Origin of the sequence: Ectopseudomonas composti (genome assembly GCF_900115475.1) — a bacterium.
GTDB lineage: Bacteria > Pseudomonadota > Gammaproteobacteria > Pseudomonadales > Pseudomonadaceae > Aquipseudomonas > Aquipseudomonas composti.
The window spans coordinates 112,652-156,225 of sequence record NZ_FOWP01000013.1; the positions used below are offsets into that span (position 1 = coordinate 112,652).

49 protein-coding genes (1 of these 49 cut by a window edge) are annotated in these 43,574 nt (G+C 61.8%); 25 read left to right on the forward strand and 24 right to left on the reverse strand.

What is annotated here, in order from left to right:
* On the reverse strand, positions 1-551 hold the 5' portion of the coding sequence (pnuC, locus tag BM059_RS20535; protein WP_074941144.1) for a nicotinamide riboside transporter PnuC. The gene continues 16 nt to the left of window position 1, outside the view; 551 of the gene's 567 nt are visible here — the first part of the coding sequence; it begins with the start codon at positions 549-551; its stop codon lies off the left edge, out of view.
* Between the two features lie 141 nt (positions 552-692).
* Here pnuC and BM059_RS20540 point away from each other — a divergent pair, with 141 nt between their 5' ends.
* The 8 genes from BM059_RS20540 to BM059_RS20580 all read left to right on the forward strand — a co-directional run bounded on the left by BM059_RS20540 (position 693) and on the right by BM059_RS20580 (position 6,699).
* Positions 693-1,445, forward strand: coding sequence for a tetratricopeptide repeat protein (locus BM059_RS20540; RefSeq protein ID WP_074941145.1), 753 nt, complete (start codon positions 693-695; stop codon positions 1,443-1,445).
* Positions 1,446-1,595: 150 nt separating this feature from the next.
* Positions 1,596-3,071 (forward strand): hypothetical protein, encoded by a 1,476-nt coding sequence (locus BM059_RS20545; RefSeq protein WP_074941146.1) that lies wholly within the window; start codon positions 1,596-1,598, stop codon positions 3,069-3,071.
* 2 nt (positions 3,072-3,073) lie between these two features.
* A complete protein-coding gene (locus BM059_RS20550) occupies positions 3,074-3,412 on the forward strand; it encodes a hypothetical protein (protein ID WP_074941147.1) in 339 nt (112 codons plus the stop codon).
* Between the two features lie 90 nt (positions 3,413-3,502).
* On the forward strand, positions 3,503-3,949 hold the full coding sequence (locus tag BM059_RS20555) for a hypothetical protein (RefSeq protein ID WP_074941148.1): 447 nt from the start codon (positions 3,503-3,505) through the stop codon (positions 3,947-3,949).
* 147 nt (positions 3,950-4,096) lie between these two features.
* Positions 4,097-4,519 carry a SitI3 family protein gene (locus tag BM059_RS20560; protein WP_139220776.1) on the forward strand — a complete coding sequence of 141 codons (423 nt, stop codon included), beginning with the start codon at positions 4,097-4,099 and terminating at the stop codon, positions 4,517-4,519.
* Between the two features lie 170 nt (positions 4,520-4,689).
* A complete protein-coding gene (locus BM059_RS20565; protein WP_074941150.1) occupies positions 4,690-5,094 on the forward strand; it encodes a hypothetical protein in 405 nt (134 codons plus the stop codon).
* Positions 5,095-5,651: 557 nt separating this feature from the next.
* Complete coding sequence (locus BM059_RS20575) at positions 5,652-6,122, forward strand: hypothetical protein (RefSeq protein WP_074941152.1); 471 nt, start codon at positions 5,652-5,654, stop codon at positions 6,120-6,122.
* A 97-nt stretch (positions 6,123-6,219) separates the two neighbouring features.
* Entirely contained in the window at positions 6,220-6,699 is a 480-nt protein-coding gene (locus BM059_RS20580; RefSeq protein ID WP_074941153.1) for a DUF2247 family protein, read from the forward strand.
* Positions 6,700-6,924: 225 nt separating this feature from the next.
* Here the strand turns inward: BM059_RS20580 and BM059_RS20585 are convergent, their stop codons facing one another.
* Positions 6,925-7,560 (reverse strand): hypothetical protein, encoded by a 636-nt coding sequence (locus BM059_RS20585; protein WP_244154439.1) that lies wholly within the window; start codon positions 7,558-7,560, stop codon positions 6,925-6,927.
* Between the two features lie 351 nt (positions 7,561-7,911).
* Positions 7,912-8,235, reverse strand: coding sequence for an SDR family oxidoreductase (locus tag BM059_RS20590; protein ID WP_277813597.1), 324 nt, complete (start codon positions 8,233-8,235; stop codon positions 7,912-7,914).
* Positions 8,236-8,300: 65 nt separating this feature from the next.
* On the opposite strand from BM059_RS20590, the gene BM059_RS25765 reads away from it, so the two are divergent.
* Positions 8,301-8,591: a LysR substrate-binding domain-containing protein gene (locus BM059_RS25765; protein ID WP_279626478.1), complete on the forward strand. Its 291-nt coding sequence runs from the start codon at positions 8,301-8,303 to the stop codon at positions 8,589-8,591.
* A gap of 8 nt (positions 8,592-8,599) precedes the next feature.
* On the opposite strand, the gene BM059_RS20600 is transcribed toward BM059_RS25765, so the two are convergent.
* Positions 8,600-9,883, reverse strand: a complete 1,284-nt coding sequence (locus tag BM059_RS20600; RefSeq protein ID WP_074941156.1) for an FAD-dependent oxidoreductase — start codon at positions 9,881-9,883, stop codon at positions 8,600-8,602.
* Between the two features lie 143 nt (positions 9,884-10,026).
* Between BM059_RS20600 and lepB the strand changes: the two genes are divergently transcribed.
* The gene (lepB, locus tag BM059_RS20605) at positions 10,027-10,596 is read left to right on the forward strand and encodes a signal peptidase I (protein WP_074941157.1); all 570 of its coding nucleotides are present in this window, start codon (positions 10,027-10,029) and stop codon (positions 10,594-10,596) included.
* A 30-nt stretch (positions 10,597-10,626) separates the two neighbouring features.
* On the opposite strand, the gene BM059_RS20610 is transcribed toward lepB, so the two are convergent.
* Positions 10,627-11,052, reverse strand: coding sequence for a 3-isopropylmalate dehydratase (locus BM059_RS20610; protein ID WP_074941158.1), 426 nt, complete (start codon positions 11,050-11,052; stop codon positions 10,627-10,629).
* A 184-nt stretch (positions 11,053-11,236) separates the two neighbouring features.
* Between BM059_RS20610 and BM059_RS20615 the strand changes: the two genes are divergently transcribed.
* Positions 11,237-11,503, forward strand: coding sequence for a DUF2790 domain-containing protein (locus BM059_RS20615; protein WP_037000415.1), 267 nt, complete (start codon positions 11,237-11,239; stop codon positions 11,501-11,503).
* A 72-nt stretch (positions 11,504-11,575) separates the two neighbouring features.
* Here the strand turns inward: BM059_RS20615 and BM059_RS20620 are convergent, their stop codons facing one another.
* Positions 11,576-12,013 (reverse strand): HIT family protein, encoded by a 438-nt coding sequence (locus BM059_RS20620; RefSeq protein ID WP_074941159.1) that lies wholly within the window; start codon positions 12,011-12,013, stop codon positions 11,576-11,578.
* A 320-nt stretch (positions 12,014-12,333) separates the two neighbouring features.
* Between BM059_RS20620 and BM059_RS20625 the strand changes: the two genes are divergently transcribed.
* Positions 12,334-13,035, forward strand: coding sequence for a glutathione S-transferase N-terminal domain-containing protein (locus BM059_RS20625; RefSeq protein WP_074941160.1), 702 nt, complete (start codon positions 12,334-12,336; stop codon positions 13,033-13,035).
* 59 nt (positions 13,036-13,094) lie between these two features.
* Here BM059_RS20625 and BM059_RS20630 read toward each other — a convergent pair whose 3' ends face one another.
* The gene (locus BM059_RS20630) at positions 13,095-14,405 is read right to left on the reverse strand and encodes an NTP/NDP exchange transporter (RefSeq protein ID WP_074941161.1); all 1,311 of its coding nucleotides are present in this window, start codon (positions 14,403-14,405) and stop codon (positions 13,095-13,097) included.
* A 46-nt stretch (positions 14,406-14,451) separates the two neighbouring features.
* On the reverse strand, positions 14,452-15,501 hold the full coding sequence (locus BM059_RS20635) for an SDR family oxidoreductase (protein WP_074941162.1): 1,050 nt from the start codon (positions 15,499-15,501) through the stop codon (positions 14,452-14,454).
* A gap of 295 nt (positions 15,502-15,796) precedes the next feature.
* On the opposite strand from BM059_RS20635, the gene BM059_RS20640 reads away from it, so the two are divergent.
* From BM059_RS20640 to BM059_RS20650, 3 genes are all read left to right on the forward strand, one after another.
* Positions 15,797-16,720, forward strand: a complete 924-nt coding sequence (locus tag BM059_RS20640) for a LysR family transcriptional regulator (RefSeq protein WP_074941163.1) — start codon at positions 15,797-15,799, stop codon at positions 16,718-16,720.
* A gap of 75 nt (positions 16,721-16,795) precedes the next feature.
* Positions 16,796-17,995 carry an MFS transporter gene (locus BM059_RS20645; RefSeq protein WP_074941164.1) on the forward strand — a complete coding sequence of 400 codons (1,200 nt, stop codon included), beginning with the start codon at positions 16,796-16,798 and terminating at the stop codon, positions 17,993-17,995.
* A gap of 66 nt (positions 17,996-18,061) precedes the next feature.
* The gene (locus BM059_RS20650; RefSeq protein WP_074941165.1) at positions 18,062-18,619 is read left to right on the forward strand and encodes a COG3904 family protein; all 558 of its coding nucleotides are present in this window, start codon (positions 18,062-18,064) and stop codon (positions 18,617-18,619) included.
* Positions 18,620-19,513: 894 nt separating this feature from the next.
* Here BM059_RS20650 and BM059_RS20655 read toward each other — a convergent pair.
* Together BM059_RS20655 and BM059_RS20660 are read right to left on the reverse strand one after the other, a co-directional pair.
* Positions 19,514-20,815 (reverse strand): SLC13 family permease, encoded by a 1,302-nt coding sequence (locus BM059_RS20655; protein WP_074941166.1) that lies wholly within the window; start codon positions 20,813-20,815, stop codon positions 19,514-19,516.
* A 37-nt stretch (positions 20,816-20,852) separates the two neighbouring features.
* Positions 20,853-21,674: an amidohydrolase family protein gene (locus BM059_RS20660; protein WP_208606118.1), complete on the reverse strand. Its 822-nt coding sequence runs from the start codon at positions 21,672-21,674 to the stop codon at positions 20,853-20,855.
* 179 nt (positions 21,675-21,853) lie between these two features.
* Here BM059_RS20660 and BM059_RS20665 point away from each other — a divergent pair, with 179 nt between their 5' ends.
* The gene (locus tag BM059_RS20665; RefSeq protein WP_074941168.1) at positions 21,854-22,591 is read left to right on the forward strand and encodes a GntR family transcriptional regulator; all 738 of its coding nucleotides are present in this window, start codon (positions 21,854-21,856) and stop codon (positions 22,589-22,591) included.
* A 68-nt stretch (positions 22,592-22,659) separates the two neighbouring features.
* Here BM059_RS20665 and BM059_RS20670 read toward each other — a convergent pair whose 3' ends face one another.
* The 5 genes from BM059_RS20670 to BM059_RS20690 form a co-directional block, all read right to left on the reverse strand.
* Entirely contained in the window at positions 22,660-23,970 is a 1,311-nt protein-coding gene (locus BM059_RS20670; RefSeq protein WP_074941169.1) for a CitMHS family transporter, read from the reverse strand.
* 159 nt (positions 23,971-24,129) lie between these two features.
* Positions 24,130-24,873 carry an SDR family NAD(P)-dependent oxidoreductase gene (locus BM059_RS20675; protein WP_074941170.1) on the reverse strand — a complete coding sequence of 248 codons (744 nt, stop codon included), beginning with the start codon at positions 24,871-24,873 and terminating at the stop codon, positions 24,130-24,132.
* Between the two features lie 63 nt (positions 24,874-24,936).
* On the reverse strand, positions 24,937-25,284 hold the full coding sequence (locus BM059_RS20680; RefSeq protein ID WP_037004679.1) for a hypothetical protein: 348 nt from the start codon (positions 25,282-25,284) through the stop codon (positions 24,937-24,939).
* A 176-nt stretch (positions 25,285-25,460) separates the two neighbouring features.
* The gene (locus BM059_RS20685) at positions 25,461-25,985 is read right to left on the reverse strand and encodes a DUF3087 domain-containing protein (RefSeq protein ID WP_074941171.1); all 525 of its coding nucleotides are present in this window, start codon (positions 25,983-25,985) and stop codon (positions 25,461-25,463) included.
* Positions 25,986-26,064: 79 nt separating this feature from the next.
* Entirely contained in the window at positions 26,065-26,661 is a 597-nt protein-coding gene (locus BM059_RS20690) for a DJ-1/PfpI family protein (protein WP_074941172.1), read from the reverse strand.
* 83 nt (positions 26,662-26,744) lie between these two features.
* Between BM059_RS20690 and BM059_RS20695 the strand changes: the two genes are divergently transcribed.
* On the forward strand, positions 26,745-28,079 hold the full coding sequence (locus BM059_RS20695) for an aminotransferase-like domain-containing protein (protein WP_074941173.1): 1,335 nt from the start codon (positions 26,745-26,747) through the stop codon (positions 28,077-28,079).
* Here the strand turns inward: BM059_RS20695 and BM059_RS20700 are convergent.
* Entirely contained in the window at positions 28,073-28,903 is an 831-nt protein-coding gene (locus BM059_RS20700; protein ID WP_037004671.1) for an AraC family transcriptional regulator, read from the reverse strand. The two genes, BM059_RS20695 and BM059_RS20700, sit on opposite strands and share 7 nt — an antisense overlap.
* A gap of 122 nt (positions 28,904-29,025) precedes the next feature.
* On the opposite strand from BM059_RS20700, the gene BM059_RS20705 reads away from it, so the two are divergent.
* From BM059_RS20705 to BM059_RS20715, 3 genes are all read left to right on the forward strand, one after another.
* The gene (locus tag BM059_RS20705; protein WP_074941174.1) at positions 29,026-29,544 is read left to right on the forward strand and encodes a carboxymuconolactone decarboxylase family protein; all 519 of its coding nucleotides are present in this window, start codon (positions 29,026-29,028) and stop codon (positions 29,542-29,544) included.
* Positions 29,545-29,562: 18 nt separating this feature from the next.
* Positions 29,563-29,817, forward strand: a complete 255-nt coding sequence (gene grxC / locus BM059_RS20710; RefSeq protein ID WP_074941175.1) for a glutaredoxin 3 — start codon at positions 29,563-29,565, stop codon at positions 29,815-29,817.
* Between the two features lie 190 nt (positions 29,818-30,007).
* Entirely contained in the window at positions 30,008-31,654 is a 1,647-nt protein-coding gene (locus BM059_RS20715) for a methyl-accepting chemotaxis protein (protein WP_074941176.1), read from the forward strand.
* A 63-nt stretch (positions 31,655-31,717) separates the two neighbouring features.
* Here the strand turns inward: BM059_RS20715 and BM059_RS20720 are convergent, their stop codons facing one another.
* Entirely contained in the window at positions 31,718-33,163 is a 1,446-nt protein-coding gene (locus BM059_RS20720; RefSeq protein ID WP_074941177.1) for an alpha/beta hydrolase, read from the reverse strand.
* A 153-nt stretch (positions 33,164-33,316) separates the two neighbouring features.
* Between BM059_RS20720 and BM059_RS20725 the strand changes: the two genes are divergently transcribed.
* From BM059_RS20725 to arsH, 4 genes are read left to right on the forward strand one after another with little or no spacing between them, the layout of a single operon-like run.
* Positions 33,317-33,673, forward strand: a complete 357-nt coding sequence (locus BM059_RS20725; protein WP_074941178.1) for a metalloregulator ArsR/SmtB family transcription factor — start codon at positions 33,317-33,319, stop codon at positions 33,671-33,673.
* A gap of 9 nt (positions 33,674-33,682) precedes the next feature.
* Positions 33,683-34,966: an arsenic transporter gene (locus BM059_RS20730; protein WP_074941179.1), complete on the forward strand. Its 1,284-nt coding sequence runs from the start codon at positions 33,683-33,685 to the stop codon at positions 34,964-34,966.
* Positions 34,967-34,981: 15 nt separating this feature from the next.
* On the forward strand, positions 34,982-35,452 hold the full coding sequence (locus tag BM059_RS20735) for an arsenate reductase ArsC (RefSeq protein ID WP_074941180.1): 471 nt from the start codon (positions 34,982-34,984) through the stop codon (positions 35,450-35,452).
* A 10-nt stretch (positions 35,453-35,462) separates the two neighbouring features.
* Positions 35,463-36,152: an arsenical resistance protein ArsH gene (gene arsH / locus BM059_RS20740; protein WP_074941181.1), complete on the forward strand. Its 690-nt coding sequence runs from the start codon at positions 35,463-35,465 to the stop codon at positions 36,150-36,152.
* 72 nt (positions 36,153-36,224) lie between these two features.
* Here the strand turns inward: arsH and BM059_RS20745 are convergent, their stop codons facing one another.
* A complete protein-coding gene (locus BM059_RS20745; RefSeq protein ID WP_074941182.1) occupies positions 36,225-36,587 on the reverse strand; it encodes a hypothetical protein in 363 nt (120 codons plus the stop codon).
* On the reverse strand, positions 36,580-37,047 hold the full coding sequence (locus tag BM059_RS20750) for a hypothetical protein (RefSeq protein ID WP_074941183.1): 468 nt from the start codon (positions 37,045-37,047) through the stop codon (positions 36,580-36,582). The genes BM059_RS20745 and BM059_RS20750 overlap by 8 nt, the downstream gene beginning before the upstream one ends.
* Positions 37,048-37,263: 216 nt before the next feature.
* On the opposite strand from BM059_RS20750, the gene BM059_RS20755 reads away from it, so the two are divergent.
* A complete protein-coding gene (locus tag BM059_RS20755; protein WP_074941184.1) occupies positions 37,264-37,818 on the forward strand; it encodes a nucleotidyltransferase family protein in 555 nt (184 codons plus the stop codon).
* Positions 37,819-38,083: 265 nt separating this feature from the next.
* On the opposite strand, the gene cyoE is transcribed toward BM059_RS20755, so the two are convergent.
* The 5 genes from cyoE to cyoA are packed head-to-tail and all read right to left on the reverse strand — an operon-like array spanning position 38,084 to position 42,916.
* Positions 38,084-39,040: a heme o synthase gene (gene cyoE, locus BM059_RS20760; RefSeq protein WP_074941185.1), complete on the reverse strand. Its 957-nt coding sequence runs from the start codon at positions 39,038-39,040 to the stop codon at positions 38,084-38,086.
* The gene (gene cyoD / locus BM059_RS20765; RefSeq protein ID WP_037004643.1) at positions 39,040-39,375 is read right to left on the reverse strand and encodes a cytochrome o ubiquinol oxidase subunit IV; all 336 of its coding nucleotides are present in this window, start codon (positions 39,373-39,375) and stop codon (positions 39,040-39,042) included. Before cyoD ends, cyoE begins: the two co-directional genes overlap by 1 nt.
* On the reverse strand, positions 39,376-40,005 hold the full coding sequence (gene cyoC / locus BM059_RS20770; protein ID WP_037004640.1) for a cytochrome o ubiquinol oxidase subunit III: 630 nt from the start codon (positions 40,003-40,005) through the stop codon (positions 39,376-39,378). It abuts the gene before it with no gap.
* A gap of 2 nt (positions 40,006-40,007) precedes the next feature.
* The gene (gene cyoB / locus BM059_RS20775; protein WP_074941186.1) at positions 40,008-41,996 is read right to left on the reverse strand and encodes a cytochrome o ubiquinol oxidase subunit I; all 1,989 of its coding nucleotides are present in this window, start codon (positions 41,994-41,996) and stop codon (positions 40,008-40,010) included.
* A gap of 2 nt (positions 41,997-41,998) precedes the next feature.
* A complete protein-coding gene (cyoA, locus tag BM059_RS20780) occupies positions 41,999-42,916 on the reverse strand; it encodes a ubiquinol oxidase subunit II (protein ID WP_074941187.1) in 918 nt (305 codons plus the stop codon).
* Positions 42,917-43,574: the final 658 nt, after the last annotated feature.

Here is a 43,574-nt window from a genome sequence, read left to right on the forward strand (position 1 = left end):
TTCAGTTCACGGCGCCAGCGGTACAGGCCGTACCAGGCGTTACACCAGAACAGCAGGTAGATGAACGCCGTCAGGTACAGCTCGCGCGAGGCGAACAGCGGCACCGCCAGCGTGTTCACCAGCAGCCAGCCATACCAGGTTTCCAGCTTGCGGCGCATCAGCAGCAATTGCGCCAGCACACTGAAGGTCAGCACCAGCGAATCGATGAAAGGGGCGTAGGCGTCGGTGAAATAATGCAGCAAGGCGCCGTATGCGCCCGCCACGACCACCGCCAGCAGCAGCGCCAGGCCCAGCCCGGCACTGCCTGCACGGCTGATCGGCAGCGCCTCGCCCTGACGGCCGCGCAGCCAGCTCCACCAACCCAGCAGGCTGGTGGCAATGAAGAAGACCTGCAAGGTGACATCGGCGTACAGCTGCACGCTGAAGAACAACCAGCCGAACAGCACGCAACCGACCAGACCGACGGCCCAGGTGTGCACCGAGTTGCGCGCCGCCAGCACGACCGAAACCAGATAGAAAAGGTTGGCGAAGATCTCCAGCGACGACGGCATGCACGCATCCTTATGAACATGGAATCAGCCGCGCAGCCTACCACGTGACGTAGGCCACAGCCGTGCATGCATCACCTGACAACAGCGCAGATCCATGCTCTGATAAGCCTCCCCTCGCACTCCAAAGGACTGGATCGCCCCATGCCTCTGCTCGCTCTGCTGGTCATCGCCTGCCAAGTCACCTGCGGCCTCCATGTGGTACGCAGTGGTCAGGAACGCTACTGGCTGTACCTGATCATCGCCCTGCCCGGCCTCGGCTGCCTGATCTACTTCCTCGGCATCATGCTGCCGGATCTGCTCGGCAGCCGCCGTGGCCGGCAGACGCTCAACCGCCTGCACGACAGCATCGACCCGCAGCGTCATCTGCGCGCCCTGCGCGATGAACTGGAGATTCGCGACACCCGCGATACCCGCGTCAACCTGGCCGACGAGCTGCTGCGCATGGGCCAGGCCGAAGAAGCCGCCCAGCACTATCAGACCGCCCTGCGCGGCATCCACAGTGACGCTCCGGACATCCTCCTCGGCTTGGCCCGAGCACGCTTCGCCCTGGGCGATTTCGCCGGCTGCCAGGCGAGCCTCGATCAACTGATCGCACACAATCCCGACTTTCGCTCCGCCGATGGCCACCTGCTGTATGCCCGCGCCCTGGAAGGCCAGGGCAACGACCTCAAGGCCGAAGAGGAATACCGCGCCCTTGGCAGCTACAGCGCCAGCCCGGAAGCCAACTACCGCTACGCTCTGCTGCTGCGCCGCCAGGGGCGCCAGCGCGAGGCCATCGAACTGCTGCAGCAGATCCACACCCACGCCCGCCGCTCTGCGCGGCACTACCGCACCCTGCACAAGGAGTGGCTGGACCTGAGCCAGAAGGCGCTGCTCGAGCTGCAGCGCGACTGAGCTTCAAGCACTATTATTTGCGTGCATCGTTCACAAAACAGAGACGCAGCACGCCACTGCGCAAGATTTTGCGCATAGGTCATTGGTTAGCATCGGACGCTGAAGAAGACACCTGCCGGCAGCCGCCGGCCGCAGCATGGATGCCACAGGATGAGCGGCTACGTCCCCAACAACCGTAATGATCGCCCGGCGCCAACTCCGGAGCCCTATAACGGCGATTTCCACCGCCAGGCTCCCAGACCATTGGAAGGCGGCAGCACCCAGACCTCCAGTTGCCTGGTCGGGCTGCGTTTCGTCTGGGACAACGGCGAATGCCTCGGCGCCAACCTGCCCTACAGCCTCTCTCCCGCCAGCGGCAATGCTGTACGCGGTAGCCTGGACTCTCGTGGCGGTCTGATCCAGACCATTCCCAGCGGAGAGTACCAGGCGCAGTTGCTCGCCGACGCTGATGTCGATACCGACATCAGCAATGCCCGCGCCGAGCTACAGGCCGTACTGGACGAAATTCTCGCCGCCGAGCGCGCAGAAGCAGCTCGGTTGCAGGCCATTCAGGATCAGCGCAGCGCCCTCTCCAACTACGTGCATCGCCGACTTGCGGCGGGTAAAGGTTTCTTCCTCGGTGCCTGGGGTCTGCTCAAGACTGCCAAGGAATTCTCTGACCTGGTCAATCCCTTCACTGCCTTCTCCAATGCCCTGCGCAGTGCCTGGCAGGCGCGCGCCAGCGAGGGAGAAACCTGGCTGGCCGCATACAATCGCCAGTTCAGCGCTGAACAGCATCGTGAACTGGTCGAAGCTCTAGGCTTCGACCCCAGCAGCATCACCCGCGAACAGCTGGCCGAAGCCTACGAACTGGCCTGTTTCATCTACGAAGACGGCCCCAGCAAAGCCATGCTCGGCCGCTTCGCCGTCGACTATGCCAAGGCACAGAACGTCGAAGAAGTCGCTGAGTTCAGTGGCGGCGTGTTGTTCGAAATCGTGCTTGCAGCCCTGCTGATCGTCTTCACCGGCGGCGTCGGCCTGGCCGCTCGTGGTGCAGCATTGGTAAGCTATCTGGACAAGCTCACTCGCCTGGGTAATGCATTGAAACGCCTGAGCGCGGCCTTGAAGCGCGCAAGGATCAGGCGCGGTGGCAGAGCGAGAGGGAGCGGGACTGGGGCGCGGACGGTCGAAGTGACGCGCCCAAAAGAGGTAAAACCAGGAACGGTACAAACGCCTGCTGAGGGAGGCCACAGACGGCAGACCGGTTCAGGATATTTCTCCGGCACAGCAGATGAAGCCTACGAAGCTATTCGGGCAAGTAATACCGATGTTGCCGATATATCAAAAAATACTGGGATCAAGATAGAAAACGTTCAAAAGGTGAAGGATCACCTGTTTTACGAGGAACACCTGCTTGATCGCTATGTGGAATATGGAATTCCAGCTCAACGCGCCAGATTCGACAGCGACATGGGCATCGCTAATGCTTGGAAGAGACTGGAAAATGGAACCCACACTCCTGACGACATGAAACTATTAAGGCATGAGACAGCAGAAGCATGGTACATGCGGAGAAATGACTCCGGATACACTGATGCCCATAATGCAGCAGAGCGTCGCTACCCTGCACCCAAACTGGAAAATTAAAAATGCAATTTCTTTACGATGCCCCCTATTACAAAGTCATCCGCATAACCGGCCCTCAACATAACCTGCTTGGGCTATCGCTTGGATATAGTGAATCCATAGAAACCAGCGACCTTTCTTCCAGTGAATCTCATGAAAACACGATCAAAAGCGATGATGTGCTCACCCAAGTCATCACCGGCTTAAAAGAAATAAATCATCAACTCCAATCAAACTACCAAATCAACAAGGTGCAATTCGTAGCCACTGACACGCCGGGCAAAGATACATACAGAGACCTCACCAAAGAGCTCATCTTCCGCCTACACAACAATCAAGAGTTCATCACTCTCTCCAAATAACGCCCAAACATCGAAAAGCCAATAAATAAAGCACCACCAAATAATTTAAAAACTAAATACTCACCTCAAAAGGGCGTCCCATTTCTGATTATGAACAGGACAGAAGAGGAGCTACGAGAGGAAGTCGCCAACCTTGGTGACTACGACGCAGCGGCAGAAGCACTGCGCCAACTGAAACACCTGAACAAAGCCGTAGCAGAGCACTTGGCAGTAGACATTCTGCGCAGCAACAAGGGTGACGAATATTTCCAGGCTTCCGCTTTCGAGACCCTGTATTCAATGAACTTTCATAAAGGAATTGAACTGATCAGGAACCCGCCGGAGTGCTTAAATACCGCCACCCTGAGCACAATGATCGAATGTATAACCGAAGACTCTGGTATCGCAATGGATCGCCCTGAAGTTCTCGAAGCGGCAAAGATACTGAAAGAAATCATCAGGCATCTGGACGCTGAAAAAAACCTCCGAATGAAAGGTACCATCGACTGGTTTCTGGAAACCTATCCGAACATCAGAGCCTTTCAGCAGCATCGCTAGAAAATCAGCAGCGCTTTAATTCTCGAAAAGCCGGAAACAGTCAATGAGCGTACATGAAGATACCGTACTGGAAATTCCAGGTTGCTAAGTGCATTCTGCTACGACAGTTACTACGTGGATGCCCCCTGCCATACACAGGCCAATGACATGTCGATCGACTACCAGTTCTATCTAGCCCCTCTGTCTTATACGTCCGTCATGGCATCAATTGATTTCAGGACCCTTGAAGATAGGGAACATGTCATTCAGGGCGAGATCGGCAACAGCGGCCTGATGGCATACCTGGTGAAAAACCCAGCGCCCGATGAGTTCAGCATGGAGGAATTGCAGTTCAGCCCCACCTGCCAGCTCATTCTGTCTCCCGACCTGGGCAACTACGAGCAGAGCATGAGCGCTCTGATAGCGACCATCAACCAGCTGGTGCCCGTGGCCAAAGCCTCGGCGCTGTACATGAACAACGAGTTGCTGCTACTCGACAAGCTGGACAACCAGACCACGCTATACACATCGGATAAGGACTGGTGGGAGGAGCACATTGAAAACATCAGGTTCCCGCACAGTCAACGCTGAGCCCCTTGATAGGGACATGACGCTGATCTCCTAGAGAATCGACGGCACCACCCCAGTGCCAAGGACCCACTCAGGCGGACTGGCAAGCGCTGGTGTCGACACGCTCGCCTGTCTGGAGACAGCCAACGACGAACAGCCTCAATCCCCCCAAGACGCCCACACTGTGCGCAATGAGCCGCTCGATCAATCTTTTCATCAAAAGAGCACTCCCCGAGCGCGAGATCGTCATGCGCCTCAACCGAAAAATCCCCGATGGGATCGAGTCGCTCGAATATCCCAAGGAGCGCGCAGCTGTCTTTCTTCAGTACGCTGACCACGAGGCCGAATTCCAGCAAAGTCTGGGGCTCTCCTGGGCGTCGGAGGAGCTGAGCCTTGACGATGTAAAGCTGGCCACCCAGTTGGCCAATGTACTGTCCACAGACGTCTTGCTGGAACCTGAGCACCTGGCTCTGCCTGATGGCTACACTTGGTGTCTCGCGACGATGAACAAGCAACTGTATGCAGTCGACACCATTGACGTCGAAGATGGGATCGCTCTGAAACCGCATACCCGGAAGATCCTGCTCACCACCTGAAAGACGCTCACCTTGCTACCCTGACCACCAGTGACTAGCTCATGACATCCATCGAAAACGCACTATCGAGGACGGTTCTCGAACTCAGCGACTATGGCGAAGCTGCAGAGGCACTAAATCTGCGTTGGCAGCTAGCCGTCGACACCCTCTATCGCCTTCTCTCTAGCGACCTCCTCTATATCCCAGCGTTGAAAGCTGATGACTCGTCAACGATGAATCCTGCTGCACTCGATTATATAAAGTCACTTGCCCGTCATGACCCTTTCAGCTCGGACGTCGAGGAAACCTCACATTGGTATCTATGGAATATCAGTGCCACAGACAGATGCCATAGCCTTATCGAGAAGTATGGAATTCGTGATCTTCCTCAAGGGGAGCTAAGTCAGGGGCTTGTCACAGCGCTCCACGGCCTATTCGCTGAAAACCAGGTTGCCTGGAGTGACTACCCCCTGATAGCCAGAAGCACGGATCAATGATACCTACGCACGTTCTTCACGGCTAATTCAGCGTACCGTTGCCGGCCTGCGTCAGGAAAATCTTAGGCGAGAACAACACACATGCATAATGATCAACTATTCAGTCTTATTGATTTCAAGAAAGCTAACAACGATCCAGCTACTTCCGGCATCGACTACGTGCAAGCTGTATATGCCACTACTCCCTTGCACTTCGATTTCCTCCTCCATTACGCACAACTAATATCTCCCTCAATAGAAGTTTTCGACAACCGGGCATTTATTGGCGAGCTTTTCGATGCGAATCGTTACCTAGACCTCATAAAAACAACACAAGATATGGATCGTGCCCAGTATTGGATGAATTTACTGGAAATCACAGGACTGTTTGATAACTTGACAACCGAGCAGGCTATCGCTCTAGCGCAAATAATCTCCCAATACTGGAACAGTAATCTACTTACCAAACACGGCGGTTCATGCGGAGAAGCTCGTTATATTTGCGACGCCGATAGCGGTGAAGTCTTCGTCACCATAGCCAGATGGTCCCTCGCAGATGCAGAAGAGCAATGAGTTAATCCATCACCAGCGAGTTGCGCATCGACGCTTCATTCCTGGCGGGAAAGTGACAGGCTTCCCCAACCAAGTTGCCAGATCTTAAGGGGTAGTAATGAACGAATATTTTCCCGAGCTTGCTAAGCGCAACCTGGTTGACTGGCCTACTCTGGCGATCGGCTTGAATAACGGCTGGATAAACAAGGACGCAGTATCCGAGCATGCCTTCAAGCTACTGTCTGCCGGTCAGCAGGACAGTGATATTGCCGTTCTGGCCGGCAGCGACGCCCTGAGTGATGACGAAGTAGTCGCCTTGCTGGCAACCCTGTGCAAGAAAGAGGGTATCGATCTTCAGGAAAAGCAGTTGCATGCTCTGAAGAAATGGCGGCTAGCCATGCTCTCGGACCTGCAACATTCCTCGTTTGCCAACGAGGACAAGATCGAACGGTTGCAGGAGCTCTATGCGGAGTTCGGCTACCCGGACGATATGGCCGCATGCAGCATCTACGCGCAAAACGATGTCGATCCAGTCGATGCACTACATAAAGTCGTCGCGGCTCTGGAACAGTGCTTTGTCAGCGACACCTGCAAATAGGCTGCTCCCACGCCTCTCGCTCACCCTTCCAAGCATGCAACTCGCGCTTCTGCGCCCTCAATGCGGTGCACTCAGCAAGCAGGTCCAAGCGCTCCAGTGTAGCTAGTCCCGAAGGTCGAAAGCGCTTTGCCCCCTCTCCGGGAACCGGGGAACAAGGGCGCAGGATCGCGGGCAAGAAAAAACCCGTGAGAGCCAATCTGCACGGGTTTCGATTTAACAGCGCGGTTACTGCACAGATGATAGCGCGTCATTAGCTGCAGAGGTCGGCACCAGAATTGCGGCCTCGGCTTGGCAGGCGCGGTTAATACGGTAACTCAGCTCTTCAAACAGGTCATCAGCATCAAGGCCTTTCCCGTCAGCATCGCGCAAGTTTCCATAACGGAAGACAACGACATGTTTACGAAAGCCCCTCCCTCTGGCCGCGCCCGGCCTTAAGAAAAGACCATCAAGCCGGCTATATTGGAAGGCAGGTAGCGTATCGACTTTTTCCAACGGAATATGAAAAGTGCTATTAAACTGGAAGTCCTTGTGCGTGCAGTAAGTCTCGATTTCCATATCGCCAATAGAAGTGTACGGCAACAGACCGTTTGCATTGAAAAACCAGATGCCCTCATCTTTCAGAATCATCAGCGGCTTTGATCCTGCGCCCCGATTGATCCAAGCCGACGCCAGCAGCCAGACCGCAACCAAAAGCAGCAAGCCCGCAATGGGGCTTGCACCCATGCGGAAAGCCTGAAACGACAGGCCCATCAAAAGAAGCCCAATCCCTCCCCCCATAAACAGAACTCGACGCCCCTCTTTAAATTCTACGTCGCTCGCCGTTATTTCCATGTTGACTCCTTTTGATTTATCGATTTCCATTCGGTCAGTTACTGTCGGCCACCCGACACAAACATTGAGGATGTGATTTTTGCGAGTTTGAGTGCTTTAAGAAACCTTCCTTGAAATTCAGAACAGAACGACCATCCTTGAAGTTGCTGCCAAAAAGGCAGCAGAAGAAGCCCCGCGCCAACCAACTGCAACTCGCTGAGCGCTCCAAAATACGTACGGCTAAAACCTGCGGAGGCAAGCCGATGGCGCGGGCCAGACAGGCCGTGTCGGCTCTCACGATGACAATCGGCGCCCCCTTCAAACGCTCTCCCGTTGGCTGCCACGCAGTCTATCTAGGCTGAGCAGCCTGGGCTGAGAACTACCGCGCAACGCCAGCGGGCGTCAGAGGAACATGCAACCGGAAGCCTCGATGCGCTGACCGTTGACCCAACGCCCGCCCTCGCCTCGCTCCGATATCGTCAGGCTGGTGCGGTCCAGTGCCGTGTTGCCCGCGACAAGGGCGTTGAGCTGGGTGTTATCGCGTACAGCGCCATGGACGAAGTCGGTCTCGATGGCTCCGGGCGCTAACACATTGGCCGTGATGCCAGGCGGCCCTGGTTCCTTGATTATGTAGCGGATCCACACCTCAGTGGCATCCTTCATCGCCACATAGACAGCAAAACCAGACAGGCTGAAAGGCGCCAGGCCGCTGGAAACATTAAGGATGCGTCAATCGTCGGCCAATAGCGGCATCAGGGCGCGAACGCCGAGCGCGCTGATTTCCTCGCTCAGTGCCTGCGCCTGGCCGGCCTGGCGCTGTATGGTCGCGCCCGCTAGTTGCTGAGTTGGAAAACCTTTTCCGTCAGGATGCTCACGCCCTGAGTGAAAGGTTGTGCGTGGACATGCCTGCGGAAATAGCCAAGCGCCTTGTCACGCCGCGTCTCGATGAATTTCTTGCCCGACATCCGGCGCTGGAAATCGAGCTTGGTTGCAGCGACCTGCGCATCGATCCTCTGCGGGAGGGGTTCGACTGTGTATTGCTCATCGGCGCCATCGATGACGACAGTCTAGTGCTCGGCTAAAACAAGCCTCACTCCCAGGCCTCTCGCTCACCCTTCCAGGCATGCAACTCGCGCTTCTGCGCGCCTGACCACAGCCAGCCGCCGCGCGCGCCGACCAGGGTACTGACGGCGTGCTGGCGGCCGAAGTGGTTGTGCCGCGCGAGCATCAGGGCGATATCGCGCAGCACGGCCAGGGTGTTGCTGTTGGACTGGAACAGCGGCGTCAGCAGGCGGCTGGCCTGGCGGTAGTAACGCAGGTGATCACGACGAGCATCGCCGTAACGAGCGAAGATGGCGTTCCAGTCGAGCGAATCCTGAGCCGCATCGTCAGCCTCGCCCAATGCATCAGCCAGTGCAGCGGCATCGACCAGCGCCATATTGGCGCCCTGCCCCAATTGCGGGCTCATGGCATGGGCGCAATCACCGATGGCTAGCACACGACCGTCGCTCCAGCGTTGCATGCGCACGTCCGCGTAGGCCGCCAGGGTCAGTTGCGTAGGGTCATCGATCTGCTGCAGATAGGCCTCCGAAGCCTCGCCGGCGAGGCTGCGCACGCGGGTTTTCCAGGCCTGCAGGCCGCTGCTGCGCCAACTCTCGTGCTCGTTCAGTGGCAGGCTCCAGAACAGACTGGTCAGCGACGTCTGGCGCGCGTGGTGGGTGCAGCCGGTCGGCATCAACCCGAACATCTCACGGCAGCCGCGGTACCACTGGCGCAACTCGCCGGACTCGGTCGCCGGCGAAGTCGGCAACATGCTCCACAGAGCGCCCCAGGGATAGGGTCGCGACCACTGCCGCACCTGCATCTGCGCGCGCAGGGTCGAGCGTGTGCCATCGGCCAGGATCAGCGCGGCGAAATCACCCAGGGGTTGTTCGCTGCCATCCGCCTGCTCCTGCAGCAGGCGCACATGGCCGCTGGCCTGCTCGAAGCGGCTCACCGCCACGCCGGTTTCCACCTGCACACCTGCCCGCTGCGCGGCATTGAGCAATGCCGTCATCAACACCCCGCGGTGAATGCCCAGGCCGAAACTGCCTGGCTGCCAGTCGTGATAACGGGTGTCGAGGATCACCCGGCCCTGGCAGCTGGTGCCGTACAGGCGGCTAACCGGCGCGCCCAGTGCAGTGCACTCGGCCAGCAAGCCCAGGCGCTGCAGAACGGCCAGGCCCGAAGGCTGCAACAAGATGCCGGCGCCCACCGGCTGCAGTTGCTCGACCCGCTCCAGCAGACGCACCGCATACCCCTGACGGGCAAGGAATATCGCCGTGGCGAGACCCGCGGTACCCGCCCCTACGATGGCTATCGGCAATCCATTCACAGCTACTCTCCCTGTTCGATCAGGCGATTCTAACCGCGATGTCGCCCACTTCGCTCTATACCTCCGCACAGTTGAACGGCGCGGCTTGCAGACGCGTCGCCCACTCCACTATGGTGGCGCACCCACTGGTACAAGGATCGACCATGCGCTGGAATTTCTGGACAGGTTTCACCGCCCTGGCCCTGCTCATGCTTGGGTTCTATCTGCTCAATCCACTGGGCCCAGCTAGCCTCGACCCTCGGGCCCGCCTCGCGGGCTACGTGCCCTATCAGGTGCCAGCCAACTCGATGGCCCCCACCCTGCTGGCGGGCGATCACATTCTCAGCAGCGTCTGGGCCTATGTCGGCAAAGAGCCTGCACGTGGTGACGTGGTGGTCTTTGTGAGCCCGTTGAACGACATCGGCTACGTCAAGCGCATCATCGGTCTTCCGGGCGACCGTCTGGCAATGCACGATCATCGCGTTTACATCAACGGTAAGTTGCTGGACGAGCCTTACCTGCCGCCAGCACCCACCATAGAGACGCCACATCAGGACTACGGCAACCTGGCAGAAACGCACATCGCCGATGGCGAGTTCTTCATGCTTGGTGACAACCGCCGAAACTCCGCTGATAGCCGGCTCTGGGGCAGTGTGCCGCGAGCGAACCTGATCGGTCGTGTCGAGCGCATCTGGTGGGCACAGGATCCGCAGCGAACAGGCAAGGTGCGCTGATCGGGCAAGGATCCGTACCCGGCCTGGTGCTCAGGGCTTGTCCGGGCGAATATCGAAGCCGCCCTTGTTCTGACTGACGATACGCAGGTATTGGACTTCCCCACTTTTCACCGGCACTGCCACCTCGCGCAGCAGGCGGCCCATGCCGCACAAGGTGTCATCCATGCGATCCGGCGTGATGCCGACCACACGCGTACCAGGCGGCACCTGGAAGGTGGCGACCTCACCGACGCCGATGCGCGCAGCGACCTTACGGTCCACCTCGATGGCCACGAAGCAGCCGCCGCCCATCATCCCGAAATCGCGGTTGACCACGATCTGCGCGCCGCTCGCCTGCGCCTCCTGAAACGCCAGCAGACGATCTTCAGGTACCGGTTTGATGTTTTCCGGATCACCTCGAAACGATGAACAACCAGCCAGCAACAGCAGAGGTAGAACGATGAGAGTCGAACGCATGAAGCCCTCCATGGGCAGATGAGTGCCGCCTGAGTATTGGTGTTGGCGAGCCTGTGAGCAAGGTATCGATGGTGGCGATGTTCAGTAGCACAAGCATCGATTTCATCAATGAACAGCGCGATGTTTTCATTGCTCTCGAACCCAGCGCCACCCCACTCGGCGCAACTGACCGGAGACAATCAGCATGAAATTCGCAGCCATCACCGCCACCGTCCTTGCCGCCTTCGCCCCCCTGGCCTTTGCCAACGAGAAAGCACCCGCCAGCGCCAAGGTGGACGTGCAGGAATACCAGTACGGCATGCAGCTGGACATCGACCAGGTGCTGCAGCGCACCGACAACAGCCGCAAGAACGGTGTAGTGCCCAGCGTGTTGGTCTACCGCGACAGCCAGGGTGACGTGCACGCTGTGCGCTTCATGGAATGGGGCGGGCTGAGCAGCCAGAATGGCTAAGCATCCGCTGAATACTTGCTGCTCGTCGGCACTGCTGCCCCGGTCGCATCACGCGAGCGGGGCACTGTCGTTTCAGCCTTGCAGACGTTTGACCAGACGCGCCTGCAGCGCTTCCAGTTCGGCCGGGTCAGCCTTGCTAGCTGCGTGAATGCCCAGGCCCTCGCCCTCGAAGCGCGGGATCACGTGCATGTGGATGTGGAACACCGTCTGCCCGGCAGGCGCACCATTGAACTGCGCGACTTGCACGCCAGCCGGCTGCAATTCGTCGACCACGGCCTGGGTGATCTTCTTCACCACAGCCATGACCTTGGCCAGACTGGCGTCGTCGATTTCCAGGATATTGCGCGCGGCGGCGCGTTTGGGGATCACCAGGCTGTGGCCTTTGGCTTGCGGGAACAGATCGAGGAAGGCCAGTACGTCGTCGTCCTCGTAGAGTTTGTAGCAGGGCAAGTCGCCACGAATGATCTGGGCGAAGATGTTCTGGGAATCGTAAGTACCGTGCAGGCTCATGCCGATGGGCTCCGTGCCGGGTGGATGAAAACCCGCACCATACCGCCTCGTTCACATACAGGGAACCAGGCAGGATTGCTCGAGTCGATGACTACTAGCAGCTGGATCGATTTCCTTCACCACAGTCACTCGTGTTTTGATCGCCCCTTTCGTAGAGGCTGTTCAGGATCTCGCGAGCTAGAGCGATACAAGGCAAAAACAAGCGAGGAAGCGCAGTTTACGAATGGTAAATGAGCATTCCGAGCTTGTTTTTAACGCAGTAGCGCCGACGCGCAGCAGATCGTGAACAGGCTCTTAGGCCCCTTCGACCTGGAACCCACATGACCGACCTCAGCCCTTTCCACATCACCCGCAAATGGCCTGCCCAGCACCCCGAGCGTCTACAGCTCTACTCGCTGCCCACACCCAATGGGGTCAAGGTCTCGATCATGCTGGAAGAAATCGGCCTGCCTTACGAGCCTCACCTGGTCGACTTTGGCAGCAACGACCAGTTCAGCCCCGAGTTCCTTTCACTGGCGCCGAACAACAAGATTCCGGCGATCCTCGATCCCGACGGGCCGAATGGCCACCCGCTGCCGCTGTTCGAGTCCGGCGCGATCCTGATCTACCTCGCGGAAAAGACCGGCAAGCTGCTGCCGCAGGACGCTGCTGCCCGCTACGAAACGATTCAATGGCTGATGTGGCAGATGGGCGGCCTGGGGCCGATGTTTGGCCAGCTCGGTTTCTTCGTCAAATTCGCCGGCAGCCAGTTTGAAGACAAGCGTCCACGTGACCGTTACGCCGCTGAATCGGCACGCCTGCTGGGCGTACTCGACCAACACCTGCAAGGCCGTGACTGGATCGCTGGCGAATACAGCATCGCCGACATCGCCGTATTCCCCTGGATTCGTACCCTGGCGGATTTCTACGAGGCCGGTGATCTGGTGCAGCTCGAGCGCTTCACCAACGTGCGCCGCGTGCTCGACGCCTTCCTCGCCCGCCCGGCGGTACAGCGCGGCCTGAACATTCCGGCGCGTAGCTGATGCGGTTGTGGGAGTCGGCTGCCGACTCCCGCAACACTGCACCTCTCGATTGGGCTGACTCAATGAGTCTCTACCAACTTTTGCTCGGCGCTGCGCTGATCGGCCTGTGCCCCCAAGTACCAGCCGAGCAATCCCCATAGCGCCGCACTGGCCGCACCGACCAACGCCACCAGCCAGGCGCCCTGAGCCAGCATGTCGAGCAGGCTTTTGAGCCAACCACTCATGGCATCGCCCGCGCGATAGACCACGGTGTCGATGAAGTTCTTCGCCTTGTACTTGCTCTCGGCGTCCAGCGGTGCGAAGAGCATTTCCCGCCCTGGCCGCACGAAGGCGTACTCACCGATGCGCCGCACGATCATCAGCGCTGCAAGCATGGCGAAGGTCGGCATCAACGCCAGGCCGATGAAACCGACACACACCAGCAGCGGCACACAGGCCAGCAACACCCGCACGCCCATACGCCGCGCGATACGACCGGTGATGAACAGCTGGGCAATCAACGCGCCGGCCTGCACCACGAAATCGATCACCCCGAATACCCGCACCTGATCGGCACGCTGTGGGAACAGCTCGGCCACCAGGCGCGCCTGCTCGAAGTAGAGGAAGGTACTGGCCGTGGCCAACAGGATCACAAACCCGGCGATACCCAGCAGGTAGGGCGAGGCCAGCACGCGGGTCAAACCGCTGAACGGATTACCCGGCACCGGCCTACGTGGGCTCTCGGCCTGAACCGCACCAGCGCGCCCGGCACCACCCTGCTCGCGCCAGCGCATCAATACCTGCTTGAGCGATAGCGCGACGGCCAGCAATACAGCGGCCAACAGAATCAACCCGGCCTGACCAAGAATGCCGATCAACAGTGCACTCAGCGCAGGCCCGGCCAACCCGCCGACACTGGCACCTGCGGCGATGAAGGCGAACAAACGCTTGGCCTGCTCACTGTCGAACACGTCAGCCATCAGGCTCCAGGCCACCGAGACGACGAACAGGTTGTAGACCGAAATCCACACGTAGAAGCTGCGCGCCAGCCATACACTCTCATCAGCGCTGAAGAACAACAGGGCGAACAACGCCAGGTTGAGGGTGAAGAAGCCGTACACCCAGTCGATGAAATGAATCCGCGGCACCCGCGAGCTGAGCCAGGCGAACAAGGGCACCGCGATCAGCATCACCACGAAGGTGGCGGTGAACAGCCATTGCAGGTTCTCCACGCCGGAGACGATGCCCATGGCCTCGCGGATCGGGCGCAGCATGAAGTAACCGGAGAACAGGCAGAAGAACAGGGCAAAACCGGCCAGCGCCGGCCACAGCTCGTTGCGCTGCGCGTTGATGGCCACGGCCACGCGCTGCGCCATCGTTGACGATGACATGCGAAACTCCTTGAACGGGCGCGCCAACGAGGCGCGCCGGGATGACTCAGCCGTATCTGACGCCAGTCAGGCGCTCGGCCACCGACCACAGGCGCGCGCCGTCATCAGCATCCGTCGCTGCCTCCGGCACCTTGGCCAAGCCCAGTGGGCCGCGTTTTTCCTCTTCGCCGGTCGGGCCGTAATAACGACCGCCCTCGGCCTCAGCCGCCGTCGCCGCGAACAGCGATGACAGCGCGCCTTGCGCCGCCGAGTGATAGACGTCTCGATCCTTCGCCCACTGCTGAGCGAACTCGCTTTCCAGTCCAGGCCCGCGCTCGACCAGTTCGGTGACAGCCACGCCAGGATGCGCGGCCACGCTGCGAATGCCCCAGTCATTGGCCAAACTGCGCCGCTGCAACTCGAAGGCCATCATCAGACAGGCCAGCTTCGATTGGGCGTAGGCGACATAGGGGTTGTAGTTGTTCTGCGACTGCAGGTCATCGAAATTGATATTGCCGCGGTTCACGGCGATGCTCGCCAGGGTCACCACGCGCGGGTCGGACGACTTGCGCAACGACGGCAGGAGCAAACCGGTCAGAGCGAAATGACCGAGGAAGTTGGTCGCCAGCTGCATCTCGAAGCCATCGCGGGACACGCCGCGCTGCGGCGGCGCCATGATCGCGGCGTTGTTGATCAGCACGTCCAGCACCTCGCCCTCGGCATTCAGGCGCTGAGCCAGGCTGCGCACCGAAGACAGATCGGCCAGATCCAACTGCTCGAAACGCAGACGCGCGTCCGGCACCTGTGCGCGGATGCGCTCGACGCTCTCGGCACCACGCTGCCCATTGCGCGCGGCAATGATCACCTGCGCACCCGCCCGGCTCAGGGCCAGGGCATCCTCGAAACCCATACCGCTGCTGCCGCCGGTGACCAGCATGCGCTTGCCAATCAGCGATGGCATTTCGCTCGCCTGCCACCCTGGTGCGGTACTGGCCCAGGCGAATGTCGGCACGCCGCCCAACACCCCGTGCAGGGCAAGACCACCGCTTACCATACCGAACAGTTTCAGGGCGTCACGACGTGTATGGCCTAACCCCACAGCACTCTTCTTGTTCATCGGCTGATTCCTCGTGTCCGTTGACTCGATGCGCCAGAGCCGGCGCACGCACAGGACATAGAGTGCGGGCAGATGCCGCGTACGATAAGCCGGCCAAAACCGAACAACGCATACGGTCAGGCGGACAGTTACCTGGTGTTTCAAAGGCGCGAACCGTGGCCCGGATGCAATCCGGGGCCATTGCTACAGATTCCCGGATTTCATCCGGCCACATCCCAGCAAGTGCCCCTCAGGATTGGCAAAGCGGCCGCAGCGCCGCATTATCGACTCCTTCGCAATCAGCCAGCCGACGCCCATGCGCCAACCCAACCTATCCGACATCGCCCTGTTCGCTGCCGTGGTCGAGGCCGGTGGCTTTCGCGTCGCGGCGCAACGCCGCGGCATGTCGGCCTCGTCGCTGAGCGATTGCGTGCGCCGCCTGGAGAAGGAGCTGGGCATGCGTCTGCTCAATCGCACCACACGCGGCCTGACCCCGACAGAAATCGGCGCACGCTTGCTGGAGCGCCTGCGCCCGGCACTGGATGAGATCAACGCCGCACTCAACGACTTGCAGGAAGATCCGCAGAACCCGATTGGCTCGCTGCGCCTGCATGTGCCCGGCGTGATCGCGCGGCACATCCTGCCGCAACTGCTCGATGGCTTTCTCGCTCGCTATCCCGGCATCGCGCTGGAGGTGAACATGGACAACACCTTCATCGACGTGATCGGCTCCGGTTACGACGCCGGCATTCGCTACGAAGAAAGCCTGGCCAAGGACATGATTGCCATCCCCATCGGGCCGCGCCGGCAGTGTTTCATGGCCGTCGCGGCGCCCAGCTACCTGCAGCGCCACGGCACGCCGCAACACCCCAGCGAACTGAGCGAGCATCGTTTGCTCGGCTATCGCTTCGCCAGCGGCAAGCTCGGCGTATGGGAGTTCGAGCAGGACGGCCGCACCTTACGCATCACCCCCGAGGGCCGGCTGGTCAGCTCCTCGCAGGACCTGCTGATCGCCGCGGCCTGTGCCGGCCACGGCATTCTCTACACCTTCGAGGAATACATCGCGGCGCACCTCGCCAGCGGCCAGTTGCAACCCTTCATGCAGGACTGGTGGCAACACTTCAACGGCCCGTTTCTTTACTACCACAGCAGACGTCACGTGCCGGCGCCGCTACGCGCCTTTGTCGACTACGTGAAAGCCATGAACGCTCTGGACCATTCGTCTCAAAGCCCGAAATAGAGCGGCCGCCAATACCCAAGCAAAGCGCTGGGAGATTATAATCGCGCGCTTGCTTTCACCCCTTCCAGGTCACTCATGAACAGTTCTGCATCCGACGCCGCGACGAGTCTGTCGCCGGGCGCGATCCTTCTCATTCAACTCGCCCTGGCCCTCGGCGGCTTCGCCATCGGCACCGGCGAGTTCGCCATCATGGGCCTGATGCCCAATGTCGCCGCCGACCTTGGTGTCAGCGAGCCACAAGTCGGCCACGTGATCAGCGCCTATGCCCTCGGTGTGGTGGTCGGTGCACCGGTGCTGGCCTTGCTCGGCGCACGTCTACCACGGCGCATCCTGCTTCTGCTGCTGATGGGCTGCTTCGCCCTCGGCAATTTCGCCAGCGCCCTGGCGCCAAGCTACGAGCCGCTACTGATCTTCCGCTTTATCGCTGGCCTGCCGCACGGCGCCTATTTCGGCATCGCCATGCTCGTCGCTGCCTCCATGGCGCCACCGCACAAACGCGCCAAGGCGGTGAGCCGGGTATTGGCTGGCCTTACCGTGGCCATCCTCATCGGCAACCCGCTGGCCACCTGGCTCGGCCAGTTCATGAGCTGGCGCTACGCTTTCGCCCTGGTCGGGGTGATCGCCATCACCACCATCGCCATGGTCGCGATCTTCCTTCCGGCCGATCCGCACGAGCAGCGCAGCAGCCCCTCGGGCGAGCTGCGCGCCTTCAACCGCGCGCCGATCTGGCTGGCCCTGGGCATAGGCTCGATCGGTTTTGCCGGGATGTTCTGCGTGTTCAGCTACATGGCGCCGACCCTGCTCCACGTCACCCAGGTCGGGCCCGGCTGGATTCCCCTGGCCATGGGCGTGTTCGGCGCCGGTTGCATTGTCGGTAATAGTGTCGGCGGCTGGCTGTTCGACCGACTGCGCCTGCGCGCCGTGGCCTGGATCCTCGCCTGGAGCACGCTGGTGCTGCTGGTCTTCCCGTTCGCCGCACACAGCCTGTGGACGATCCTGCCGGCGATCTTTGCCCTCGGCACCATGATCGCCCTCGGTCCGGCGCTACAGACCCATCTGATGGACGTCGCCACGGGGGCGCAGACTCTGGCGGCTGCGTCCAACCACGCCGCGTTCAACGTCGCCAACGCACTCGGCCCCTGGCTCGGCGGCCTGGCCATCAGCGCCGGCATGGGCTGGACGGTCACTGGCTATATCGGCGCGGCCACGGCCGTTGGCGGCTTGCTGCTGTTCGGCTGGGCGTGGCAGGTGCAGCGCAAAAGCGAACACATATGACAGATGCGGGATGGTGCGCCGGCAGGTATCGTCTACCTCCCGAGCCACTGCCCTGTAACCCGTCCGATGATTGCCCAGCGTTTACGATTCGCCCTGATCGGTACCGCCCTGTTCACCGCTCTGACCGCCCACGCCCAAGTGGAAGTCGAGGCCAATGCCGGCATGCTGGCGGCGAAGATTTCCGAAGAGATCGTTCCTGGCGACTACGAGAAACTGCTACAGGGTTTGCGCGCCAATCCCGGCCAGTACATGCGCAAGATCGTGCTGCTCGACAGCATCGGCGGTAGCGCCCCGGAAGCCATCCGCATGGGCCGCCTGCTGCGCGAAACCGGCTTCGAGGCGCTGGTGCCTTCCGGCGGCATGTGCCAGGGCAGTTGCATCTACCTGCTGGCGGCTGGCAGCAAGCGCACGGTCAACGGCCACGTCGCCCTGCGCCGGCCGCCCTTCCCCGCCGGTGACTCGGCACTGGCGCAGGCCGCCCATGGCAGCCAGCCATTCAGCCCGGCCAAGTACTTTCGTGACATGGGCGTCGACGTAAGCCTGGCCGAAGCGATCTACCAGGCCCCGCCAGGTCGCTTGCGTCTGCTGAACCAGGATGAGCTAGCGCGTTATCGACTGAAATAGCGATACCCGCTGAAGTGAAGCAAGCCTCGGCATCACGCGATGCCGGGGCTTTTTTTCAGGTTCTGAGCATTCTCGCGGGTGATACGCATGACACCGGGCTGGCAAATTTGTGTGCGTATCGCTTACTGACTTAGCACTATCCGTTACCGCGTGTGCTGAGCGTTTGGGTTGCGCCCCTTACGGGCGCCACACCTTTCTTGCTTGCCCAAGAAAGGTGTGCCAAAGAAGGGCACCCCGACATCCGGGTTTCGCTGCGCGAAACTTGATTCGCTGCGCTCACCCTGCGGGCCAGCCTCCGGCTGTTACTTCGCTTCGCTGCGTTTCCTCGCTCCGGCGCTGCTCTTGGGGCCGGCTTACATGGGCCATCCCTGGCTCATTAAGCGGGGCCGCCATCGGTATTTCGCCGCATCCATGCGGCTCGTCCCCCTATGCAACACCTCCACTCGGCCTCCTGAAGGGGGACCGGGCCGCGAGCTTGCGAAATTTTCGGAAGATCAAAGTAGGTAGCGTTTGGCTTTTGCTCTTGAAGCGCGATCTCACAGACGACGCCCAAATCCCCTTCAGGAGGCCGAGTGGAATCGCCGCGTAAGGGGTTGAGCGACATGGATGTCGCGAGAGCTGCGATGGGCCAGGGATGGCCCTTCGCAGCGTGCCCCTGGAGTGGTGATGGAGCGAGGGAACCCCGGCGAAGCCGGGGCCGGATGGTGGGGTGCCCTTCTCTTTGGTTACTTTCTCTTGGGCAAGCAAGAGAAAGTGACTCGCCCGTAAGGGGCGAAACCCATCAGACCAGGCGACGTGCTAATGGATAGTGCCAAGTCATCGACAGCTAACACTTAATTACCAGTCCAGTATCAACTCGCACTTTCCCCAGACTATGCGAAGAACCTTTTTTCATCAGAACAGGAAGGTCAGCGCCAGGTTGAACAGCATCGCCGCAACGAAGCCGATGGGCGCGGCGCGCAGCAGCAGTTGCGAGAACAACGACGAGCGTACCTTCTCATCGGTACAGGAACCCAGCAGCAGGCTGCCACCGGACGAGAACGGCGAGATCGAGGTGGCCTGAGCGCCCACCACGATGGCGATGAAGATGATCATCGGATCGATCGACATCGACGCCGACAACGGCAGCACCATGGGGAACAGTGCCGGCGTCACCACGCCGAGCGTGCTGGCGAAGATCGACATCAGTGCCGCGACCACACCGAAGGCCACCGGAATCATCACTGGCGGGATGTTGCCACTGATCCAGGATGCCAGGGAATCGATGGTGCCGGCCTTGATCGCGACGGTAATCAGCATGCCGACACCGCAGATCATGATCAGCGTGGCCCAGGGCACCGAGGCGATGGCCTTGCGCTCGTCGCCGAGTTTGAGCAGCAGCGCGATCACCGAGAACACGCTGGCGATCAGGCCGATGTCCACCTTGCTGTTAATGAACTTGACCGTGGCATTGTCCGGGAAGGCCAGCAGGGCCAGCGGCGCAGCCAGAACCAGCACCATCATCAGCACGGTCAGCAGCAGGGTCAGTTTCTGTTCGCGGTTGAAGGCTTGCGGCAGGTCAGCGTTGATCACCGCGTTCTTCAGGTTGCGGCCATGGCCACCGAGGAAGACGAAGGCCGAGATCACCAGAACAGGGATCACTGCCGTGCTGGCGAAGATTGCCAGGGCATTCACGAACGCCTCGCTCTCGGGCATACCGGCGCTGGTCATCAGGCCACGGAAGATGATGCCGCTCTGACTGGAAACGAAGTTCGCTCCACCCAGCGCGCCGTAGTTCACCGCCATACCGCCCAGGATCAGGCTCATGCCGGTACGCTGGCACAGCAGCAGGGTCAGCGGCGCCATGAAGGCCAGTACGGTGTAGTAACCCGCGCCCATAGCCGCGATCAACCCCGAGGTCAGGAAGATTGCGTACGGCAGCAGGTGCGGCACGCCACGGCAGCGATACAGCAGATGCCCGGTGAGTTTTTCCAGGGTGCCGTTGACGGTGGCGAAGCTGTAGAACAGGCAGACTGAGAAAATCACGAAGAAGATCTTCAGCGGCCACATGTTGATGATGTCGCCCGGGCTCATGCCCATGCCGAAGCAGCCCAGCAGGTAGGCGAAGGCAATGGCGAACAGGCCGATATTGATCTTGGTGGTGTACCCCAGCGCGACGGCGAGGACGATCGCGGCGACGACGAGCAAGCTCATCATGGTTTGACTCCTTTTGTTGTTCTGATGTGAGCAGTGGTTACGCCGAGGCGAAACCGAACAGGGTTGTAGGGTTCTCCACCAGAACGCGGCGGCGCTCCTCGGGGTTGGGCAGCAGGGCCTCGAGCAGCGCTAGTTGCTGATCGTAGCGGGTCTGCGACTCGAACTGGGTGTTGGGCCAATCGCTGCCCCAGACGAACCGTCCCACGCCGCCGCAGGCCTCGCGCAGACGCGCTTCGATGGCCTGGGCACGGGCCAGATCGGATTGGCTGCGGTAGGCCGCTGAAAGCTTGATCCACACCGGCGCCTGGCCGAGCAGGTCGAAGAAGACCTCATGCTGCGCAGCGTCCAGTTGCACGCTCGGCGCAGGCAGGCCGAAGTGATCGATCACCACGGTGACGCCGGATTCGAGAATCGCCGGCACGATCAGCGCCAGGTCGTCGAAGCTGCGCTGAATTTCCACCTGCCAGCCACGGCGCGCCAGACGGCGGAACAGACCACTCCAGGCCGGGCCGGTGTAATCCTCCAGCGCCTTGCCGATCAGGTTCAGGCGCACGCCCACCACGCCGGCAGCGGCCAACTCGTCCAGCTCGGCATCGCTGACCTGCGCATCGACCACCGCCACGCCACGCAGGCGCCCCGGGAAGCGCTGTAGCGCCTCGAGCATGTAGTGGTTGTCGGTGCCAAGAAAGCTGGGCTGGATCAGTACGCCATGGGACAGCCCGCCTGCATCCAGATGAGCCAGGTACTGCTCCACGGTGGCGTCATAGCTGGGGCTGTAGCGGCGGCCGGGAACCATGGGCAGGTCCTGGCGAAAGATGTGCGCGTGGGTGTCGATGCCGGTGATTCCGGCATAAAGCATGGGCGTCACGAAGCGATACCTCTGTCGATTCTTGTACGAGCCGCCGGTACGAGCGACTCCTTCTTGTAAGTCATATATTCATATATATGATTAGATGACTGTATCTACAGAGATCGAGTGCTGTCAATCTGCAGGCCAGTGGTAAAGTGACGGCCGGTCGAATTGCGGATGTGAGGCTTATGAGCACCACGGCTCTGGGACAGGACGAACGCCTGCCGCTGTATCAGCGGCTACGCGACGAAATGCTGGGGAAAATTGCCGCTGGCGAATGGCTGCCGGGTGAGGCTATACCCACCGAAGCGGAGTTGACCCGCCACTACGGCGTGGCTGTCGGCACGGTGCGCAAGGCGGTGGAAACCCTGGTCACGGAAGGCCTGCTGCTGCGCGCCCAAGGGCGAGGCACCTTCGTGCGACGGCCGAACTTCGACGGCTCGCTGTTTCGCTTCTTCCGCCAGGTCAGCGCCAGTGGCCAGTCTCAAGTGCCGCAGAGTCGCATCCTCGACTGCCGCCAGGTACCTGCCGACGCCGCCGTCAGTCAGGCTCTGAAACTGGGCGAAGGCGATCCCTGCGTCTTCCTCCAGCGCCTGCGCCTGATCGACGGTCGCCCGCTGTTCCATGAACGTATCTGGCTGCCGGTTTCACGCTTCGGCGCCCTGCTGGACATCGCCGCCGACGACTTCCCGCAATTGCTCTACCCCTTCTACGAGCAGCACTGCGGCCAGCGCATCGCCTCGGCCCAGGAAACCCTCACCGTCTCCGCCGCCGATGCCGAGCTCGCTGCCGTGCTGGGTGTGGCCGAGGCCAGCCCGAGTGTGATCATCGAACGCACCGCACTGGGCTACGACCGCACGCCACTGGAATATCGCCTGTCACGCGCTGCGGCGGAGAACTTCCGCTATCAGGTGGAAATCAGCTAAGCACGACGTCCAGATGCAAAACGCCCGGGCAAGCCCGGGCGTTAGATTTACTGCAGACGGAGCTGGGTCTAGAACAACCCGAGTGCCCAGGCCGCGCCGAACAGCACCAGCGAGAAGCCCCACATCCACCACAGCGAGTAACGGATGTGCCGGCCCAGATCCAGCCCGGCCAGCCCCAGCGCCAGCCACAGCGCCGGCGAGAACGGGCTGATGAAAGTGCCGATGATGTTGCCGATGGTCAGCGCATAGACCACGCTGGCCGGCTCGACACCCTGGGCGCCGACCACTTCCAACGTCACCGGCAGCAGGCCGAAGTAGTAGGCGTCGGTGCTCAGCATCAGCTCCATTGGCAAGCCAAACAGGCCGAGCACGATATGCATCTGCCCCACCAGCGGTGCCGGCAGCACCTGCGCCAGGTCCTGGGCGATGGAAGTGAGCATGCCGGTACCGGTGAAGATGCCGAGCATCGAGCCCGCCGCCAGGATGATCATGCCCATGCTCAGCGCAGCGGGAGCGTGGGCGGAGATACGTTGCATCTGCGCCTTGCCGCCCGGATAGTTGATCAGCAGCGCCAGGCACAGGCCGATCATGAAGATATAGCCGGCCGGCAGTACGCCAGAGAACAGCGAGACCAGCACACCCAGGAACAGCGCGGCGTTGGCCCAGAGCAGACGCGGGCGCTCCAGCGCGAGTTCCTCGGCGCTCGGCTCGTGCAGATCGCTGCTGGTTTCCACCAACACGCCCTCGTCGTCAGCCTTGCCGGCAGCGATACGACGCTGCTCACGCCAGCCCAGCAGCGCCGCCAGCGCAACCAGCAGCACCACGCCGATACCCTGAATGGTGATCAACGGACGCCACAGTTCGGTGACCTCGATACCGGTCACAGCCGAAGCGCGGCCCAGCGGACCGGCCCAGGGCAGCATGTTGAAGATGCCGGCACCGAGCGCCAGCAACAGCAGCATCAGATAAGGGCTCATGCGCAATTGCTTGTACAGCGGCAGCAAGGCGGGAACGGTGAGCAAGAAAGTGGTAGCACCGGCACCATCGAGGTGCGCCAGCATGCCAATCACGGCGGTGGCCACGGTCACCGCGATCACATTGCCGCGAGTCAGTCGCACCATGCCACCGATCAACGGACGGAACAGCCCGGTGTCCTGCAGCACGCCGAAAAAGGTGATGGCAAACACGAACATGGTGGCAATCGCCGTCACGCGGCCGATGCCATCGGTGAAGAAACCGGAAATCGCCTCCGGGCCAAAGCCCGCGGCCAGAGCGCCCAGCAGCGGCACCACGATCAATGGCAGAACAGGCGACATGCGCCCGATAAGCAGCAGCACAACCAGGCTGCAGATGGTCAACAGGCCAATCAGGGTCAACAAACCGCTTTCTCCTCTTTTTCTTGTAAAGCACGCGAAAAGCGCGTGCGGAGGCTAAGAGGCGAACCTTTCAAAAACCTTTAAGCGGCGGACATGCATCACGCTAAATGTCAGTGGATATGTCGCCGAATCGGGGCGGCAGCCCTGCCACCCCGACGCCACTTATTGCAGGGTATAACCTTTGTCCACCACCCAATCCTGGCCGTGGACGCCGCGTGCACCATTGCTCAGCTGGAACAGCACCACCTCGGCAATCGCCTGCGGATCGAGGAACTCGCCGTCGACCAGGCGCTTGCCAACCTCACTGGCAACGCCCGCCAAGGCATCGTCGGCCAGGCCCAGACTGTTCCAGATCGGTGTCGCCGTCGGCCCCGGTGAAACCAGATTGAGCCGCAGCCCTTCGCCGGCATGTTCCAGCGCCAGGCTACGTACCAGCGCCGAGAGCGCCGCCTTGCTGGCGATGTAACCGCCGAGCCCGGCAAACCCCAGTTGCCGCAGAAAGGTACTGATGAACACCACCGACGCAGGCCGCGCCAGATGTGGCCTGAGCACCTGAAAGGTATTGATTGCACCGGCGCCGTTGACCTGCCACTGCTGCTCGAACGCCTGCATGTCGCAGCCCGATGCCAAGCGCGCGATCCCGGCGTTGGGCACCAAATAGTCGACTGCACCGAGCCGCCCCGCCCGCTCGGCCAGCCCATGCAGCGCGTCGATATCGGTGACGTCACCCGCACACCAATGCAGCTGTTCTGGATGCAACACCTGCAGCGCTTCCAACGCGCCCAGACGCCGTGAAAAAGCCAGCACGCGCGCGCCGCGCTGCAGCAACAGATCACACACAGCCAGACCAATACCCGAGCTGGCCCCGGTGACGACAGCCAGACGACCCTGAAAATTCGTATTCATGAAGTTCCTCGAAGCGAAAAGAGCATGAGTGCCGCGGCTTCCACGAGCCGCACTGAAATCGACTTACTGCGCCTGCAGGCGGATGCCGTTCATCTCCACCTGCTGGCCCAGCGCGAAACGCTCCTTGGGCGAGCGCACCCACTGCTCACGACCGTCTTCGTGGCGCACCACATAGGCAGAGCCACTATTGCCCGTGGCAGCCTGCACCTGCGCGCCAGACCAGAGCCCGGCGGCGGCGCCAACCAGCGCACCGACAGGGCCACCCGCGGCGGCACCCAGCATCAGGCCGGACAAACCACCGAAACCGGCACCCACCGAGTTTTCTTCACGTTCGGCCACCACTTCGGCAGCCTGCAGAACATTGGCGGCCGCAAGGCCGAGGGAAAGGGCAAGCAAGGCAATGAATTTCATCTGATTTCTCCTGTAATGGGCATTGCACCCGGAGATAGTCAGATTTTGTGCCATGTATTTTCTCTATAAAAAACAGATAGATAAGAAAACACAGGTGCTAATGACAACAAGGGGATCAGGTCACAATGACAACCTTAAAGTCATTGTGACTCCAACCCTGGATCGACAAGAAGTGTTCAGCTAAACGTTTTGACTCGCTCCAGCCAGGCCAGATCGAGCCGCGTCTGCTCGATGTCCAGCCCCTGCTGCTCCATCGCCTCGCGATGGCTGTCAATCTCGCGCACCATCTGGCTCAGCTCGCTGGAGTTGCCATCGAGCTGATGCATCTGGGTCACCCCCAGGTGGTAGAAGCGCAGCAGCTTCATTGCGCTCTCATCCCCCTGCGTCACACCCGCCTTGACGTGATGCATGACGTTGGTGACACGCATCAGGCTGCGCTTGAGTCGCCAGCCATAAACGGCCGGTGCCATGAATGGCCGTGACCAGAGTTGCTGGCGCACCAGGGCGATGCTCAGGCCCAGCCCCGCCACCACACCGAGCAGGTTCCACTTGAAGTTGTCGCCACCGGGCGTGCCGAACACCTGCGTGCTCAGCGTGGCGCAAAGCATGGCCAGTGCCACGAAGATGACCGCGATCAGCGCGGTGCTGCGGCGGGTCTGCTGACGGTAATAGGCGGGGTCGATGGGCTGGATTTCGAACATGCGCGAAGGCTCGTGGCGGGGTCGATGCGCGATGGTACGACAGCTCGCCCATACGGCACGAATCCGTCTCGCCTCCACCCTAGAGATAAGGACCAATCGCTGCCATGGCTCCCGCCAGGTACTGCGCTTTCTCACCCACAGGCGCCACGTAATGCAGCGCCTGGCGCGCCTCGTCGAGGCCGACCAGACGGGCGATGACCCACGCCGCGAGATAAGTCGATGCCAGGCAACCGCCTGCCGTGGCGACATTGTCACGGGCGAACAGCGGCTGATCGAGCACCTGCACACCTGCCTCCTGCACCCAAGGCTTGCTGGTCAGGTCGGTGCAGGCGGCGACGCCGTCGAGCAAGCCGAGCTTGGCCAGTACCAAGGTGCCGGAACACTGCGCCGCCAACAATTGGCGCGCCGGGTCGAGGCGTAGTTGCGCCATCAGCGCTTCATCCGCCACCACCTCGCGGGTGCGCATGCCACTGCCGACGATTACTGCATCGGCCGCGCAGGCCTGCTGCAGGTCGATTTGGCTATCGATCACCAGCCCGTTCATGGACGTCACGCGCGCAGCAGGGCTGGCGATGCTGACGCGCCAGTCGGGCCGGCGTATGCGGTTGAGAATGGCATAAGCGATCAGCGAGTCGAGTTCGTTGAACCCTTCGAAGGTCAGAATGGCGATGTGCATGGCAGCTCCTGTCATGAAACGGGTTGCCGCGCAGCTTCAAGGCAATGATCATGACAATCAAATAATTGTCATGGATACAACCCATGCCCCGCGCGCGCTACAAGCAACTGGTCGATCAGTTGGCCGCCGACATCCGCTGCGGCACGCTCGCGCCTGGCACACGCCTGCCCACACACCGCGAACTGGCCACACGGCACGGCATCGCCCTGGTCACCGCGTCACGGGTCTACGCCGAGCTGCACACCATGGGCCTGGTGAGTGGCGAAACCGGGCGCGGCACCTTCGTGCGCGAGACCAGCCTGGCGCCCGGTCACGGTATCGACCAGCCGGAGACCGAGGGCGGCATGCTCGACCTCAACTTCAACTACCCCGCGCTGCCGGGGCAGGCCGACCTGCTACGCCAGGCCCTGCGCCAGCTGGCATTGTCCGGCGACCTGGAAGCGCTGCTGCGCTACCAACCGCATGCCGGGCGCCCCCACGAGCGGGCATTGCTGGCCAGGCACCTGACGGATCAGGGGCTCCCGGTCACGGCGCAACAGGTGCTGATCGTCAACGGCGCCCAGCACGGCCTGGCGCTGACCCTGCAGACCCTGCTCAAACCCGGTGACGTGGTCGCGGTCGACGCTCTCACCTACCCCGGTTTCAAGGCGGCCGCTGCCGCGCGCGGCCTGGAACTGCTGACAGTACCCTGCGACGCCAGCGGCCCCGATTTCGAGGCCCTGGCGGCGCTGTGCAGGACGCGCCGGGTACGGGCGATCTACAGCATGCCGACCCTGCACAACCCACTGGGTTGGGTGCTCGACCGGCCGCAGCGCGAGCGCCTGATCAAGATCGCTCGCGAGCACGATCTGCTGATCATCGAGGATGCCGCCTACGCCTTCCTGGCGACCTCGGCGCCAGCGCCGTTGGCCGCGCTGGCGCCAGAACGTACGGTGCACGTGTCCGGCTTCTCCAAAAACATCGCCACCGGCCTACGGGTCGGCTACCTGACAGCGCCTGCCACCTGGGTCGCCGCGCTGGAGCGCAGCATCCGCGCCAGCACCTGGAACACGCCGGGCATCATGACGGCGCTGGTCTGCGCCTGGATCGAAGACGGCACACTGGCCCGCCTGCAAGCGCAGAAGCGCGACGACGCCCACTGTCGGCAAGCCCTGGCTCGGCGCGTGCTGGCCGGCCTGCAACCGATCGGCCATGAGGCGAGTTACTTCCTCTGGCTGCCGTTACCGGCCGAGGTACGCGCCGATCAGGTCGTGGCACACCTGCTGCGCGAGCAGGTGGCCGTGTCCACCGCCGAACCGTTCAGCACCTCGGAGCAGGTGCCTCACGCGCTGCGCCTGGCCCTTGGCTCGGTCACCCTGGCGCAACTGGAAGATGCGCTGAACAGAGTCAGGCAAGCCATCGCCCACTTCGCCTATTGAACGACCTGGCGCAGCCATTCGCTGGGGCTCGTTCCCACCTTGCGGCGAAACGCGCGGGCCAGGGCCGAAGGGCTTTCATAGCCGACCTCATCGGCGATCAACGCCATGGGCCGGCCCTCGCGCAAACGCTTCTGCGCCAGGCTGACGCGCCATCCCACCAGGTAATCAGCCGGTGTCGCACCGACCACATCGTGAAAGTGCGCGGCGAAACTGGCGCGCGACATACCGGCCAGCGTCGCCAGTTCGGCCACCGACCAGCCATGCTGCGGCTTCTCGTGCAGTTGATTGAGCGCGCGCGCCAAACGTGGCTCGGCCAGGCCCGCCATCATCCCCGAGGCCAGCTCGCGACTGTTCATCAAGTGCCGCAGCAACTGGATCACCATCAACTCGAACAGGCGGTTGAGCACCAGTTCGCGCCCGCAATCCTCCCCTGCCGCCTCGGCGAACAGCCAGTCCAGGCAACCACTCAGACTTGGCAACTCGCGCAGCGGTTTGACGATGGCGCCGGGCAGCGACCGCGACAGTGGATTGTCGATACCGCCGTCGAACGCCAGCGTGGCACACACCAGTTCGGCACCATCGGCCTCGCTGGCCGTCATCTGGTGCAGGCGCGGCCTGGCCACCAGCATCAGGCTCGGCTCTTCCAGACGCAGCTCGCGCCCATCGCCCTCGCGAAAGCTCATGCGTCCGGCCCGCAGCAGGTGAATGTAGCCATGCGGCTCATGCTCGCCATGACTGCTGGTGCCGCAGAAGCCACCGCGGTGAAAGGTGCTGGCGTGCAGGTTGAAGTGATGCAGCAGGCTGGACAGGCGATCCATGGTCATCTCGCACTATTGGACGATCTGTCGCATAACATCGACGATCTGAATCCGAAAAGCCAGGTCGATTCACTAGCATGGCTCCAGGCTTGAACGACAAGCTCCCCACCCAAGACTGGAGAAACACCATGACTCGTATCGCCGCACTGCCATTCGAACAAACCGCTGCCGGCGCCCAGACGCAACTGGAAGGCATCCGCAAGGGCCTCGGTTTCATCCCCAACACCTTCGCCACCCTGGCCCACGCCCCGGCCGCGCTGAGCGGCTACCTGGCACTGTCCCAGGCGCTCGGCAAAGGCACACTGAACGCCAAGTCACGCGAAGTGGTGGCGCTGGCCAGCTCGCAGGTCAACGGCTGCGAATACTGCCTGGCCGCGCACACCCTGTTCGCCGGCAAGGCTGGCCTGAGCGCAGCGGACATTCGCAGCGCCCGTGATGGCGAGTTCGATGCCGTGGCGCGCCTGACCCGGCAGATCATCGAGAGCAGCGGCCGCCTCAGCGATGCGCAGCTGCAGGCCGCCCGCGATGCCGGGCTGAGTGACGCCGCCATTGTCGAAGTGGTGGCCAACGTCGCCCTGATGACGCTGACCAACTACCTCAACAACCTGGCCGAAACCGCTGTCGACTTTCCACCAGTGACCGTCTGACAACGCAGGAGGTGCATCATGCAAGCCGTTACCCTCTACACCACCGGCCACTGCCCTTACTGCGTCAACGCCAAGGCGCTACTGACACGCAAGGGCGTGACCTTCGAGGAAATCGACGTAGGAAGTTCACCGCAGCGCCTGGCGGAAATGCTGCAACGCAGCAACCGCCGCAGCGTGCCGCAGATCTTCATCGGCGAGCAGCATGTCGGTGGTTTCGATGACCTCGCCGCACTGGAACGTGGCGGCGACCTGGAGGCGCTGCTGCACGCCTGACCCCTGATGGCCGACCTCGCCGGCGGCCATCATCCCTTCTGCGCCGGCAGTTGTGCCGGCCTACTTCTTTTCGTCAAAGCGGTCGTCTTTGCCCTCATGCACCAGGCCATCTCTGCCGATACAGGAGCAGCAATATCGGCCCGATAGGCTGAGCATTGCCCTGCGCCCTATCTCGAAATGGAGTCTTCCCATGCGTCTCGACGCCCTCTCTTTGAAAACCCGCCTGATCATCGCGGTGGCGATTCCCTGCATCGCCCTGCTGCTGGTGGCGCTGACCAGCCTGAGCAGCATGTCGAGCATGCATCGAGACACAGAGGTGCTCTATCTCAATACTGCCGCGCCGATGCGTGCCATGGCCGAAGTGGCCTCGCGTATCCCGCGCATGCGCGTCGGGCTCGACATGATGCTGCTGCAGGAAACTCCGCTGCGTGACGAGCGCGGCGTCAAGTCGCGCGTACAGGACGCCCGCAACGAGGACGTGCCCGGTATGCGCGAGGCGATGCGTCAGGCCGTGGCCGCCCAGGTCAACCCGGAGCGCAAGGCGCAGGCGCAGCAGTTGCTCGACCAGTTCGAAGCCATGGTCAGCAACGAACTGAACCCGATGCTCGCTGCCTTCGATGCGGGTGACATGGCCAGGGCGCAGCAGATCTATCGCGATCAGTACGCCAAAACCTACGGGGTGATGCGCCAAGGTGCCAATGACCTGCTCGATGCCCTGCTCAAACAGGCCGAGCAGCAGAACCTGCACAGCGCAAAAAGCTACGACGATGGCCTGACTCGCCAGATCGCCATCATCGTCACTGGCCTGCTGGTGTCGGTCCTCATTTCCTGGCTGATCGTCATCCAGCTGCGCCGCCGCGTCAGCGTGCTGCAGAACAGTCTGGGCCTGGCCGCCGACAACCTGGCCCTGGATACCCGCATCGACCTGCCCGGCCAGGACGAGCTGAGCGAGATCGCGCGCAGCTTCAACCAGTTCATCGACAAGGTGCACGGCGCCATGCGCGAACTTGCCGACAACTCACGCCAGCTCTCGGGCATGGCCCGCGACGTGGCCGAACGCGCGCGCCTGACCCAGAGCAACTGCACCGCACAAAGCGACCGCACGGTACAGGTGGCCACCGCCATCAACGAACTGGGCTCGACCGTCAACGAGATCGCGCGCAACGCCGAGAACGCCGCAGCAGTAGCCCGCGAAGCGACTCAGCATGCCAGCGACGGCAGCGCCGTGGTCAGCCAGGCGCATCGCCAGGTCGACGCCCTCAACGGCGAACTGGAGCAAGCCGCCAAGGTGATCGAGGCACTGGCCGCGCAAACCAACGCCATCAGCACCACGCTCAACACCATTCGCAGCATTTCCGAGCAGACCAACCTGCTCGCCCTCAACGCCGCCATCGAAGCGGCGCGTGCCGGCGAACAGGGCCGTGGCTTTGCCGTGGTGGCCGACGAGGTGCGCACCCTGGCTAGCCGCTCCGGCGCCTCCACCGAGGAAATCCAGCAAGTCATCGACCGCCTGCAGAACGAATCACGCTCGGCCGTCGAGGCCATGGCCAAGGGGCAACGGCAGAGCGCGCTGGTGGTGGAATACGCGAGCAAGGCGTCGGTAGCGCTGGAGCAGATCAACAGCCATATCGGCCAGATCAGCGACCAGAATATCCAGGTCGCCACCGCTACCGAGGAACAGTCCAGCGTGGTGGAAGACATCAACCGCAACATTGTCGACATCAATGAGCTGACCGTCGGCACCACCCATATCGCCGATCAGCTCAACCAGGCCAGCAGCGATTTGCAGGCGCTGTCGACCCAGCTCGATGGCCTGGTCGGGCGTTTCCGGTTGTAACCCCTCAAACCACTCGGTGCGCACGGTGCACCCTACGGTCGGACGCCGTAAGCACCGAGCCACCTACAGGTCTTCGTCGATGCGCTCACGCAAATAGGCGTAGAAGGGGTTGGACGTCATACGTTGCAAACTATCGAGCCCCACCACCAACACGCCGTGCTCACCGCGCGGTGCCAGCGTGCCAAGGGCTACGCCGTAGAACTCCGCGGAGGTCGGTTCGCTGCCATACAGCGGATCGTCCGTGGGGAACGGCAGTGCAACGTGCGACAGCGAGAACAGCTGGCTCGGGTATTCGACGTTCAATGGCGTCACCAGCGCCTCACGCTCGCCGGCTGCGATTCGCCGCGCCTCGACCTGACGACCACCGCCCTGTGCAACGCCCACCACCGTCAGGTCGTAGTCACGCTGGGCCGGTGGCAGCAAGGTCTCCAGCAAGCCGCTCATGTCCGCCCGCAGCAGCGAGCTGGCCGCCTGCGAGCGGTTGATGTCGAAGATCACCAGTTCGCTGCCATTGGCTGGAAGGCGCTCGAACAAATGGCGTACCACGGCCGGTGTACTCACCGTACTGTCGGCCAGCGACTGGAAAGCCAGCACCGGCGGTAGTCGTGACAGACGGCCATCGGCCTCGGCAGCGTCGAAGGCGCTCTGTACCTCATGAGTCAGCTCGTAGGTCTGCCGCGCCGCGTGCACCGGGAAGGAGTTGTACTTGAACGGGTTGAACTCCGGCAGCACGTTCATCCAGGCCGACTTGGCGAAGGCCGGCAGCAACGCCGGCAGGGCTGCCAGCCCGGCATAACGGGCGTAGCTGGTGACGCCGATCATCGGCGAAATCAGCACCAGGCGTTGCGGCATGGCCAGTTGCTCGTCTTCCAACGCAGCCAGACTGTAGCGCAGCGCCAGCGCGCCGCCATTGGAATAGCCGAGTAGATACAGCGGCTCGTCCGGCACCTGGCGCCGCGCCTCGCGCACGGCCAGACGTGTGGCCGCCAGCCATTGTTCCCAGTGCGCATCGGTGAGCGCCGCCGGCACCGTGCCGTGGCCGGGCATACGCGGCACCACGGCGAGCAGCCCCTGCTCGCTGAGGTGCCGGGCAATATGGCGCAGGCTGTAGGGCGAGTCGGTCAGGCCATGCAGCAACACCACCACACCCCGCGCCGGGCCTTGCGGCTGCAGGACGAAGGAGCGGTTCCAGTCATGCGGCAGATTGCCGGGGTAGACCGGGCTGTCGCTGGCGTAACGACTGTACGGCGCCCTGCCGGAGGCCGTGACTGGCTCGATCAGCTCACGTTGCAGACGCTCGAACAGCGCTGCCTCAGCAGCCAGGTAGGCCTGCCAGTCGCTCGCGTCCAGCTCGCTGACCTCCAGTTCCTGCGGTACCAGGCGGTGCCAAGGTTCCAGCTCGGGCAACGCCGACAGCCCGGCGATACGAATGCCGAGCAAGACCACCACGATCAACAACAGCACTACCAGCGTCCAGGCCATCACGTTGCGCATGCGCGATAAACGCATCCAGCGCCTCCCTCGAAAAATCTCTGGCCGGGAAAAACCGTCCCGGCGACCGGCTTGGCGACTGTAGTGCAAAGCCGCCCCCAATCACCACCGGCTTGCCTTTAACATATGGATTTCCGTATATTCGCAAAACCATATATACGAGCTCACCCCATGTCCGACCACCTCACCCCGCCCGCGCTGTTCAAATCCCTGGCCGATGAAACTCGCGCGCGCGCCGTGCTGCTGATCGCCGAACAGGGCGAGCTGTGCGTGTGCGAGCTGGTCTGCGCGCTGGGCGACAGCCAGCCGAAGATCTCCCGTCATCTGGCGCAACTGCGCAGCAACGGCCTGTTGCAGGACCGCCGCCAGGGTCAATGGGTGTACTACCGCCTGGCACCGGACCTGCCGCAATGGGTGCGCGACGTGCTGACCGCCACCCTGGCAGCCAACCGCACCTGGCTGGAGCAGGACGCCAGCCGCCTCGCCAACATGGGCGACCGCCCTGCCCGCCTCGCCACCTGCTGCTGAGTACACCGCATGCTGATCGCCGTCGCTATCTTCCTGTTCACCCTGATTCTGGTCATCTGGCAGCCCCGAGGTCTCGGCGTTGGCTGGAGCGCCTCGCTCGGCGCGGTGCTGGCCCTGGCCACCGGCGTGGTCAGCTTCGCCGACATTCCCACCGTGTGGGACATCGTGTGGAATGCCACGGCGACCTTTATCGCCGTGATCATCATCAGCCTGCTGCTGGATGAAGCCGGCTTCTTCGAGTGGGCGGCGCTGCACGTGGCGCGCTGTGCGGGCGGCAGCGGCGCGCGCCTGTTCGCCTTCAGCATCCTGCTCGGTGCTGCGGTGTCGGCGTTGTTCGCCAACGACGGCGCGGCGCTGATCCTCACCCCCATCGTGATTTCCATGTTGCTGGCGCTGCGCTTCTCGCCGGCCTCGACCCTGGCCTTCGTCATGGCCGCCGGCTTTATCGCCGACACCGCCAGCCTGCCGCTGGTGGTGTCGAACCTGGTCAACATCGTCTCGGCTGACTACTTCGATATTGGCTTCGGCGCCTACGCCGCAGTGATGGTGCCGGTGAACCTGGTCAGCGTCGCCGCCACCCTGCTGGTGCTGTGGCTGTTCTTCCACCGCGACATCCCGGCGCGCTACGAAGTGGCGGCGTTGCAGGCGCCCAGCCAGGCAATCCGCGACGTCAGCACCTTCAAGGTCGGCTGGGCGGTGCTGCTGGCGCTGCTGGTCGGGCTGTTCGCCCTCGAGCCGCTGGGCATCCCCATCAGCGCGGTGGCGGCGGCCTGTGCCGCGTTGCTGTTCGCGGTCGCCGCGCGTGGTAAGCGCATCGCTACCGGCAAGGTGCTGCGCGAGGCGCCCTGGCAGGTGGTGATCTTCTCCCTCGGCATGTACCTGGTGGTCTACGGCCTGAGCAATGCCGGCCTGACCGCCGAGCTGACCCGCCTGCTCGACAGCTTCGCCGCGTACGGCATATGGGGCGCAGCGCTGGGCACCGGCCTGCTCAGCGCGTTGCTGTCGTCGCTGATGAACAACATGCCTAGCGTGCTGATCGGCGCCCTGGCCATCGACGCCAGCCAGGCCAGCGGCGCGGTGCGTGAAGCGATGATCTACGCCAACGTGATCGGCTGCGACCTGGGGCCGAAGATCACCCCCATTGGCAGCCTGGCCACCCTGCTCTGGCTGCACGTACTGGCGCGCAAGGGCATCCGCGTGACCTGGGGTTACTACTTCAAGGTCGGCATCGTGCTCACCCTGCCGGTACTGCTGCTCACCCTTTCGGCCCTGGCCCTGCGCCTGAGCCTCTGACCTGGAGTCTTGACGATGAAAGTCCTGTTCATGTGCACGGCCAACAGCTGCCGCAGCATCCTCTCCGAAGCCATGTTCAACCACCTGGCGCCGAGCGAACACCAGGCGGTGAGCTCCGGCAGCTTCCCGCGCGGCGAGGTGCTACCGCGCACTCTGGTGACCCTGCGCGAGGCCGGCATCGCCACTGAGGGCCTGAGCAGCAAGGGCAACGACGCCTTCGAAGGCTGCCCGCCGGACATCGTCATCACCGTCTGCGACAAGGCAGCCGGCGAGGCCTGCCCGGTGTACTTCGGCCCGGCGCTGAAAGCCCACTGGGGCCTGGAAGATCCGTCCCACGTGGCAGGCGACGAGGCCACCATCGACGCCGCCTTTCACGCCACCCTGGCGCATATCGAACGGCGCTGCCGCGCCTTCCTCGCCCTGCCCCTGGCGGACATGAGCCGCGAGACGTTGCAGCAGGCGCTCAACCGTATCGGCCAAGAGTGAGGACACGCGCATGAACGACAACCTGCCCAATCTCGACCTCGACCTGCTGCCAGCCCAGCGCGACGATTCGGCTCAAGCGCCGCGCATCCTGCTGCTGTACGGCTCCACCCGGCCGCGCTCGTTCAGCCGCCTGCTGGTGCAGGAAGCCGCGCGCCTGCTGAAGCACCTGGGCTGCGAGACGCGCATCTTCGACCCCTCCGGTCTGCCCTTGCCCGACGACGCACCGGTAGAGCATGCAAAGGTGCAGGAGCTGCGCGAGCTGATGCAGTGGTCCGAAGGCCAGGTGTGGTGTTCGCCGGAACGCCATGGCGCCATGTCGGCGGTATTCAAGGCACAGATCGACTGGGTGCCGCTGGCCATCGGCGCGGTGCGCCCGACTCAGGGCAAGACCCTAGCGGTGATGCAGGTCTGCGGCGGCTCGCAGTCGTTCAACGTGGTCAATCAGTTGCGCGTACTCGGCCGCTGGATGCGCATGTTCACCATCCCCAATCAGTCATCGGTACCCAAGGCCTTTCTCGAATTCGGCGATGACGACCGCATGCAGCCCTCCCCCTACTACGACCGCCTGGTGGACGTGATGGAAGAGTTGGTGCGCTTCACCTGGCTACTGCGCGACCATCCCGAGCTGGTGGACCGCTACTCCGAGCGCAAGGAGTCGGCCGAGGCGCTGTCGCAGCGGGTCAATCAGCGCAGTATCTGAAAATCGTGGGAGGCGCTTGAGCGGTGACAATCGCGGCTCAAGCCGCTCCTACGCAGTCGAGCGGCATGCCGATCAGGCGGCAGCGATGTAGAGCGGCGAGACTGCCACGTACAGCACCACCACCAGCACGCCCAGGATCAGCGCATTGAGTTGAATCCGCCGCACTTTGCCCAGGCCGGCAAACTCCTTGGCGACACTCGACACGAAGACGGCCCCTACCACCAGCATGGCTGGCATGGAGACCAGCATGTCGGCAAGCCAACTGTTCATCAGTCGCTCGCTGCTCGGGTAGAGCTCCTGACTGATCGCCATATAGCTGGACCTGGCGCTGACCATGCCCCAGTACGCCGCTACAGTGATGAGTTGCAGCAGGAGCAATGCCAGATTGCATAGCGTCTTCAGGCGCGGGAAACGACCTCGATCACGGTTAGCCACAGAGCAGGCTCCCATTCTGGGTCTGCCCCATCATGTCCTTGATCACCCCACGCACCTTGGTGTCGGCCAACTGCCCGCCACTGGACTCGACCTTCACACGGCTCAACGAAAAACTGGCCTCGTTGTCGGCGTCATAGATGGTGAAGGTGACGTCTACGCTGCCACTGAATAGCAACGTACCCTTGAGTTCGATTTCTCCCAGCTTGCCGACCAGCGATGAACGACTGCACAGCCAGGCGTGCTTGCTCGCATCGATCTTCATCCAGGAGGTCTCGATATGGCCGGCGATCAGCGTGCCACTGTTACCGCCGACTTCAGGTCCGGTAGCGATACCGAACACCTGCGGTTTCTCGGCACTCGAACGCCTGATCTGGATGTAGACGCCACTGAACAGATTGAAGCCAATGCTGGTCTTGGGGATGGCAGCGCCGACGCCGCTGGCCAGGATCTTCATTTCCATTACATGTTCCTTATGTAGAGGTGGATCGACTGTGGAGCTTGGAGCAATGCAGCCCGCTTTGCCATGAACGAGCCCACAAACAGGCGCTCCTGAGCGGCTCACCGCTTCAGACCTTCCGCGTCGGTATTGGTGCCGTGCGTTCAACATGCCGCACTAACCCAGAGCACCAGATCAACTGAACAGGCAGCCAACGAACATGGCTGATAGGCTGCGCGTATGAATCTCGTTGCTCGCCTACAGACCCTAATCGCCAACGACCCTCGGCGCCTGCGAATCCTGCAGCAGGTACGCGAGCTCGACCTACCTGACTGCTGGGTGGCAGCCGGTTTCGTGCGCAGCGCGGTCTGGGATCATCTGCACCAACGCAGCGACTCGCCGCTGCCAGAAGATATAGATGTGATCTGGTTCGACCGCAGCCAGACCTCCCCTGCTCGCGATGCTGAGCTGGAGACGGTCCTGCGCCAACAGGACGAATCGCTGCAGTGGTCGGTGAAGAATCAAGCACGCATGCACCTGCGCAATGGCGATGCGCCTTACGCCTCGGCGACCGAGGCGATGCGGCACTGGCCGGAGACTGCGACGTCGGTGGCCGTGCGACTAAATGAGCAAGATGAGGTTGAAATTGCCGCACCGCTCGGCCTGGAAGACCTGTTCGAGCTGATCGTGCGCCCGGCCGGAAGGTTCAAGGACGAGAAACAGCCGATCTACCGGGAACGCTTGAGTAGCAAGAACTGGCAAGCCACCTGGCCGCAGTTAAAGGTGCTGCCGTAGGGTGGATGTCGCTTTTTACATCCACCAATGGTGGATCGAGAAGCGTGATCCCCCCTACGGAGCAAACACCGTGGGGGGCGCTTCAGCGGCGACAATCGCGGCTGAAGCCGCTCCTACAAAGTAGACGTAGCCTGGGTAGAGCGGAGCGAAACCCGGAAGCGGATTACCCGGGTTTCGCGGTGCTCTAACCAGGCAGGTTAAATGTCCACCTACTGGTGGATGGAAAAAGCGACATCCACCCTAGGGCCCTCCCACGGAGCCAAGTTCAGATACCGGCCACCACCGCGCAGATGCCCTGCGCGCTATCGGCGAACTGGCTGCACAGGTGATTGATGGAAGTCACCAGTACCTGCTCCGGCGAGGAGATGAAATCCACCGACATCATCACGCTGAGCATGGTGATACTGATGATGGAGAAGGTGAACAGCTTGCGCGCCCACACTCGATCATCGACGGCCTTGTAGCCCGACACGCCCATCCACAGCCAGTAGGCACCGCTCAGCGCGGCGACCACGAAGTAGCTGTAGCCGGCGTAGCCGCTGAGCGTCAGCATCAGGGTCGCGACCACGAAGGCAGCGATGTACAGCACGATCTGCCGCTTGGCCGCCGAGATCCCCTTGATGACGGGCAGCACCGGGATGTTCGCGGCCTGGTAGTCATTGAAACGGAAGATGGCGATGGCATAGGAATGCGGCATCTGCCAGAGGCTGAAGATCAACAACAGGATGGCGGCGCCGGCATCGAACTCGTTGCTCACCGCGCAGTAGCCGACCACGGGCGGAGCCGCCCCGGACAGGCTGCCGACCAGGGTGCCGTACACAGAGCCACGCTTGAGCCACAGGCTGTAGAGGCCGACGTAGACCACAAAGCCCATGAGCACCAGCATCACCGCCAGGGTATTGGTGGCGGCGTATAGCAAAGCCACCCCCGCTACCCCGAGCACGCAGGCATAGGCGATGGCGTGCACAGGCGATACCAGCCCCTGCGCCAGGACGCGATTACGCGTGCGCTCCATCTTCTGGTCGATGTCCCTATCGATGTAGTTGTTGAACACGCAGCCTGAGGCGATCACCAACGAAACCCCGAGCGCTGTCGCAAGGTACAGCGCCAGGTTCGCATCGCCGCGCGAAGCCAGGAAGAAACCGCCCGTCACGGAAATCAGATTGCCGAAGACGATGCCCGGCTTGGCGAGGTTGAGGTACTGCTTCAGGAGCGCCAGCATCAGTTGATCATCATGTGGTAGTGCATGCTCCACATGATCCAGACCGACAGGCCGACCACGAACGCGATGATCAGCACGGTGAAGATCATCGAAACGACGTTCCAGCGGCCCTCTGCGTCGGTTTTCATGTGCAGGAAGTACACGAGGTGGACGAGCACCTGCGCCAGGCCGAAGAGCACCACGGTGATCAGGGTCGCGCCACGGCTCAGGCCCAGCACGTCAGGATGCATGACCAGCATGAAAGGGATCACGGTGAGGATCACCGACAGGATGAAACCGGTCAGGTAATCCTTGAAGCCCACGGCGTGGGCGGCGTGATTGTCTTGGTGAGCCATTTACAGCACCCCCATCAGGTAGACGACGGTAAACACGCAGATCCACACCACATCGAGGAAGTGCCAGAACAGGCTGAGCAGCCCCACGCGGGTCTTGTTGGTGTCGGTCAGGCCACGGCTGCCAACCTGGAACATCAGCACCAGCATCCACAGCAAACCGGCACTGACGTGCAGGCCGTGGGTGCCGACCAGGGTGAAGAACGCCGACCAATAGGCGCTGACCTGCGGCCCGGCACCTTCATGGATCAGGTGGCGGAACTCATACAGCTCGATGCTGATGAAGGCCACGCCGAACAGGAAGGTGATGCCCAGCCAGCGCAGTACGGCGCGCTTGTCGCCCCGGTAGGTGGCGAGCATGGCCATGCCGTAGGTGATACTGGAAAACAGCAGCGCGAAGGTTTCCACCAGCACCAGGTGCAGGCCGCCGCCGAGCATTTCCTTGGCGGTGGGGCCACCGGCGAAGGAGTTGCTCAGCACCGCGAAGGTGGCGAACACCGTGGCGAAGATCAGCAGGTCGGTCATCAGGTAGACCCAGAAGCCGAACAGCTTGATCCCACTGGTGTCGTGGTGGTGCTCATGACCATCGTGGCCATGAGCGTCATGTGGAAAATGGGGTTCGTATGCGGTCATGGTTATGCCTGTACGACTGCGTTGGCTTTGGTTTGGTGGTGCGCCTGCTCGATCCGCGCGATCTCTTCGGGCTGCACGTAGTAGTCGATGTCTTCGTCGTAGGAACGCACGATGAAGCTGACCACGGCGCCGACCAGACCCACGATGGCGAGCCACCAGATATGCCAGATCATGGCGAAGCCGAAGGCGATGACGAACGCCGACACCACCAGGCCGTTACCGGTGTTCTTCGGCATGTGGATCGGCTCGTAGTGCTCCGGCGCAGGCATCAGCTCGACACCGTTCTTCTTCGCCTCATAGAAGGCGTCGATCTTGTCCGCCGTCGGGATGACCGCGAAGTTGTAGAACGGTGGCGGCGAGGACGTCGCCCACTCCAGGGTGCGGCCATCCCAAGGGTCGCCGCTCACATCGAGGTTTTCCTTGCGCTTGATGTAGCTGGTGACGAACTGCACCACGGTGAACACGATGCCGATACCGATCAGCACCGCACCGACCACGGCCACCTGCACCCACGGCACCCAGGCCGGGTTGTCGAAGTGGTTGAGGCGACGGGTCATGCCCATGAAGCCCAGCACGTACAGCGGCATGAAGGCGAAGTAGAAGCCGAGCAGCCAGCACCAGAACGAGTAACGGCCGAAGCGATCAATCAGCTTGAAACCGAAGGCTTTCGGGAACCAGTAGATGATGCCCGCCAGGTAGCCGAACACCGCACCGCCGATGATCACGTTGTGGAAGTGGGCGATCAGGAACAGGCTGTTGTGCAGCACGAAGTCAGCAGCCGGCACCGCCATCAGCACACCGGTCATGCCGCCGATGGAGAAGGTCACCAGAAAGCCCAGGGTCATCCAGGTCATGGCGTTGAGCTGCAGGCGGCCACGGAAGATGGTGAACAGCCAGGTGAAGATCTTCACCCCGGTGGGGATCGCGATGATCGAGGTCATGATGCCGAAGAAGGCGTTGACGCTGGCACCGGAACCCATGGTGAAGAAGTGGTGCAGCCACACCACGAACGACAGCACGCCGATGGCCGCGGTCGCCCAGACCATCGAGGCATAGCCGAACAAGGTCTTGCGCGAGAAGGTCGCCACCACTTCGGAGAACACACCGAACGCCGGCAGGATCAGGATGTACACCTCCGGGTGACCCCAGATCCAGAACAGGTTGGCGTACATCATCGGGTTGCCGCCCAGTTCATTGGTGAAGAAGTGGAAATCCAGGTAGCGGTCCAGCGACAGCATCGCCAAGGTCGCGGTCAGCGGAGGGAAGGCGCCGCAGATCAGCACGCAGGTCACCAGGATGGTCCAGGTGAAGATCGGCATCTTCATCAGGCTCATGCCCGGTGCACGCATCTTGAGGATGGTGGCGATGAAGTTGACCCCGGTCAGGGTCGTGCCCAAGCCCGACAGCTGCATGCTCCAGATGTAGTAATCCATCCCCACGCCGGGACTGTACTGAATCCCTGATAACGGCGGATAAGCCACCCAGCCAGTCTTGGCGAATTCGCCCAGGCCCAGCGACAGGTTGATCAGCAGCGCGCCACCGACGAACAGCCAGAAGCTCAGCGAGTTCAGGTAGGGGAAGGCCACGTCACGCGCACCGATCTGCAGCGGCACGACGATGTTCATCAGGCCGGTGACCAGTGGCATGGCCACGAAGATCAGCATGATGATGCCGTGCGCGGTGAAGATCTGGTCGTAGTGCTCAGGCGGCAGGTAGCCCTGGCCGTCGCCATGGGCCATCGCCAGGTGGGTCCGCATCATGATGGCGTCAGCGAAGCCACGTACCAGCATGACCAGCGCGACGAGGATGTACATCACGCCGATTTTCTTGTGGTCCACCGAGGTGAGCCACTCGCGCCACAGATGGCCCCACTTCTTGAAGTAGGTCACTGCCGCGAACAACCCCAGACCACCCAGCGCCACGATGGCCAGGGTGATCATGATGATTGGCTCGTGGTACGGAATAGCGTCCAGCGTCAGTTTTCCAAACATATTCACTCCTGCACCTCCGCTGCTTCGTGCATGGCCGTGCTGTGGGAATCTTTCAGGGTCACGTACTGCCCGATCACCTTGTTGAACAGGTTCGGTTCGACCTGGCCGAAGTAACGGATCGGGTAGATCGGGTAGCGGTGGTTGACCATCTCGCCAGGCTCACCCACCTGCTTGAAGGCGGCGAAGTCCATGACCTCGGGCGACTGCTTGACCTTGTCGACCCACTGCGCGAAGCCTTCGTCGCTGACCGAGTGGGTGGTGAAGCGCATGGCCGAAAAGCCTTCGCCGCTGAAGTTGCCGGACTGGCCGAAGAACTCGCCCTGCTCGTTGGCGATCAGGTTGAGCTGGGTGCGCTGGCCGCCCATGGCGTAGATCATCCCGCCGAGTTGCGGGATCGACAGCGCGTTCATCACCGTGTCGGAGGTGATGTGGAAGGTCACCGGGGTCTGTTCGGGAATCACCAGCTCGTTGACCACGGCCACGCCCTGGTCCGGGTAGATGAACAGCCATTTCCAGTCGAGCGAGACCACCTCGATGTTCAGCGCTGGCTTGTCCGATTCGATCGGGCGGTAGGGGTCGAGCGAATGCGAGGTTTCCCAGATGATGATCGCCAGAACCACGACGATGATCAGGGGGACGCCCCAGACGACCAGTTCGATCTTGTGCGAATGTGCCCAGTCGGGCATGTAGGTGGCCTTCTCGTTCGACTCGCGATAACGCCAGCCAAACCAGACAGTCATGACGATCACGGGGATGACCACGATCAGCATGAGTCCGATGGAGATCAGGATCAGATTGCCCTGCTCGACACCGATCTGCCCTTTCGAGTTGAACAGTGCCCAGTCACATCCACCGAGCGCTGAGCAGGCAATCGCCATCAGCAACCAGCGCACACAACGATGGTATTTCTCTTCTTTCATGTCACGACCTTCAACTGAGTGATGTCCCACATTCGGCTTCAGTTGCCGTGCGGCCCATCGAGTAAAAGGCCGGCAGCGAAAACTCAGAGCTTGAGCATCCGTGCAAGCGAAGCGGTAAAACCGTGGGAATCGACGATGTTGCCGGCTAAAAGGGCCTCATACAATTCGTTAGCGGCCTACTTATGAGCGAACTTACAGCACCTTTGCGACACGTTTCGAAACATTTACGCAAAGATTTGAAACACTTTGCAGCAAGAACCCAGCAAAGATCAAAATGGGTGCGACAAATGACCACAGCCCCGTTTTAGAGCTATTTGTCAGCAAATTGACAGGAATCATTGATAGAAAAGATGCCGCCAGCTGACCGCACGGTTGACCTTGACATCGAGGGAATTTCTAGATTCAGAGCCCTCGCACAAGGCGCTTTCGCCCTGCGAAAGGCAGGGGCGCAGAGCGGCGGTCAGACAGAGGGCGGGGACGACTGGCTGAGTAGCCCGGATGCAATCCGGAGCCATTGGCTGCGGCCAAAAATCATCGCGGCTAAAGCCGCTCCTACCCCTATTCCGTAGGAGCGGCTTCAGCCGCGATAGCTTCACCTAACCCACACGCAACCCGGCACGATTCGATGTGTGCCCCGGATTGCATCCGGGCTACGCAA

Bases quoted from the DNA above. Each gene is read 5' to 3' on its own strand.
- BM059_RS20540 (WP_074941145.1), top strand. From the start codon at position 693: ATGCCTCTGCTCGCTCTGCTGGTCATCGCCTGCCAAGTCACCTGCGGC.
- BM059_RS20545 (WP_074941146.1), top strand. From the start codon at position 1,596: ATGAGCGGCTACGTCCCCAACAACCGTAATGATCGCCCGGCGCCAACT.
- BM059_RS20550 (WP_074941147.1), top strand. From the start codon at position 3,074: ATGCAATTTCTTTACGATGCCCCCTATTACAAAGTCATCCGCATAACC.
- BM059_RS20555 (WP_074941148.1), top strand. From the start codon at position 3,503: ATGAACAGGACAGAAGAGGAGCTACGAGAGGAAGTCGCCAACCTTGGT.
- BM059_RS20560 (WP_139220776.1), top strand. From the start codon at position 4,097: ATGTCGATCGACTACCAGTTCTATCTAGCCCCTCTGTCTTATACGTCC.
- BM059_RS20565 (WP_074941150.1), top strand. From the start codon at position 4,690: ATGAGCCGCTCGATCAATCTTTTCATCAAAAGAGCACTCCCCGAGCGC.
- BM059_RS20575 (WP_074941152.1), top strand. From the start codon at position 5,652: ATGCATAATGATCAACTATTCAGTCTTATTGATTTCAAGAAAGCTAAC.
- BM059_RS20580 (WP_074941153.1), top strand. From the start codon at position 6,220: ATGAACGAATATTTTCCCGAGCTTGCTAAGCGCAACCTGGTTGACTGG.
- BM059_RS20585 (WP_244154439.1), bottom strand. From the start codon at position 7,560: ATGGAAATCGATAAATCAAAAGGAGTCAACATGGAAATAACGGCGAGC.
- lepB (WP_074941157.1), top strand. From the start codon at position 10,027: ATGCGCTGGAATTTCTGGACAGGTTTCACCGCCCTGGCCCTGCTCATG.
- BM059_RS20610 (WP_074941158.1), bottom strand. From the start codon at position 11,052: ATGCGTTCGACTCTCATCGTTCTACCTCTGCTGTTGCTGGCTGGTTGT.
- BM059_RS20615 (WP_037000415.1), top strand. From the start codon at position 11,237: ATGAAATTCGCAGCCATCACCGCCACCGTCCTTGCCGCCTTCGCCCCC.
- BM059_RS20620 (WP_074941159.1), bottom strand. From the start codon at position 12,013: ATGAGCCTGCACGGTACTTACGATTCCCAGAACATCTTCGCCCAGATC.
- BM059_RS20625 (WP_074941160.1), top strand. From the start codon at position 12,334: ATGACCGACCTCAGCCCTTTCCACATCACCCGCAAATGGCCTGCCCAG.
- BM059_RS20630 (WP_074941161.1), bottom strand. From the start codon at position 14,405: ATGTCATCGTCAACGATGGCGCAGCGCGTGGCCGTGGCCATCAACGCG.
- BM059_RS20635 (WP_074941162.1), bottom strand. From the start codon at position 15,501: ATGAACAAGAAGAGTGCTGTGGGGTTAGGCCATACACGTCGTGACGCC.
- BM059_RS20640 (WP_074941163.1), top strand. From the start codon at position 15,797: ATGCGCCAACCCAACCTATCCGACATCGCCCTGTTCGCTGCCGTGGTC.
- BM059_RS20645 (WP_074941164.1), top strand. From the start codon at position 16,796: ATGAACAGTTCTGCATCCGACGCCGCGACGAGTCTGTCGCCGGGCGCG.
- BM059_RS20650 (WP_074941165.1), top strand. From the start codon at position 18,062: ATGATTGCCCAGCGTTTACGATTCGCCCTGATCGGTACCGCCCTGTTC.
- BM059_RS20655 (WP_074941166.1), bottom strand. From the start codon at position 20,815: ATGATGAGCTTGCTCGTCGTCGCCGCGATCGTCCTCGCCGTCGCGCTG.
- BM059_RS20660 (WP_208606118.1), bottom strand. From the start codon at position 21,674: ATGCTTTATGCCGGAATCACCGGCATCGACACCCACGCGCACATCTTT.
- BM059_RS20665 (WP_074941168.1), top strand. From the start codon at position 21,854: ATGAGCACCACGGCTCTGGGACAGGACGAACGCCTGCCGCTGTATCAG.
- BM059_RS20675 (WP_074941170.1), bottom strand. From the start codon at position 24,873: ATGAATACGAATTTTCAGGGTCGTCTGGCTGTCGTCACCGGGGCCAGC.
- BM059_RS20680 (WP_037004679.1), bottom strand. From the start codon at position 25,284: ATGAAATTCATTGCCTTGCTTGCCCTTTCCCTCGGCCTTGCGGCCGCC.
- BM059_RS20685 (WP_074941171.1), bottom strand. From the start codon at position 25,985: ATGTTCGAAATCCAGCCCATCGACCCCGCCTATTACCGTCAGCAGACC.
- BM059_RS20690 (WP_074941172.1), bottom strand. From the start codon at position 26,661: ATGCACATCGCCATTCTGACCTTCGAAGGGTTCAACGAACTCGACTCG.
- BM059_RS20695 (WP_074941173.1), top strand. From the start codon at position 26,745: ATGCCCCGCGCGCGCTACAAGCAACTGGTCGATCAGTTGGCCGCCGAC.
- BM059_RS20700 (WP_037004671.1), bottom strand. From the start codon at position 28,903: ATGACCATGGATCGCCTGTCCAGCCTGCTGCATCACTTCAACCTGCAC.
- BM059_RS20705 (WP_074941174.1), top strand. From the start codon at position 29,026: ATGACTCGTATCGCCGCACTGCCATTCGAACAAACCGCTGCCGGCGCC.
- grxC (WP_074941175.1), top strand. From the start codon at position 29,563: ATGCAAGCCGTTACCCTCTACACCACCGGCCACTGCCCTTACTGCGTC.
- BM059_RS20715 (WP_074941176.1), top strand. From the start codon at position 30,008: ATGCGTCTCGACGCCCTCTCTTTGAAAACCCGCCTGATCATCGCGGTG.
- BM059_RS20720 (WP_074941177.1), bottom strand. From the start codon at position 33,163: ATGCGTTTATCGCGCATGCGCAACGTGATGGCCTGGACGCTGGTAGTG.
- BM059_RS20725 (WP_074941178.1), top strand. From the start codon at position 33,317: ATGTCCGACCACCTCACCCCGCCCGCGCTGTTCAAATCCCTGGCCGAT.
- BM059_RS20730 (WP_074941179.1), top strand. From the start codon at position 33,683: ATGCTGATCGCCGTCGCTATCTTCCTGTTCACCCTGATTCTGGTCATC.
- BM059_RS20735 (WP_074941180.1), top strand. From the start codon at position 34,982: ATGAAAGTCCTGTTCATGTGCACGGCCAACAGCTGCCGCAGCATCCTC.
- arsH (WP_074941181.1), top strand. From the start codon at position 35,463: ATGAACGACAACCTGCCCAATCTCGACCTCGACCTGCTGCCAGCCCAG.
- BM059_RS20750 (WP_074941183.1), bottom strand. From the start codon at position 37,047: ATGGAAATGAAGATCCTGGCCAGCGGCGTCGGCGCTGCCATCCCCAAG.
- BM059_RS20755 (WP_074941184.1), top strand. From the start codon at position 37,264: ATGAATCTCGTTGCTCGCCTACAGACCCTAATCGCCAACGACCCTCGG.
- cyoE (WP_074941185.1), bottom strand. From the start codon at position 39,040: ATGCTGGCGCTCCTGAAGCAGTACCTCAACCTCGCCAAGCCGGGCATC.
- cyoD (WP_037004643.1), bottom strand. From the start codon at position 39,375: ATGGCTCACCAAGACAATCACGCCGCCCACGCCGTGGGCTTCAAGGAT.
- cyoC (WP_037004640.1), bottom strand. From the start codon at position 40,005: ATGACCGCATACGAACCCCATTTTCCACATGACGCTCATGGCCACGAT.
- cyoB (WP_074941186.1), bottom strand. From the start codon at position 41,996: ATGTTTGGAAAACTGACGCTGGACGCTATTCCGTACCACGAGCCAATC.
- cyoA (WP_074941187.1), bottom strand. From the start codon at position 42,916: ATGAAAGAAGAGAAATACCATCGTTGTGTGCGCTGGTTGCTGATGGCG.